At 67.6% G+C, this 57,466-nt stretch carries 52 protein-coding genes (2 of these 52 cut by a window edge); 8 read left to right on the plus strand and 44 right to left on the minus strand.

The window, feature by feature from the left end:
• From IIE29_RS00510 to IIE29_RS00525, 4 genes are all read right to left on the minus strand, one after another.
• Positions 1 to 652 carry the start of a ribonuclease J gene (locus IIE29_RS00510; protein WP_209324076.1) on the minus strand. 995 nt of this gene lie to the left of the window's left edge, so the window shows 652 of its 1,647 coding nt (coding positions 1-652); it begins with the start codon at positions 650 to 652; its stop codon lies beyond the left edge, outside the window.
• 34 nt (positions 653 to 686) lie between these two features.
• On the minus strand, positions 687 to 1,610 hold the full coding sequence (gene dapA, locus IIE29_RS00515) for a 4-hydroxy-tetrahydrodipicolinate synthase (protein WP_209323250.1): 924 nt from the start codon (positions 1,608 to 1,610) through the stop codon (positions 687 to 689).
• 158 nt (positions 1,611 to 1,768) lie between these two features.
• Positions 1,769 to 2,392 (minus strand): TetR/AcrR family transcriptional regulator, encoded by a 624-nt coding sequence (locus IIE29_RS00520; protein WP_209323251.1) that lies wholly within the window; start codon positions 2,390 to 2,392, stop codon positions 1,769 to 1,771.
• A complete protein-coding gene (locus tag IIE29_RS00525) occupies positions 2,389 to 4,395 on the minus strand; it encodes an oxidoreductase (RefSeq protein ID WP_209323252.1) in 2,007 nt (668 codons plus the stop codon). Before IIE29_RS00525 ends, IIE29_RS00520 begins: the two co-directional genes overlap by 4 nt.
• Before the next feature lie 135 nt (positions 4,396 to 4,530).
• Between IIE29_RS00525 and IIE29_RS00530 the strand changes: the two genes are divergently transcribed.
• Entirely contained in the window at positions 4,531 to 5,820 is a 1,290-nt protein-coding gene (locus tag IIE29_RS00530) for a heparan-alpha-glucosaminide N-acetyltransferase domain-containing protein (protein WP_209323253.1), read from the plus strand.
• On the opposite strand, the gene IIE29_RS00535 is transcribed toward IIE29_RS00530, so the two are convergent.
• From IIE29_RS00535 to IIE29_RS00640, 22 genes are all read right to left on the minus strand, one after another.
• Complete coding sequence (locus IIE29_RS00535) at positions 5,817 to 6,275, minus strand: tetratricopeptide repeat protein (protein WP_209323254.1); 459 nt, start codon at positions 6,273 to 6,275, stop codon at positions 5,817 to 5,819. The genes IIE29_RS00530 and IIE29_RS00535 overlap by 4 nt on opposite strands.
• Positions 6,275 to 7,021: a 4-hydroxy-tetrahydrodipicolinate reductase gene (gene dapB, locus IIE29_RS00540; RefSeq protein WP_209323255.1), complete on the minus strand. Its 747-nt coding sequence runs from the start codon at positions 7,019 to 7,021 to the stop codon at positions 6,275 to 6,277. The genes IIE29_RS00535 and dapB overlap by 1 nt, the downstream gene beginning before the upstream one ends.
• Complete coding sequence (locus IIE29_RS00545) at positions 7,018 to 7,635, minus strand: GNAT family N-acetyltransferase (protein WP_209323256.1); 618 nt, start codon at positions 7,633 to 7,635, stop codon at positions 7,018 to 7,020. The genes dapB and IIE29_RS00545 overlap by 4 nt, the downstream gene beginning before the upstream one ends.
• A gap of 100 nt (positions 7,636 to 7,735) precedes the next feature.
• Positions 7,736 to 8,362 carry a superoxide dismutase gene (locus IIE29_RS00550; RefSeq protein WP_209323257.1) on the minus strand — a complete coding sequence of 209 codons (627 nt, stop codon included), beginning with the start codon at positions 8,360 to 8,362 and terminating at the stop codon, positions 7,736 to 7,738.
• A gap of 122 nt (positions 8,363 to 8,484) precedes the next feature.
• Complete coding sequence (locus IIE29_RS00555) at positions 8,485 to 9,651, minus strand: acyl-CoA dehydrogenase family protein (protein ID WP_209323258.1); 1,167 nt, start codon at positions 9,649 to 9,651, stop codon at positions 8,485 to 8,487.
• A gap of 67 nt (positions 9,652 to 9,718) precedes the next feature.
• Positions 9,719 to 11,356 (minus strand): thiamine pyrophosphate-binding protein, encoded by a 1,638-nt coding sequence (locus IIE29_RS00560; RefSeq protein WP_209323259.1) that lies wholly within the window; start codon positions 11,354 to 11,356, stop codon positions 9,719 to 9,721.
• Between the two features lie 2 nt (positions 11,357 to 11,358).
• On the minus strand, positions 11,359 to 13,398 hold the full coding sequence (locus IIE29_RS00565; protein WP_209323260.1) for an acetate--CoA ligase family protein: 2,040 nt from the start codon (positions 13,396 to 13,398) through the stop codon (positions 11,359 to 11,361).
• Between the two features lie 4 nt (positions 13,399 to 13,402).
• Positions 13,403 to 14,593: a Glu/Leu/Phe/Val dehydrogenase dimerization domain-containing protein gene (locus tag IIE29_RS00570; RefSeq protein ID WP_246475629.1), complete on the minus strand. Its 1,191-nt coding sequence runs from the start codon at positions 14,591 to 14,593 to the stop codon at positions 13,403 to 13,405.
• Between the two features lie 278 nt (positions 14,594 to 14,871).
• Positions 14,872 to 15,486 (minus strand): TetR/AcrR family transcriptional regulator, encoded by a 615-nt coding sequence (locus IIE29_RS00575; RefSeq protein ID WP_209323262.1) that lies wholly within the window; start codon positions 15,484 to 15,486, stop codon positions 14,872 to 14,874.
• A 55-nt stretch (positions 15,487 to 15,541) separates the two neighbouring features.
• A complete protein-coding gene (locus IIE29_RS00580) occupies positions 15,542 to 16,795 on the minus strand; it encodes a M16 family metallopeptidase (RefSeq protein ID WP_246475630.1) in 1,254 nt (417 codons plus the stop codon).
• 62 nt (positions 16,796 to 16,857) lie between these two features.
• Entirely contained in the window at positions 16,858 to 19,077 is a 2,220-nt protein-coding gene (locus IIE29_RS00585) for a polyribonucleotide nucleotidyltransferase (protein WP_209323263.1), read from the minus strand.
• 402 nt (positions 19,078 to 19,479) lie between these two features.
• Positions 19,480 to 19,749: a 30S ribosomal protein S15 gene (rpsO, locus tag IIE29_RS00590; protein WP_209323264.1), complete on the minus strand. Its 270-nt coding sequence runs from the start codon at positions 19,747 to 19,749 to the stop codon at positions 19,480 to 19,482.
• 92 nt (positions 19,750 to 19,841) lie between these two features.
• The gene (locus tag IIE29_RS00595; RefSeq protein WP_209323265.1) at positions 19,842 to 20,780 is read right to left on the minus strand and encodes a bifunctional riboflavin kinase/FAD synthetase; all 939 of its coding nucleotides are present in this window, start codon (positions 20,778 to 20,780) and stop codon (positions 19,842 to 19,844) included.
• A gap of 92 nt (positions 20,781 to 20,872) precedes the next feature.
• Positions 20,873 to 21,244, minus strand: coding sequence for a hypothetical protein (locus IIE29_RS00600; RefSeq protein WP_209323266.1), 372 nt, complete (start codon positions 21,242 to 21,244; stop codon positions 20,873 to 20,875).
• Positions 21,234 to 21,848 carry a MarR family transcriptional regulator gene (locus IIE29_RS00605; protein ID WP_209323267.1) on the minus strand — a complete coding sequence of 205 codons (615 nt, stop codon included), beginning with the start codon at positions 21,846 to 21,848 and terminating at the stop codon, positions 21,234 to 21,236. The genes IIE29_RS00600 and IIE29_RS00605 overlap by 11 nt, the downstream gene beginning before the upstream one ends.
• 75 nt (positions 21,849 to 21,923) lie before the next feature.
• The gene (gene truB, locus IIE29_RS00610; protein ID WP_209323268.1) at positions 21,924 to 22,841 is read right to left on the minus strand and encodes a tRNA pseudouridine(55) synthase TruB; all 918 of its coding nucleotides are present in this window, start codon (positions 22,839 to 22,841) and stop codon (positions 21,924 to 21,926) included.
• An 11-nt stretch (positions 22,842 to 22,852) separates the two neighbouring features.
• Positions 22,853 to 23,641, minus strand: a complete 789-nt coding sequence (locus tag IIE29_RS00615) for a VldE C-terminal domain-containing protein (protein ID WP_343071746.1) — start codon at positions 23,639 to 23,641, stop codon at positions 22,853 to 22,855.
• A 215-nt stretch (positions 23,642 to 23,856) separates the two neighbouring features.
• Positions 23,857 to 24,294, minus strand: a complete 438-nt coding sequence (rbfA, locus tag IIE29_RS00620) for a 30S ribosome-binding factor RbfA (protein ID WP_209323270.1) — start codon at positions 24,292 to 24,294, stop codon at positions 23,857 to 23,859.
• Positions 24,295 to 24,479: 185 nt separating this feature from the next.
• Positions 24,480 to 27,398: a translation initiation factor IF-2 gene (infB, locus tag IIE29_RS00625; RefSeq protein ID WP_209323271.1), complete on the minus strand. Its 2,919-nt coding sequence runs from the start codon at positions 27,396 to 27,398 to the stop codon at positions 24,480 to 24,482.
• Between the two features lie 132 nt (positions 27,399 to 27,530).
• Positions 27,531 to 27,806, minus strand: coding sequence for a YlxR family protein (locus IIE29_RS00630; RefSeq protein WP_209323272.1), 276 nt, complete (start codon positions 27,804 to 27,806; stop codon positions 27,531 to 27,533).
• Positions 27,807 to 27,947: 141 nt separating this feature from the next.
• Positions 27,948 to 28,910, minus strand: a complete 963-nt coding sequence (nusA, locus tag IIE29_RS00635) for a transcription termination factor NusA (protein WP_209323273.1) — start codon at positions 28,908 to 28,910, stop codon at positions 27,948 to 27,950.
• Positions 28,911 to 29,089: 179 nt separating this feature from the next.
• Positions 29,090 to 29,554: a ribosome maturation factor RimP gene (locus IIE29_RS00640; protein ID WP_209323274.1), complete on the minus strand. Its 465-nt coding sequence runs from the start codon at positions 29,552 to 29,554 to the stop codon at positions 29,090 to 29,092.
• A 142-nt stretch (positions 29,555 to 29,696) separates the two neighbouring features.
• On the opposite strand from IIE29_RS00640, the gene IIE29_RS00645 reads away from it, so the two are divergent.
• Both IIE29_RS00645 and IIE29_RS00650 read left to right on the plus strand, forming a co-directional pair.
• Positions 29,697 to 30,695: a hypothetical protein gene (locus tag IIE29_RS00645; protein ID WP_209323275.1), complete on the plus strand. Its 999-nt coding sequence runs from the start codon at positions 29,697 to 29,699 to the stop codon at positions 30,693 to 30,695.
• The gene (locus tag IIE29_RS00650) at positions 30,692 to 31,711 is read left to right on the plus strand and encodes an aminoglycoside phosphotransferase family protein (RefSeq protein WP_209323276.1); all 1,020 of its coding nucleotides are present in this window, start codon (positions 30,692 to 30,694) and stop codon (positions 31,709 to 31,711) included. The genes IIE29_RS00645 and IIE29_RS00650 overlap by 4 nt, the downstream gene beginning before the upstream one ends.
• Before the next feature lie 42 nt (positions 31,712 to 31,753).
• On the opposite strand, the gene IIE29_RS00655 is transcribed toward IIE29_RS00650, so the two are convergent.
• Together IIE29_RS00655 and IIE29_RS00660 are read right to left on the minus strand one after the other, a co-directional pair.
• Positions 31,754 to 32,563, minus strand: coding sequence for a TSUP family transporter (locus tag IIE29_RS00655; RefSeq protein ID WP_343071747.1), 810 nt, complete (start codon positions 32,561 to 32,563; stop codon positions 31,754 to 31,756).
• 8 nt (positions 32,564 to 32,571) lie between these two features.
• The gene (locus IIE29_RS00660) at positions 32,572 to 34,428 is read right to left on the minus strand and encodes a proline--tRNA ligase (protein WP_209323277.1); all 1,857 of its coding nucleotides are present in this window, start codon (positions 34,426 to 34,428) and stop codon (positions 32,572 to 32,574) included.
• 245 nt (positions 34,429 to 34,673) lie between these two features.
• On the opposite strand from IIE29_RS00660, the gene IIE29_RS00665 reads away from it, so the two are divergent.
• Both IIE29_RS00665 and IIE29_RS00670 read left to right on the plus strand, forming a co-directional pair.
• A complete protein-coding gene (locus IIE29_RS00665; RefSeq protein WP_209323278.1) occupies positions 34,674 to 35,447 on the plus strand; it encodes an NUDIX hydrolase in 774 nt (257 codons plus the stop codon).
• Positions 35,444 to 35,863: an RNA-binding S4 domain-containing protein gene (locus IIE29_RS00670; protein ID WP_209323279.1), complete on the plus strand. Its 420-nt coding sequence runs from the start codon at positions 35,444 to 35,446 to the stop codon at positions 35,861 to 35,863. The genes IIE29_RS00665 and IIE29_RS00670 overlap by 4 nt, the downstream gene beginning before the upstream one ends.
• A 10-nt stretch (positions 35,864 to 35,873) precedes the next feature.
• Here the strand turns inward: IIE29_RS00670 and IIE29_RS00675 are convergent, their stop codons facing one another.
• The gene (locus tag IIE29_RS00675; RefSeq protein WP_209323280.1) at positions 35,874 to 36,752 is read right to left on the minus strand and encodes a GNAT family N-acetyltransferase; all 879 of its coding nucleotides are present in this window, start codon (positions 36,750 to 36,752) and stop codon (positions 35,874 to 35,876) included.
• Positions 36,753 to 36,806: 54 nt separating this feature from the next.
• A complete protein-coding gene (gene ispG, locus IIE29_RS00680) occupies positions 36,807 to 37,967 on the minus strand; it encodes a flavodoxin-dependent (E)-4-hydroxy-3-methylbut-2-enyl-diphosphate synthase (protein ID WP_209323281.1) in 1,161 nt (386 codons plus the stop codon).
• Positions 37,968 to 38,156: 189 nt separating this feature from the next.
• Here ispG and IIE29_RS00685 point away from each other — a divergent pair, with 189 nt between their 5' ends.
• Positions 38,157 to 39,566 (plus strand): serine hydrolase domain-containing protein, encoded by a 1,410-nt coding sequence (locus tag IIE29_RS00685; protein WP_209323282.1) that lies wholly within the window; start codon positions 38,157 to 38,159, stop codon positions 39,564 to 39,566.
• A 65-nt stretch (positions 39,567 to 39,631) separates the two neighbouring features.
• Here IIE29_RS00685 and IIE29_RS00690 read toward each other — a convergent pair whose 3' ends face one another.
• The gene (locus tag IIE29_RS00690) at positions 39,632 to 41,137 is read right to left on the minus strand and encodes a M50 family metallopeptidase (RefSeq protein WP_209323283.1); all 1,506 of its coding nucleotides are present in this window, start codon (positions 41,135 to 41,137) and stop codon (positions 39,632 to 39,634) included.
• Positions 41,134 to 42,405 carry a 1-deoxy-D-xylulose-5-phosphate reductoisomerase gene (dxr, locus tag IIE29_RS00695; RefSeq protein WP_209323284.1) on the minus strand — a complete coding sequence of 424 codons (1,272 nt, stop codon included), beginning with the start codon at positions 42,403 to 42,405 and terminating at the stop codon, positions 41,134 to 41,136. The genes IIE29_RS00690 and dxr overlap by 4 nt, the downstream gene beginning before the upstream one ends.
• A gap of 147 nt (positions 42,406 to 42,552) precedes the next feature.
• On the opposite strand from dxr, the gene IIE29_RS00700 reads away from it, so the two are divergent.
• Positions 42,553 to 43,752, plus strand: a complete 1,200-nt coding sequence (locus IIE29_RS00700; protein ID WP_209324079.1) for an acyl-CoA dehydrogenase family protein — start codon at positions 42,553 to 42,555, stop codon at positions 43,750 to 43,752.
• A gap of 99 nt (positions 43,753 to 43,851) precedes the next feature.
• Here the strand turns inward: IIE29_RS00700 and IIE29_RS00705 are convergent, their stop codons facing one another.
• The 9 genes from IIE29_RS00705 to rpsB form a co-directional block, all read right to left on the minus strand.
• Positions 43,852 to 44,712 (minus strand): N5-glutamine methyltransferase family protein, encoded by an 861-nt coding sequence (locus tag IIE29_RS00705; protein ID WP_343071748.1) that lies wholly within the window; start codon positions 44,710 to 44,712, stop codon positions 43,852 to 43,854.
• A gap of 133 nt (positions 44,713 to 44,845) precedes the next feature.
• Positions 44,846 to 45,514, minus strand: coding sequence for a hypothetical protein (locus IIE29_RS00710; protein ID WP_209323286.1), 669 nt, complete (start codon positions 45,512 to 45,514; stop codon positions 44,846 to 44,848).
• Complete coding sequence (locus IIE29_RS00715) at positions 45,507 to 46,067, minus strand: DivIVA domain-containing protein (protein WP_209323287.1); 561 nt, start codon at positions 46,065 to 46,067, stop codon at positions 45,507 to 45,509. Before IIE29_RS00715 ends, IIE29_RS00710 begins: the two co-directional genes overlap by 8 nt.
• A gap of 150 nt (positions 46,068 to 46,217) precedes the next feature.
• Complete coding sequence (gene rlmN, locus IIE29_RS00720) at positions 46,218 to 47,519, minus strand: 23S rRNA (adenine(2503)-C(2))-methyltransferase RlmN (protein ID WP_209323288.1); 1,302 nt, start codon at positions 47,517 to 47,519, stop codon at positions 46,218 to 46,220.
• Positions 47,520 to 47,672: 153 nt separating this feature from the next.
• Positions 47,673 to 48,695, minus strand: a complete 1,023-nt coding sequence (locus tag IIE29_RS00725) for a phosphatidate cytidylyltransferase (RefSeq protein WP_209323289.1) — start codon at positions 48,693 to 48,695, stop codon at positions 47,673 to 47,675.
• Positions 48,695 to 49,252 (minus strand): ribosome recycling factor, encoded by a 558-nt coding sequence (frr, locus tag IIE29_RS00730; RefSeq protein ID WP_209323290.1) that lies wholly within the window; start codon positions 49,250 to 49,252, stop codon positions 48,695 to 48,697. Before frr ends, IIE29_RS00725 begins: the two co-directional genes overlap by 1 nt.
• A 166-nt stretch (positions 49,253 to 49,418) precedes the next feature.
• Positions 49,419 to 50,171: a UMP kinase gene (gene pyrH / locus IIE29_RS00735; protein ID WP_209323291.1), complete on the minus strand. Its 753-nt coding sequence runs from the start codon at positions 50,169 to 50,171 to the stop codon at positions 49,419 to 49,421.
• A 183-nt stretch (positions 50,172 to 50,354) separates the two neighbouring features.
• Complete coding sequence (gene tsf / locus IIE29_RS00740; RefSeq protein ID WP_209323292.1) at positions 50,355 to 51,182, minus strand: translation elongation factor Ts; 828 nt, start codon at positions 51,180 to 51,182, stop codon at positions 50,355 to 50,357.
• 33 nt (positions 51,183 to 51,215) lie between these two features.
• Entirely contained in the window at positions 51,216 to 52,121 is a 906-nt protein-coding gene (gene rpsB, locus IIE29_RS00745; RefSeq protein ID WP_209323293.1) for a 30S ribosomal protein S2, read from the minus strand.
• Between the two features lie 591 nt (positions 52,122 to 52,712).
• On the opposite strand from rpsB, the gene IIE29_RS00750 reads away from it, so the two are divergent.
• Positions 52,713 to 53,804 (plus strand): D-alanyl-D-alanine carboxypeptidase family protein, encoded by a 1,092-nt coding sequence (locus IIE29_RS00750; protein ID WP_246475631.1) that lies wholly within the window; start codon positions 52,713 to 52,715, stop codon positions 53,802 to 53,804.
• A gap of 34 nt (positions 53,805 to 53,838) precedes the next feature.
• On the opposite strand, the gene IIE29_RS00755 is transcribed toward IIE29_RS00750, so the two are convergent.
• The 3 genes in view from IIE29_RS00755 to IIE29_RS00765 are tightly spaced (at most 32 nt apart) and all read right to left on the minus strand, a layout consistent with a single transcriptional unit that may run on beyond the window.
• On the minus strand, positions 53,839 to 54,876 hold the full coding sequence (locus tag IIE29_RS00755; protein WP_209323294.1) for a tyrosine recombinase XerC: 1,038 nt from the start codon (positions 54,874 to 54,876) through the stop codon (positions 53,839 to 53,841).
• A 32-nt stretch (positions 54,877 to 54,908) separates the two neighbouring features.
• Positions 54,909 to 56,168, minus strand: a complete 1,260-nt coding sequence (dprA, locus tag IIE29_RS00760; RefSeq protein WP_209323295.1) for a DNA-processing protein DprA — start codon at positions 56,166 to 56,168, stop codon at positions 54,909 to 54,911.
• Positions 56,165 to 57,466 carry the 3' portion of a YifB family Mg chelatase-like AAA ATPase gene (locus IIE29_RS00765; protein ID WP_209323296.1) on the minus strand. 249 nt of this gene lie beyond the right edge of the window, so the window shows 1,302 of its 1,551 coding nt (coding positions 250-1,551); the start codon falls outside the window, past its right edge; the stop codon is at positions 56,165 to 56,167. Before IIE29_RS00765 ends, dprA begins: the two co-directional genes overlap by 4 nt.

Consider the following 57,466-nt stretch of genomic DNA (forward strand, 5'->3'; position numbering starts at 1 on the left):
TGCCGAAGAGGTTCTCGAGCACGGGCCCGATGTCCTTCTCCAGGGCGGTGAAGCCGGGGACCTCGGCATTCGTCGAGTCCGTCATGAACAGGTCGACGCCCTCCTCGCCGAGGCGGGCGAAGGCGCGCAGATCGGTGATGCGGCCGTCGAGCGGCAGCTGGTCCATCTTGAAGTCGCCGGTGTGGAGGATGTTGCCGGCACCGGTGCGGATGAACACGGCCAGGGCGTCGGGGATCGAATGGTTGACGGCGACGAACTCGAGGTCGAAGGGACCGAGCTGATCGAGGTCGTCCTCGGCCACCACGCGGGTGATCGGCTTGATCCGGTGTTCCTTGAGCTTGGCCTCGATGAGCGCGATCGTCAGCTTCGAGCCGAGGATGGGGATATCACCCTTGCGGCGCAGCAGGTAGGGCACCGCACCGATGTGGTCCTCGTGGCCGTGGGTGAGCACGAGCCCGACGATGTCGTCGAGGCGGTCATCGAGGTAGGAGAAATCGGGGAGGATGAGGTCGACGCCGGGCTGGTCCTCTTCGGGGAAGAGCACGCCGCAGTCGACGATGAGGAGCTTGCCGTGGTATTCGAACACGGTCATATTGCGCCCGACCTCGCCGAGGCCGCCGAGTGCGACGATGCGGACGGCCTCGCGGTCCATCTTCGGCGGGCGGGACAGTTCTTGGGTCAATGCATTATTCACTGAGGTAACCACTCCTGGTCAATTGGGCGGTGACGAACGCCACCTGCTCCTCATCTGCTGGGAGCAGCGGCATCCGCACATCGCGGTTGTCGAGTATTCCTTGGGCCTGCAGAGCGGCCTTCGCCGAGATCACGCCCGGCATATGGTTCATGAGCGCATCCACCACGTCCGCGGTCTCGCGGCTGAGGACGCGTGCTGTGTGCAGATCGTTGTTCGCCACTGCCCGCACCATCGAGGCGAAGCGGTCCGAGCAGACGTGCCCGGCCACGGACACGAGCCCGAGGGCCCCGAGGGACAGCAGCGGCAGGTTGAGAGCGTCCTCGCCGGAGTAGTAGACCAGCGAGGAGTTGTTCATCACGAACGAGGAGGCGAAGAGGTCGCCCTTCGCATCCTTGACCGCGAGGATGTTCGGGTGGTCGGACAGCCGCAGCAGGGTGTCCGTGATGATCGGGGCGCCCGCGCGACCGGGGATGTCGTAGAGCATGACTGGCAGGTCGGTCGAGTCGGCGGCGGCACGCATATGCGCCTCGATCGCCGGCTGCGTCGGCTTCGAATAGTACGGGGTGACGATGAGGATGCCATCGGCTCCGGCCGCAGCGGAGCGGCGAGAGAGGTCGATGGTGTGGGCGGTGACGTTGTTGCCGGTGCCGGCGATGATCTTCGCCCGGCTGCCGATGACGCCGCGCACGACGTGGAGGAGTTCGATCTTCTCGTCGTCGGTCGTCGTCGGTGACTCTCCGGTGGTGCCGGAGACGACGAGCATGTCGTTGCCGAGTGCGACGAGGTGCTCGGCCACCTTCTCAACGGCCGGATAGTCGATGCTGCCGTCGGCCTTGAACGGGGTCACCATTGCAGTGCCGACGGTACCGAATGCGTCAATTGCAGCGGCCGCTGCGCTGTCACCGAGAATCGCCATGATTCAAGGATACCGCCCACGTGGTTCCACACGCGCAGAGGTCCACCCGCGTTGCGAGACCAGTTCTCCACCGCAACCCCGCCGAGGCGGCCGGCCGCATCCATCGAACGACCGAGCGCACCGCCGAGACGAGAGGCAGATCACAGACGGGCAGCCGCCTAGCCTTCGAGCAGCCTGTCTGCGGTCTCGATCAGGACTCGCGTCATCGTCTGCGGGTTCGGTCCGTGGCCGGCGACGGTGGCGAGGTCGAAACCGTCGATGACGGCGATGAACGTATCGACCGCCTCGGCGGCGGTGAGTTCGAAGAGTTCGAACTCACCCCTCTCCACCCCGTCGTCGACGATCCGCCGGAAGAGCCTGCGCCAGCCGTCGAAGACCGCATCAACGCAGTTCTGCAGACCCGCATCGGTGCGGGCGGCGGTGACGAGTTCGAGCCAGATCCGGGATCGCTGATCGTGGATGCCGACTCCGTGAACGGCGGCGAAGGCATCGTGCAGACGGTGCCGGGCCATTCGGCCGCGGCCGTCATCGCGCGGCTTCGCGATCTCCTCGATGCCCATGAGGACGGTGGCCGTATGGATCGAAAACGCCTGCGCGAGCAGTTCGTCACGCGATTCGAAGTAGTACTGCACGGTCCCGATCGACATTCCGACGGCCTTGGCCACATCCCCGAGCCGCACGCCGGCAGGACCCCGGGCGACTATGGCGTCAAGAGTGGCCTGGATGATCGCGAACTTCTTCGCCTCGGCCTGCTCGGGCGGCTGCTGCGGGCGCGGGCTCATGCCGGCACCGTCTGATCCGCACCCGCGGCCGCGAGCTCCGTGGCTGCCGTCAGTCCCTCGAATACCGCCTCTTCCACGGTCCGCGGCGCCAGCGCATCGCCGATGACCTGCACCGAGGCGGGGCCGAAGTCGAGTTCGGGCCGCACCGACTGCGGTGCCGCCGAGACGATCGCGGCGGCCACGCCCTCGACCTCGTGGACGACCTCGCACAGCGTCGACTGCAGGTAGCCGGTGTCGGCGTCCAGACCGACCGGTCGCACATCGTCCACGAAGTCGATCCGTCCGGTCCGCAGCGCCTGCGACATGAGCAGAGTGCGCGTGTACTGCTGGATCGCGGCCCCGGCGAAGTTCGCGGCCGTCGCCAGGGTCACGGGCACTCGTGCTTCGGCCAGTCGCAGGGCGATGCCCAAGCCGATCCAGTCGCCCTTCCAGTCGGTGACGAGGACGCGTCCGTCGGGCAGCACGGGCTCGGTCTCGAGGAACTCGCGGGCTCCGATCACGAGAGCATCATCGGCGATCTCGAGATGCGGCATCCGCTGCCGGGCTCCGGTGGCGACGATGACGTAGTCGGCGGCGATCTCGTCGACGAGCGCCTGCGTCACCGGCGTCGAGGTGCGCAGTTCGGCTCCGGCCCGCCGGGCCTCGGCGGACAGGTTCGTCGCCGCTCCCCCGAACTCGGATCGGTACGGCAGCTCCTGTGCCAGGAGCACGGCCCCGCCGAGGTGGGGCCTGGCCTCACAGAGGGTGACCTCCTCTCCCTGTTCGGCAGCCACGGCGGCCGCCTTGAGACCGGCCGGGCCCCCGCCGATGACGAGCACCCGACGACGGGTGCGCACCCGCGGCCGGGGCAGGAAGATGAGCTCGCGTCCGGACTCGGGGTACTGGATGCAGGAGATCGGCACCCCGAGCTGGAAGTGTCCGATACATGCCTGATTGCAGCCGATGCAGGCGCGGATCTCGTCGACGGCATCACGTTCGGCCTTGCCGGCGATGCCCGGATCGCAGATCATCGCGCGAGTCATGATCGCCATGTCCGTCCGGCCCTCGGCGATGGCGGCCTCCGCTTCGTGGGGCTGGTTGATCCGGCCGGCGACCATGACCGTCTTGTCGGTGATCTTCTTGACCTGTTCGGACAGGTTCGTCGCATAGGCGGCCTCGACCTGCATCGAGGGCACGATGTGGACGGCCCCCTGCAGGGTCGAGGAGTCGCCGGCTGTGATCGAGAAGTAGTCGAGACAGTCGACGCCGTCGCACTCCATGGCGTCGAGGGCGCCGATGAGTTCGAGGACCTCCGCGGAGACGAGTCCGTCCTCGGTCTTGTCCTCCCCGGAGATCCTGAGACCCACCACGACCTCGGGACCGACGGCCGCGCGCACGCCTTCGACCACCTCGGCGAGGAACCGACGGCGGTTCTCCGGACTCCCCCCGTATTCGTCGGTGCGGGTGTTGATGCGGGGATTGAAGAACTGGATGGGCAGGTAGCCATGGCTGGCGACGATCTCGACGCCGTCGATGCCGGAGTCGGCGATGCGCTTCGCCGCTGCCGCGTACCCGGCGATGATGTCCTTGATCGTGGCCGTGCTCAGCGCCTCGGGCACGACCTTGAATCGCTCCTGCGGCTCGTCGCTGGGGGCCACGGCCCGCGGCGCCATTCCGCGCTCGCCGTCCATGACCTCCCGGCCGGGGTGGAAGAGCTGGGCGAAGATCGTCGCGCCGTGCCGGTGGACCGCCTCGGCGACGGCGGTGTATCCGGGCACCGAGGACTCGTCGGTGGCCATGAGCACATGGTTGGTGTACCTCGCGGTCTCATGGACTCCGGAGACCTGGAGGACGATGAGTCCGCAGCCGCCCTTCGCGCGGGCCTCGTGGTAGGCGACGAGGTCATCGCCGATGCGGCCGTGGTCGTCGAGCACGGTGTCGTGGCCGGAGGAGACGATGCGGTTGCGGATCGTGACCGGGCCGAGCGTGATGGGCGCGAAGAGATGCGGGAACAGGTGAGACATGATCGTCCTTGATGCATGCGGGAATCGAGCTGACCCTGTTATTCATATCACCGTATTGTTAACTGAGGCAAGGGCGTTCGCCGGGGGCGCGCAGCGGTTCAGGTGAACGCGGTGAAGTCGTGTGAGAATCGTTCCATGAGCTCTCACCAGGCGCACGGATCCGGCTCCGCGACCACCTCGGCGACCGTTCTCGACCGACTCAGCCCCAGCGGTCGGCTCCTCGGTCTCGATGTCGCGCGCGGAGTCGCTCTGTTCGCGATGATGATCACTCACATCTTCGCCCTCTCCGACGAGGCGAGCCTTCCGACCGGGGCGGCGATCTTCGCCGGTCGCGCCTCGGCGCTGTTCGCGGTGCTGGCCGGATGCTCGCTGGTCCTGTCGACGCGGACCCGTCTGCAGACCTCGGGACGGTTGCGCGATGCCGCGCCGGGCGTGCTCATCCGGGCCGCGGCGATCGTGCTCATCGGACTGTGCCTCGGTTCGATCTCGGGACTGCTCGCGGTCATCCTCGTCAACTACGGTGTCATGTTCGCCCTCGCGCTGTTCTTCCTCCGCCTGCGGGCGAGAGCCCTGTTCGTCCTCGCCGGGGCATGGATGGTCCTCTCCCCCGTGGTATCGATGATCGTGCGTGCCGAGTTCGGCCTCGAGCCCGGGTACCTGCCGATGTCGTGGTTCGATCTCGCAACTCCGGTGTCGATGCTCACCGACCTGTTCCTCACCGGCTACTATCCGATTCTGCAGTGGCTGTCCTACATCCTGCTGGGCATAGCCGTGGCCAAGATCGACATCAGCAGGCACCTCATGGCCCTGCTGGTCTCCGGTCTCGGGCTCTTCGTCCTCGGTCGCGGTGCCTCCTGGCTTCTGCTCAATGTCGCCGGCGGATATGGCGCTCTGGTGGAGAACTCGCAGCGCCTGGGCATCGACCTCTTCGCGGCACTGTTCACGGGCAGCTACGGGGTCACCTCGGCGAGCTCCTGGTGGTGGCTCGCGATCGCCGGCCCGCATTCGGGGACGCCGTTCGATCTGCTCTCCACTGCGGGTACGGCGCTGATGACGATCGCCGTGTGTCAGGCCGCAGCGGTGCTGCTGGGCCGCCGGTCTTGGGTGCTCGGACCGCTGTCGGCGCCGGGGTCGATGCCGCTGAGCGTGTACTCGGCGCATGTGATCTTCCTCGAGATCACTCGGGCGGCGATCGTCGGGGATCCCACGGAGGGAACGGGCACCGCGGCCGAGCAGTCGACCGAGTTCGCCATCCACGCCCTGACCTTCGTGCTCATCCCGCTCCTATGGAAGCTGTTCGTCAACGTGCGCGGTCCATTCGAGGCCGGCATCGCCGCCGTCATCCGCTCGGCATCGCCGGCACCTTCGACCGCCCCGGGATCTCCCGGCTCTCCGACACCGAGGCGACCGGGAAGCGGCGTCTAAGCGCCCTGCTTCTGACCGTCGCGGTACAGGCTGATCGACTTGCGCATCGTCGCTCGGGCGCGTCTGCGATCGCCGCTGGCGTCATAGGCGCACGAGAGCCGGAACCAGGATCGCCAGTCCTCAGGGGCGGCTTCGGCTTCGGCCTGGTACTTCACGAATTCCTGATCGGCGGCCTCGCGGATGATCTTCCCGCCCGGGGTGCGCGGCAGATCGTCGACGGGCAGCCCGCCCTCGGCGCCGAGGATGCGGGCGAGCTTCTCCGTCCGCGCTCCGAAGAGAAGCTCGACGACGAGCGTCCAGGCGCCGATCAGCGGCAGGACGAACAGGGCGATGCCCATCAGGCGCGGGACGAAGTCGGGTTCCCGCACGAGGATCCACGCCCGCTGCCCCATCAGGACGAAGTAGAAGACGAGGACGACGGAGACGATGATCGCCCCGATCTTGGCCTTCGACATCAGAGGTCGAGCATGTTCTCGAGGCCGTGGATGAGCCCCGTGCAATCGGCGATCGAGCGCACTGCGGTGACGATTCCCGGCATGAACGCCGAGGTGGAGTGGGTGTCCGTGCGGATGGTCAGGGCTTCGCCGTCGGACCCGAAGTGGATCTCCTCGTGGGCATTCATCCCCTGCTGGCGGATGGCGTGGACGTGGATGCCGTCGATGACCGCTCCCCTGGCGCCGTGCGGATCGGATTCCGTGGAGTCGGGCACCGGAGGCAGGCCGGCGGAGGTGCGGGCGGCCGCGATGCGCTGGGCGGTGTGGTTCGCCGTTCCCGAGGGGGCGTCGAGTTTGCGTGTGTGATGGATCTCGACGACCTCGGCGGAGTCGAAGTAGGGGGCGGCGAGTTCGGCGAATCGCATGGCCAGCACCGCGCCGATCGAGAAGTTCGGGGCGATGAGGACCGCGGTCTTCGGGTGATCTCTGAGCTTGTCCTCGAGGCGGGCCAGCCGCTCGTTGTCCCAGCCGGTGGTGCCCACGACCGTGTCGATGCCGTGCTCGACGAGGAAGCTGACATTGTCCTCGGTCGACTTCGGGACGGTGAGTTCGACGGCGACGTCGATGTCGGCATCGAGCAGGGTCTCGAGCGGATCATTGCTGCCGAGTGTGGCGACGAGCTCGAGTCCCTCTGCCTCGTTGATCGCAGCGACGGCGTGGGATCCCATGCGGCCCTTGGCTCCGATGACGGCTGTGCGAATGCTCATGTGCTCTGACTCCTTGCTCGACGTTCTCCGCAGGACAGTCTAGCGACTGCCCACCCACCGGTTCCGGAGCGGTCGGCATTCGGCAAGCGCGGACCCGAGATGCGCGGGTCTGTGCTGAGCCGGGCGCAGACCTCGGTGTCGAAGCGGATGCCGTCGTAGAGCAGCTTCTCCCGCTCGCGGCCTTCGACGAGGAAGCCCGCGTTCTTGGCCACCTGCGCCGAGGCGAGGTTGTTCGTGCGGTAGCCCAACTCGAGCCGGTGGATGCCGAGGCCATCGTGCAGATGGTCCACGAAGCTCCGCAGGGCCGCTGATGTCAGTCCGGCGCCGCGTGCGTCGGCGACGATCCAGTAGGAGACCCACGCGCTCGAGTGCCGACGTTCGATCCCCGAGGCCATGACATTGCCGACGATGCGCCGATCAGGCTCGACGACGATGGCGAAGGTGCTTGCGGTCCCTGCCGCCTCGGCGCGGTGGATCTGCTCGATCCAGGCTCTGGCGCCGACGAGGCTGCGGTCATCGGGGATATTGCCGGTCAGGTCCACATCGGCATTCGCATAGACCTCGGCCAGGGCGTCGGTGTCCTCGGCCCGCCACGATCGCAGTAAGGCGTTCATCCTCCCACTCTACCGGCGCGCCCAGACAGAATGACGGCGCCCAGATCCCGTATGTGAGGGATCTGGGCGCCGCCAGTTTCAGTGCTGAGGGAAGGACCGATCAGCCGAGCAGGAGACCCTTGGTCTGAGCCACGGCACGGTCGAAGCGTGCGCCGGCGTCTGACCAGTTGACGATGTTCCACCAGGCCTTGACGTAGTCGGGCTTGACGTTCTGGTAGTCGAGGTAGAAGGCGTGCTCCCACATGTCGAGCTGCAGAACGGGGGTGCCGCCGAGCTGGATGTCGGACTGCTGGTCCTTGAGCTGCTCGATGAAGAGGTTTCCGCCGAGCTGATCGTAGACGAGCACGGCCCAGCCGGAGCCCTGGATCGTGGTGGCTGCGGTGGTGAAGTGCTCACGGAACTTGTCGAAGGATCCGAACTGGTCATCGATGGCTGCGGCGAGTTCGCCGACCGGCTTGTCTCCACCGTCCGGGGACATGTTGTTCCAGAAGATCGAGTGGTTGACGTGTCCGCCGAGGTTGAACGCGAGATCGCGGGTCAGCTTCGGCACATTGGCGAGGTTGCCGGACTCGCGGGCCTCTGCCAGCTGCTCAATGGCGGTGTTCGCGCCCTTGACGTAGGTGGCGTGGTGCTTGTCGTGGTGCAGCTCCATGATGCGAGCCGAGATATGCGGCTCAAGAGCGGAGTAGTCGTAGGGCAGTTCCGGAAGGGTGTACTGCTCAGCCATGAGATTCCTCCTGATCAGATTTGATGACCACCACATCGGTGGCTTCGTTTCGACCCTATCCCAGGGTCTCATCTCGGACAACACGGTTCGGTTCCCGGCTATTCCGGATAACGCAGAGTGACTCAGCCGAGGTTGCGGGAAATCAGCAGCCGCATAATGTCCGAGGTGCCCTCCTCGATCTCCTCGAGTTTGGCATCGCGCATCCACTGCTCGAGAGGATGCTCGCGCGAATAGCCCCACCCGCCCAGGGTCTGCACGCCTGCCCAGGTGCAGAACATCGCGGTCTCCGAGGCGTTCAGCTTCGCCATCGCCGCCGCCGAGGTCACCTCCTGACGGCTGACCGCCTCCCCGGCGTCGATCATCCGCGCGGCATTGAGCACCTGCAGCCAGGCGGCGTCGATGCGCGAGGACATATCGGCCAGGCGGAAGGCCACGGCCTGGTGGTCGATGATCGTCTTCCCGAACTGCGTGCGCTCCTTCGCATAGTCGCGGGCGTATTCGAAGGCCGCCCGGGCCGTGCCGAGTGCGGCGGCGCCGAGCACGACGCGGGAGATGTCGAAGGTGCGCATGAGCCCGTAGAAGCCCTGCCCCTCCTCGCCGAGGCGGTTCTGTTCGGGCACGAAGGCATCGGAGAAGAAGATCTCCCGGCAGACGATGGCACGCTGGCCCATCTTCTTCATCGGCGCCCCGAATTCCATCCCCTCGGTCTCGCGCGGCAGGAGGAAGGCCGAGACTCCGCGTGAGCGCTGCGAGGGGTCGGTCTTGGCGAACACGACGTAGTAGTCGGCCAGGCCTGCGTTCGAGATCCATGCCTTCTGCCCGTTGAGCAGGTATCCCCCGTCGACGGCCGTGGCCTTTGTGATGATCGAGGCCGAGTCGGATCCGGAGCTCGGTTCGGTCGTGGCCAGCGACGTGATCTTCGGGTCGGCGCCGGTCAGCGGCCGCAGCCAGGCCTCCTTCTGCTCGGCGGTGCCGAGTGCGAGGATCGGGTCGGCGAAGAAGCCGTTCGAGCAGACGAAGTTGCCGATGCCCGGGTCCCCGAAGCACAGCTGCTCCTGGACCAGGCATTGGGTGAACACGTCGGTGAAACCGCCTCCGCCGAACTCCTCGGGGATCATGAAGTCCGTGATGCCGACCTGGGCGGCGGCGCGGAAGATGTCGACGGGCGATTCGGTGTCGGCCTCGTCGACGCGGCGGCCGGCGGGCCGGATCGTGTCCGCGGCGAAGTTCCGGCACAGGTCGAGGATGTCGCGCTGCTCGTCGGACAGCGGCCAGGGGGTGTAGCTCATGGTGGGTGCCTTTCGATTCGAAGAGGTGCTGGTCGTCTGCGGGCACGTCCTTGCGCCCGCGTCTGGCTCAGCGACCGAGCATGTCCTCGCTTGCCCGCGAGTGCTCGGTGATGTGGATGAGGGTGGGGCCGTCGCGGCCGTCGGCCTCGTTGAGGGCGGCGAGGAGTTCGCCCGCGCCCTCGGCGTGGATGCCGTAGGCGCCCATCGCCGTCGCCAGGGCCGGAAAGTCCGGCCCGGTCAGTGCCACGCCCGAGGGTGCGTCGCCGCGGTCGGCCATCTCGTTGCGGATCTCCCCGTAGCCGCCGTTGTCGACGATGATGAGGGTCAGTTTCACTCGCGCCTGGACGGCGGCGGCGAGTTCGGCGATCGTGAACATCGAACCGCCGTCGCCTTCGACCGCGACGACTCGGGCCTCGGGTGCGGCGAGCTTGGCGCCGATGCCCGCGGGCAGGCCGTAGCCCAGTGTTCCCGCGCCTGCCGGGTAGAGGAAGCGGTCGCCGCGGCGAGCCGTCCATCCCGTCTGGACGCCGTAGTAGCAGGCCATCGTCGAGTCCGCGGCGAGGACGACCGGTCCCGCCGCCGAGGCGGTGAAGGCGTTGAGCGCGTCCGTGAGATCGGCCCACGGTGCACCGTCCTGCTCCATCGCGGAGGCGGCCGTGTCCTTCCAGCCTCGCCGCCAGTCCGCCGCCGCCGCCGTGGCCTCTGCCGAGCGCCGCCCTTCCAACGCCGCAGCCAGCTGCCCGGTCGCCGATTTCGCATCGGCGAGGATGGGGTGGGACACGGATGCGTTCGTGAGCATCTGCACCTCGTCGATGTCGATGCGCACCACGGTCTCGGGCAGCGGCAGGGGTTCGGGCCAGAAGTCGCTGGAGGCCAGTTCGGTGCCGATCGCGATGACGGCGTCGGCATCTGCGGTCAGCTCCGGCAGCAGTTCGAGGAAGCCGATGGCGCCGAGACTGTTCTCGCCGTCGTCGTCGATGACGCCCTTGGCGTTCGAGGACACGATGATGCCCGCACCCAGAGCCTGCGCCAGCGTTTCGATCTCCCGGCCCGCCCCGTGCGAACCGGCGCCGGCGATGATGAGCGGACGGCGGGCGCCGGCGAGAGCCTCGGCGGCGGTGTCGATGCGGTTTGCATCCGCGCTCGGCAGCGGTCGGGTCACGGACGGGTGCGACCGGCCAGGTCCCGTCGCCTCGATGAGGTCGAGGGGTATCTCGATCGCCGCGGGCCGGGTCCGGCCCGAGCGCATCGCCGACAGCGTCTGCCCCACTGCCAGGGAGACCTCGCCGGGGCTCGTGACCCGGTGGACCTCGGTGAGCACGGCTTCGAGTGCGCCCGCCTGGTTGCGGACCTCGTGGAGGAGGCCGTTGCCGCGGCCGGGATGGGTCAGCGGCATGCCGGGGCAGATGAGGAGCACGGGCACGGAGTCGGTGAAGGACTGGAGCAGGGCCGTCAGCGCGTTGAGGACGGCCGGTCCGGTGGTGGTGACGACGACGTTGACCTCGCCGGTCGCACGTGCGGCGCCGTCGGCCATGTATCCCGCACCCTGTTCGTGACGGGGCGAGACGATGTCGATGCCCTCGGCCGACAGCTGGGCGAAGATCTCGAGATTGTGGGTCCCGGGGATCCCGAACACCCGCGTGATGCCTTCGGCCTTCAGCGCCCGGGCCAGATGTGCACCTCCGGTGATGTCTGCCTGTTCCATGGTCACTCCTTGCTGGTTTCGGTGTCGGTGACGACGAGTGCGTCGACGGCCAGCGCGCCGGATGCGGCGACGCGGACCGGGTTGATCTCGATCTCAGCGATCTCATTGTTCGAGGCGATGAGTCGGGAGACGGCGACGATGACCTCGGCGAGCCCATCGAGGTCGGCTGCCGGCCTGCCGCGCCAGCCGGTGAGCAGGCGGTAGCAGGTCAGCCGGGAGATCATCTCGAGCGCTTCGGTATGGGAGACGGGAGCGAGTTCGAGCCACGTATCGCCGTAGAGCTCGGTCTCGGTGCCGCCGGCTCCGACCATGACGATGGGCCCGAAGTTCTCGTCCTGCCGTCCGCCGACGAGGATCTCGACGACGCCGTCGCGGGTGTCCATCTCCTCGAGAACGTACTCTCCCTCGCCGAGGCGGGCGACCATGTCCGCATGCGCGCGGGCGACGGCGCTCGTATCCTCGAGGCCCAGGACGATGCCGCCCACCTCGGTCTTGTGCGCGAGCCATCCGGCTTTGAGGGCGAACGGCGGAGTCAGCTCTGCTGCGGCGATCGCCTCGGCGAGGTCGTCACCACGACCGAGGGTCACGGCTGCGGGCACGGGCACTCCGGCTGCGGCCATGGCGTCCCGAGCGGCCGTATAGCCGGCTCCCCACGGCGTGATGGTCCCGGAGAGGTCGTGGGTCTCGGTGATGCGACCGGAGTGGGAGGCGTAGAACCCGGCCCGGGCGAGCACGCGCATCGCGGCTTCGATCGAGGCATAGGACGGGATGCCGCGTTCCCACAGACCCGCCACGGCCTGGGAATCGGCGCTCATCGAGTGGACGATGAGCGGTTTGCGGTGACCGCTGACGATGTTCCCGAGACGCTCGACCTCGGCGAGTTCGGCCTCGAGCAGCTCGGGGATGTCCTCGCCGTAGCAGCCGAAGTAGCCGCTGAGGACGACGGCGTCGATCGTCTCATCGGCCAGCAGCACGTCGACGAGGCTCGAATACACCGACAGGTCCTTCTCGCCCGCGCCGTCGAGGTCGATCGGATTGTCGATGCCTCCGGCCTCGGGCAGGTGGACAGCCGCTTTCTCAGCGGTGGCCGGGTCGAGGACCTCGACGCTGAGGCCGAAACCCTCGGCGGTGTCCGCGGCGATCGCGCCCTGGCCTCCGGAGTCGGAGATGACTGCGACCCGCCGGGCCGCAGGCAGCCAGGAGGAGGCGAAGAACCCGGCGAGTTCGACGACCTCGCCCGGCGTCGAGAGCCGGATGGCGCCGGCGGCGCGGCAGGCCGCATCGACGGTGTCGATCGCCGAAGTGAGCGAACCGGTGTGCGACTTCGCCATGCGCGCACCGGCATTCGACGAGCCGGTGGTCAGGATCATCGTCGGCTTGCCCGCCGCCCGCAGCGCCTGCATCGCCTGCACGAGTGCGCTGCCGCCGGTGAAGGATTCGAGGTAGATGACGACCTGCGCGGTGTCGGGATCATCGACGAGAGAGCGCAGGATCTCCGCGGCGCGCACATCCGACTGGCCCCCGATCGAGGCGAACCGGGAGATTCCGAGGCCGCTGCGGGCCGAGAGCGTGGCGATCTCGGTGCCGAGCTGCCCGCTCTGGGTGACTACGGCCAGTGACCCCGGGGTGAAATGGCCCCAGGCGAGCAGCAGCTCATTGGCCGAGTCGACGAGGCCCAGTGAGTTCGGTCCGATGAGGCGGGCACCGGCGGCGACGATCCTCTCCGCGAGCTCCGCGGCGTTCGGCACGCGCGCGGAGATGATGAGGAAGGCGCGCACGCCGGCGGCCAGGGCTTCGTCGACGGCTGCGGAGACCGCAGGTCCGGGGATGGAGATGACGAGCAGCTCAGGGACCTCGGGCAGCTCGGACAGGTGCGCGAAGGTCGGCTGTCCCTGGATCGAGGCGGCCCGGGAGTTGATGAGGTGGACGCTGCGCCGGTGCGCACCGGTGAGCGCGCCGGCCGAGAGCCAGAACCCCCATTTGCTGGGATCGTTCGATGCTCCGAGGACGGCGACGCTGCCGGGATCGAAGAACGCATCCATGGCGCTAGCGACCGCTCGCGGCGGGCGCGTCGACGCGAGGTGCCGCGTCGTCGGCGTGGAGGCGGGCGAGGTTCGCATCGACCGTGGCCTGTGCGGCCGCGCGCGGGCTGATCCCCTGCTCTGCGGCCGTGGCGAGGACCTCGGTGGTGAGTTCGCGCAGGGTCGTCGTCACGAGTTCGCGGCTGTCGGTCCAGCTGCCGTCGACGTCGCCGAAGGTCACCCACCACCACCAGGCGTTGGTCGCGGAGTTCGCGAGGAAGTCGGGGACGACGGTGACTCCGCGTGCACGCAGCTTCTCCTCGGCCTCGGGCAGCACGGGCATGTTCGCGGCTTCGACGATGAGTCCGGCCCGGATGCGCTCGCAGTTGTCCGCGGTGATCGCATAGCTGACGGCGGCCGGGATGAGCACCTCGGCCTCGGCGGCCAGCCAGTCGTCGCGGTCGCCGTCGTGGTCTTCGGCGCGCAGGGCCGCACGGTCGATGCCGCCGAAGGGGTCACGGGTGGCGAGCAGGGCCTCGACGTCGAGGCCCTCGGGGTTCGAGACGAACCCGTCGGCGTCGGCGATGCCGACGATCCGCACTCCCGCCTCGGCGAGGAATCGGGCGCTCGCGCCTCCCATCGATCCGAATCCCTGGATGACGGCACGGCAGGCCGCCGGATCCTGTCCTTCGGCCCGGAGCGCGGCGATCGCCGAGGCGGCCACGCCGAGTCCTCCGACGAGTTCGTCCTGGGCCACGCCGTCGACGACGGTCGCGAAAGCGGTCTTCGCCCGGACCGCCGAGGCCTCGGGGTCGGTGATGAGTTTGTCCACGGCGGCGAGGCCGGAGCCGAGTCCGCGGCGGGCGATGATCTCGTCGATGTCGCCCTGACGGACTCCGAGGTCCTCGCCGAGTGCCCAATAGGTGTGCATGATCGGAGCCATCGCAACGAGGAACCGTTCGAGGACCTCCTTGGCTCCCGGCGCGCGGGGATCGAAGTCGATGCCGCCCTTGGCACCGCCGACGGGGACGTAGTGCCGGCCCTCGCGAAGATGTATCGCCTCCTTGCGGGTCATCCCCTGAGCCAGGCCGCGCACCTCCTCGAGGGTGCAGCCCTTGCGCATGCGCAGACCGCCCGAGGCGGTTTCGCGGACGAGGGTGTCGATGACGACGAAGCCGCGGGCTCCGGTGGCAGGATCCTGCCAAGTGATGTCCATGAACATAGTGCTCCCCAAAGAATCTAACTGAATCGCCATTCAGTAACGCGTTCTCCCTCAGTCTGACGTGAAACCGCGGGCGCGTCAAGAGGGCTGTTCGGCAGGGCTCTAACACCCGGTTCGATAGGCTCTGGGCATGATGTCAGGCTTCGCCTATGCACACCCCTGGTGATGGCCCGAGCAGCAGGATGCCTGGGCACAGCAGCTGACAGAGCGTTCGGGCCCCCGAGCCGCGGGCCGCCGATCGCTGAATGATCGGTCTCTGAGCAGTGCTCGAGTCAGTCGAGCTCGCTGGTGAGGAACTCGCCGACCCAGGCGCGCAGCTTCTCCTGGGATACGGAGTCCGAGTTGAACAGCAGCTGCACGGCGAGGCCGTCCAGGTAGGCGAGGATCCGGGTGGCACAGGCCTCGGCGAATCCGTCCGCCGACTGCGCACCGGCTTCATCGCCTCGTGAGGCGACTTCCCCGGATCCGATGCCTTCGACGATGAGGTCGGCGAGGATCGTCTTCCAATCACGGTCGAGGGCCGAGAAGGTCGATTTCAGATCCTCGTCGAACAGCCCTGCGGACCAGCCGTCGATCCAGATCTTCCAGCTGCGCGTCGAGCCGGCCGGCATGTACCAGCCGATGACCTCGCTCAGCCGCTCCCGAGCGGATCCGGTTCCGGCTGCGAGGTTCCTGGCGTGGTCGAGGTCGTTGCGTCCGGCATGGTCGAAGGCCGCGGCGACGAGTGCTTCCTTCGTCGCGAAGTGATAGATGACCAGACTTGCGCTCAGCCCCAGTCGCTCGGCGACATCGGCCACACGCAGGGTCCGCAGACCCGTCGCTTCGATCTCCTCGACCGTGGCGGCGAGGATCTCCTCGCGGCGGACTTCGGCACTCTTCCTCGCCATGACTCCCCTGTCGTTGCTGTACGGCCCTTCTCGAGCGTACAGCCTCCTCACTGCCTCAGGGCAGCCGGACCTCGGCGGCAGGACCGACCATGGCCAGGGCCTTCGGCTTCTCCAGCAGCGAACCGGCCATGGCGCTGACCTCGTCAGCGGTGACCGAGCGGATGCGCTCGATGAGGTCGAGCGGCGCCTCGAGCGGCAGACCGAAGATCTCCGACCTCGCCAGACGATTCATCCGGGCCGCCGACGACTCAAGGCCGAGGACCATCGACCCGGACAGCTGGGAGACGATCTCGTCGAGTTCGAATCGGCTCGGCGCTTCCTGGGCCAGCCGGTCCCATTCGGTCAGGGCCAGGTCGATGACCGCCTGAGCGTTCTCGGCCGTGCAGCCGGCGTAGATGCCGAAGGTGCCGGTGTCCGTGAACTGGCTGGCCACACAGTTGACGGCGTAGGCGAGACCGCGTTCCTCGCGCACGCTCTGGAACAGCCGCGAGGACATTCCGCCGCCGAGCATCGTCAGCAGCACGGAGTAGACGAACCGATCGTCGTGGCCTTCTTCGAGGCCTTCGCAGCCGAGCAGGAGGCCCAGCTGTTCCGTGTCCTTGACGGTGTGGGATGTCCCCGGCCGGAAGACCGGGCGCTCACGGGTCGCACCCGCCAGGTGGGCTCCTGCCGCAACCCTGTCGGCGGACCAGGCCTCCGCTCGGGAGCCGAGCCCCGCCTCGGCGAGGGCGTCTTCGACCATCCTCAGCACCTCTTCGTGGGTGGCGCCTCCGGCGGCGGCGATGACCAGACGCGGCGGGATGTAGGTCGAGGAGTAGTGGTCGATGACCGTGTGGTGGCCGAGGGCGCGGATCTGCTCCTTCGTCGCCCCGACCGGTCGGGCCAGCGGATGATTGCCGAAGACGAGTGCGTCGAAGTCGTCGAAGAGGACATCGGTGGGGTCATCGGCCGACATCGCGAGCTCTTCGATGATGACGCCGCGCTCACGCTCGAATTCGTCGACGTCGAGCTGGGAGTTCGAGACCATGTCGAGCAGCAGGCTCGTGATGTTCGGCAGGTCGGTGACCAGGCACCGCGAGTAATAGCAGGTGAGCTCCTTTGCGGTGATCGCATTCGAATCACCGCCGGTGCGGTCGAAGGCCGCGGCGATGGACTTCGCGTCCTTCGTCTCGGTGCCCTTGAACAGCATGTGCTCGAGGAAATGCGTCGAACCGGCCGTCGTCGCGGATTCGTCCCGCGAACCCGCGGCGACCCAGATGCCGATCGTCTCCGAGGCCAGGCCCGGCATGTGCTCGGTGGTCAGTGTCAAACCACCGGGGAGGACAGACCGATCGATTCGGCTGCCCTCCCCGGTGTGCGAACTCTCGAGTATCAGTTGTCCGATCCCTCTTCGCTCTCGGCGTCCTCGTCGCCGACCGGGGCCAGCGACAGCTTGCCGCGGTCGTCGATCTTCGTGATCTCGACCTGGACCTTCTGGCCCACGCCGACGACGTCCTCGACGTCCTCGACGCGCTTGCCGTCATTGAGCTTGCGCAGCTCGGAGATGTGCAGCAGGCCGTCCTTGCCCGGGGTCAGGGAGACGAAGGCTCCGAAGCTCATCGTCTTGACCACGGTTCCGAGGTAGCGTTCGCCGACCTCGGGCACCTGCGGGTTCGCGATCGCGTTGATCATCGAACGGGCGGCCTCGGCGGCCGGTCCGTCGGTGGCGCCGATGAGGACGGTTCCGTCGTCTTCGATGCTGATCTCCGCGCCCGTGTCCTCCTGGATCTGGTTGATCATCTTGCCCTTGGGCCCGATGACCTCGCCGATCTTGTCGACGGGGATGTTCACGGAGATGATCCGCGGTGCGGTCGGGGCCATCGCGGCGGGTGCGTCGATGGCATCGGCGATGACGTCGAGGATGACCATGCGGGCCTCGCGGGCCTGCTTGAGGGCTGCGGCCAGCACCGAGGCGGGCAGACCGTCGAGCTTGGTGTCGAGCTGGATCGCGGTGACGAACTCCCGGGTGCCGGCGACCTTGAAGTCCATATCGCCGAAGGCGTCCTCGGCACCGAGGATGTCGGTCAGAGCCGCATAGGCGGTCTGCTCACCCTGGTCGGTGGAGATGACGTCGGAGACCAGGCCCATGGCGATGCCGGCGACGGGCGCGGCCAGCGGCACGCCGGCGGAGAGCATGGCCAGGGTCGAGGCGCAGACCGAACCCATCGAGGTCGAACCGTTCGAGCCGAGGGCCTCGGAGACCTCACGGATGGCGTACGGGAAGTCCTCGCGCTTGGGCAGGACGGGCACGAGGGCCCGCTCGGCCAGGGCGCCGTGGCCGATCTCGCGGCGCTTCGGGCTGCCCACACGGCCGGTCTCGCCGGTCGAGTAGGGCGGGAAGTTGTAGTGGTGGATGTAGCGCTTCGAGGTCACCGGCGACAGCGAGTCGATCTGCTGCTCGAGCTTGAGCATGTTGAGCGTCGTGATGCCCAGGATCTGCGTCTCACCGCGTTCGAACAGCGCCGAACCGTGCACGCGCGGAACGACGTTCGTCTCGGCGGTGAGCGGACGGATGTCCTTGAGCCCGCGGCCGTCGATGCGGACCTGGTCGGTGAGGATGCGCTTGCGCACGACCTGCTTGGTCAGGGCGTTGAGAGCATTCGCGATCTCCTTCTCACGGCCTTCGAAGCGCTCTCCGAGCTTGTCGAAGAGCTCGCCCAGCAGCTTCTCACCGGCGGCCTCGCGCTCCTGCTTGTCGGCGATGCGGAAGTTCTCGGTCTGCTTCTCCTCGGCCAGTTCCTTCACGGCCTCGAAGACGTCGTCCTCGTATTCGCGGAAGACGGGGAACTCGACGGTCGGCTTGGCGGCGCTGTCGGCGAGTTCGGACTGCGCGCGGCAGAGTTCGGCGATGAAGGGCTTGGCGGCGTCGATGCCCTCGGCCACGACCTCCTCGGTGGGGGCCTGGGCGCCGGTCTTGATCTTGTCGATGGCGTTGTCGGTGGCCTCGGCCTCGACCATCATGATGGCGACGTCGTCACCGACCACGCGACCGGCGACGACCATGTTGAACACGGCGTCCTCGAGCTGCGAGTGGTTCGGGAAGGCGACCCACTGGCCGTCGATGAGGGCGATGCGCACACCGCCGATGGGGCCGGAGAAGGGCAGGCCCGACAGCTGGGTCGACATCGATGCGGCGTTGATGGCCAGGGCATCGTAGAGGTGATCGGGGTTGACCGACATCACGGTGACGACGACCTGGACCTCGTTGCGCAGGCCCTTGACGAAGGACGGGCGCAGCGGACGGTCGATGAGACGGCAGGTGAGGATCGCGTCGGTCGAGGGGCGTCCCTCGCGGCGGAAGAACGAACCGGGGATGCGGCCGGCGGCGTACATCCGCTCTTCGACGTCGACGGTCAGGGGGAAGAAGTCGAAGCCCTCACGGGGGTGCTTGCCGGCCGAGGTGGCCGAGAGCAGCATGGTGTCGTCGTCGAGGTAGGCGACGGCGGATCCGGCGGCCTGCTGGGCCAGTCGTCCGGTCTCGAAGCGGATGGTGTGCGAACCGAAGCTGCCATTGTCGATGTGCGCAACGGCGGATTCAGGGTTGAGTCCCACGTAGTCTCCTAGATTGTGCCGGCACGCGGTGGCCCTCAGCGGACGAGGAGTGTCCTCGTTGCATGAGCGATCGCACCGCCTTGCGCAGTGCGAGGCCCCACGCCGAACCGGCGGGAATATTGGCTTCGGACATCCCATGGATCCAAGCCGGTCATCGATCGGGGCCCACGGAACCGGCACGCTGGGTGCGCATTCCTCCGGAGGCCACTACCGAAGACCGAAACGTCCATGGCAGGATTGTCCACCGCCAAGTCTACCGCAGAAGCACATGGTTCACCTCAGCCGAGCCGGCCGGAAGCACGAAAGCGCCCCACCCGGAGGTGGGACGCTTCCATGACTGCTGCGCGAGGCCGCGATCGGCGCCGGTCCAGGACGAACCGGCGACCGGGCGAACTCAGCGAATCAGCGGCGCAGGCCGAGGCGCTTGATGAGCGAACGGTAGCGCTCGATGTCGACCTTCTGCAGGTACTTGAGCAGGCGACGGCGCTGACCGACCAGCAGGAGCAGGCCGCGACGCGAGTGGTGGTCGTGCTTGTGATCCTTGAAGTGCTCGGTGAGGCCGGAGATCCGGCGGGTCAGCAGCGCAACCTGGACCTCGGGAGAACCGGTGTCGCCCTCGTGAGTTGCATATTCCTTGATGATCTCTTGCTTCGTGGCAGTATCGAGAGCCATGGAGTTCTCCTATCGTGTCGTTGCGCGGCGCGACGACCTGAAGTCTTCGCACTGTGGGACCGCGGCCGGTGAAAACGGCAGAGATCAGCCTATCAGGTGTGCAGGACCTCGCGCACATCGGCGATGTCCTCGTGCATCTGCGCGATGAGGTCATCCATGCCGGTGAAGGCGACCTGGCCGCGGATGCGGGAGACGAATTCGAGGGTCATCTCACGGTCGTAGACGTCGAATTCGCCGAATTCCTTATCGAGCACATAGGCCTCGACGCGACGGGTGCTGCCTTTGAACGTCGGGTTCGTGCCCACCGAGATCGCCGCCGGGTACGCCTGTCCCTCACCGGAGAACGTCGCCCATCCGGCGTAGACGCCGTCGGCGGGGACGAGCCCCTCGGGATCGTCGGAGAGGTTCGCCGTAGGGAAGCCGAGATCGCGGCCGCGGGCGTCGCCGTGGACGACTGTGCCGTGGAGGGCGTGGTACCGGCCGAGCTGATCGGCCACCTCGGCGACATCGCCGGCGGTGAGCTGTTCGCGGATGCGCGAAGAGGAGTAGCGGCCGCCGCGTCCGACCTCGTCGATCGTCTCGGTCCGGAACCCGAATCTCTCGCCGAGGCGGCGCAGCGTGTCGATGGTGCCTTCGTTGTCCTTGCCGAAGCGCACATCGTCGCCGACGACGACGATGCGGACTCGCAGGGCCTCGACGAAGCAGGTGCGGACGAACTCTTCGGCCGACTGTGCGGCGAAGTCGAGGTCGTAGGGCTGGATCAGGAGCGCGTCGATCCCGGTCTCGGCGATGAGATCGGCCCGCTGTCGTGTGCTCGTGATCATCACGGTCGGGTCGTCGGGGCGGTGGACCGTGCGCGGATGCGGGTCGAAGGTCATTGCGATCGACCGCAGGCCTTCCTGCCGGGCGAGTGCCGCGACGGTCCTGAGGACGGTCTGGTGACCGCGGTGCACACCGTCGAAGTTGCCGAGGGTGATGACGGTGCCGACATCGTCGACCTTCACTTCACCCAGTCCGTGATACAGCTCCACCAGACGTTCGCTCCTTCCGTGCACCGACTCAGATTATCGCAGAGATGATCGCGGTCCTAACCCACACCTCGCTGAGGCGGACGGGCCCGATCTCAGGTGATGACCGCCCAGCCGATGACGCCGATCAGGCAGGCGAAGGCGATCGAGACGAAGGTGCCGATGATGAACCTCTCCCCCGCCGCGGCCGAGGATTTGATCTCGGCGAAGCGGCCCAGCCCCTTGACCGCGATGACCACGGCCATGAGCTCGGGGCGCCCGAGGACGATGGCCCCGGCGATGAGTGCGCGTTCGACGATGCCGACCCACAGGCCCCCGCGCAGGACCTCGATCTCCTCGGTGCCGGTGCGCGTGGGCTTCTCGCCCGGGCCCGCATGCGTCAGACGGAGGAACAGCGGCACCAGCGGCCAGCCGATGAGCGCGGCGGCGACCGCGGCCGCGACGGCGATGAGGACCTCAGTCCACATGAGCTCCTCCTTCCGCCAGTCCGAGGTGGTGGGCGGCGAGTCCCTGGCCGCCGGCGACGATCTCTGCGGTGCCCTGTGCGAGCACCCGGGACACGGCCTGCTGGGAGACGTCGAAGTGCTCGGCGATCTCGGTCTGCGTCGCCTCGGGACGGTCGAGGCGGAAGCCGACGTAGCCGCGTGACTGGGCCCGCAGCTCTTCGAGCGCGCTGACGAGCAGCCGCAGGGCCGCCTCGGCGAAGGCGGGATGGTCCGAGCGGTCCTGCTCGATGCCGGAGCGCACGACGAGGTGGCCGGGCGCGGACTTCGCAGCCTCGACGGCCTGCCGGGCGGCGTAGACGGCCTGCCCTCTGGCTTCGACGGTCGTCTCGGGCAGCGGCCGTTCGACCTCGCCGATGCCGATGCCGATGTGCCAGCCGGAGACGACGGCAACCCGGCGCACTGCCTCGGCGACGGCCGACGGGTCCGCAAGGACGCCCTGGGCCTCGTCACCGATGGTGCGGGAGAACGGAACGAGGGTGCCGACCGGCTCGAGCGCCTGCAGCACTGCGGGCACGGCATCGGCGGCCCGACGCGATTCCCGTTGGTCGACGGTCATGACGAACATGCCCCAATTACAGCAGATCCCTCGACCATGCACAAGACATTTGATTGTAAATGCGGATTACAATGTATTTCGTTGTCAGGCGAGGTCGATGGCGAAGGCCGTGAGTGACTTGAGGCCGCCGGAGCGCACCTCGGCGACGGAGACGAGAGTCCCCTCCCAGATCACCGCCACTTCGCCGGAGGAACCGGCGATGCCGTCACCGACGGCGACGGTCTTGCCCTGCATGAGTGCCTTGGCCTGCTCGCCCCCGACTCGGACGACGGGCAGAAGGGTGCGGGCGACCTCGGCTAGAGACATGAGTTCGGGAGCCGGGACGTCGAGGTCCTCGGGCAGGGAGACGGCACGGTCGAGGTCGAATGCGCCGACTCTGGTGCGACGCAGCGCGGTGAGATGCCCGAAGACGCCGAGGTCGGCGCCGATGTCACGGGCCAGGGCGCGCACATAGGTGCCCGAGGAGCAGTCGACCTCGACATCGACGTCGATATGGCCGTCGGCGGCGGCGAACCGGATGTCGAGGACCTCGAAGGAGGAGACCTCGACCCGGCGGGCCTTGAGTTCGACCTCCTCACCGGCCCGCACCCGGGCGTAGGAGCGTCTGCCGTCGACCTTGATCGCCGATACGGCGCTGGGGACCTGGTCGATCAAGCCGCGCTGAGCGGCGACAGCGGCTTCGATGGACGCCGCGTCGACGCCGGCAAGAGCTTCAGGACGCGCGAAGCGGTCGGGCTCGGAGTCGGCGTCGTCCGTGGGCGTCGAGGACCCCAGCCGGATGGTGGCCAGGTAGGTCTTCGACTCACCGGTGATGTAGCCGAGCAGCTTGGTGCCGCGGCCGAGGCCGAGCACGAGCACTCCTGTGGCCATCGGGTCGAGGGTCCCGGCGTGGCCGACCTTCTTGGTCCCGTACCAGCGACGGATGCGTGAGACCACGCCGTGCGAGCTCAGGCCCTGCGGTTTGTCGCAGACGAGGATGCCCTGCGGGGAAGAATCGCTCACAGTCGTGGCGATCAGTTGAAGGAGGCGTGCACGTGGTCGAAGTGGTTGGCGGTCGCGCTGCCGCGATCCTCCATGCTCTTCCAGCCCTGGCCGGGCATCCAGATGCGCTGCTTCCAGATGACGTACTTGACGTTGAGGCTGCCCTGGTTCTTGATCAGGTAGTCGGCGATGCGATCGCCGGTCGAACCGGTGATCATGATGTCCACGGCCTCACCGGTGTTGTGGTCCGAACCGGTGCCCGGGCGGCGACCGCCGAAGGTCTTGACTTCAGGGAACTTCGCGCACACTGCACGGTAGCCGTTGACGGCGTTGGGCAGCAGTCCGGATTCGATCGACGAGGACACGTCGCACGGCGGCGCAGAGGTGTCGCTCGAGGTGCCTTCGCCCTCGGAGGACTTCTCGTCAGAGGAAGAAGACGAGGAGGAGGATTCCTCACTGCTCTTGCTCGACTGCGCAGACGATGAGGATTCGGCGGTCGGCTTCGGCTTCGGAGCCTTGACCTCGAGAGTGGTCTTCGACGACTTGTTCTTGTACTTCGGATCGTCCTTGACCTTCTCGAGGTACTCCTCGCCGGCTTTCTTGCGCTGCGCGTCGATCTCGTCCTGACTCACCGACGAGGGACTCGTCGACTCCTCGGGAGTCGTGCTCGCGGCCTCGGTGGTGACATTTCCGGACTCGGGCGGTCCCATGACGACGGTCGAGCCGACCACGGCGGCGGTCGCGGCGGCCGGAACGGCGATCGCAGCGACGACGGGACGCTGCTTGACGGTCGCCAGCACGGAGGTCGCCGTTGACGGCACGTTCGCTGAGTGCCGGCCTGCGGAGCGCTTGCTGGGCGTCAGATCCCGGACGAGCTGCTTCGCAAACGACGGCTTCGGTGAAGAGTGCTTACCCAATGCAGAATTCCCTTAACAGAGTCGTAATCGTTTCGTTACCGGAAAAAAGTCTACGACACCGGGGAAAGATAACAAAACTGTTACGAGAAGTTTTTTCTGCACGTGACGAAGATCAACGATCAATCCTCGTCATCGTCGTCCTCGTTCTTCTTGTACGGATCGGCTTCGCCTGCGGGTGAGGCGTTTTCGGCCAGTCCTGCCACACGCGCATCGTCGGCGGCGGCCTCGGCCAGCAGGCCGTCGAGGCGAGCGGCTGCCTCGGGGACGGCGTCGGCGATGAATTCGAGGCTCGGGGTCAGGCGGATCGTCAGCCCCTTGCCCACCTCGGAGCGGATGAAGCCCTTCGCGGATTCGAGCGCCTTGCCCGTGGAGACGAGGTCCTGACCGTCGCCGAAGACGGTGTAGAAGATCGTGGCGTGCTGCAGATCGCCGGTCACCCGCACATCGGTGACGGTGACGAAGCCGAGGCGCGGATCCTTGAGCCGACGCTCGATCGTGCTGGCGACGATGACCTTGATCTGGTCGGCGATCTTGCGGGCCCGAGTCGGGTCTGCCATGGTGTTGTCCTTTGTTTCGGGGTCGGAGCTGATCTCCGGCCACATCTTATCCGTGGTAGGGCCGCACCTCGTGATCGACGAGGCTCGACCCGAGAGTCGAAGCGGCTCCGGCCGATCCCTTCCGGGACCGACCGGAGCCGTCAGCATCGACCCGTGGTGTCAGGGTCGAGTCGCGCGAACTCGGTTCAGTCGCGCGGCTTCTCCTGCATCTCGAAGGTCTCGATGATGTCACCGACGCGCAGGTCGTTGAACTTGCCGAGGCCGATGCCGCACTCGTAGCCCTCGCGGACCTCCGTGGCATCGTCCTTGAACCGGCGCAGCGACTCGATCTGGACGTTGTCGCCGATGACGACTCCGTCGCGGGTGACCCGAGCGGTCGAGTTGCGCTTGATGAGACCGTCGCGGACGATCGAACCGGCGATGTTGCCGAACTTCGAGGACCGGAAGACCTCGCGGATCTCCGCGGTGCCCGTCTGGACCTCTTCGAACTCGGGCTTGAGCATGCCCTTGAGCGAGCTCTCGATGTCCTCGATCGCCTGGTAGATGACCGAGTAGTAGCGCACATCGACGCCTTCGCGGTCGGCCAGGTCGCGAGCCTTCGCTTCCGGACGGACGTTGAAGCCGAGGACGATCGCGTTGTCGACCGTGGCCAGGTTGATGTCGTTCTCCGTGATCGCACCGACGCCGCGGTGGATGATGCGCAGATCGACGTCGTCGCCCACATCGATCTTGAGCAGCGAATCCTCGAGTGCCTCGACGGCACCGGAGACGTCGCCCTTGAGGATGAGGTTGAGCATGTCGACCTTGCCCTCGGCCAGAGCCTTGGTGAAGTCCTCGAGGCTGATCCGCTTGCGACCGCGGGCCTGAGCGGCGTTGCGCTCGATGGCGTCGCGCTTCTCGGCGATCTGGCGCGCGGTGCGATCGTCATCGGTGGAGATGAACGAATCACCGGCACGCGGCACGGAGGACAGACCGAGCACCTGCACCGGACGGGACGGACCGGCCGCCTCGACCTGGTTGCCGTTCTCGTCGAACATCGCACGCACACGGCCATAGGCGGTGCCGCAGACGATGGCGTCGCCCTGGCGCAGGGTGCCGGACTCGACCAGCACGGTGGCCACGGCTCCGCGGCCCTTGTCGAGCTTGGCCTCGATCGCGATGCCGCGAGCGGACTTGTCGGGGTTCGCCCGCAGGTCCAGGGCGGCATCGGTCGTCAGCAGCACGGACTCGAGCAGCTGGTCGATGCCCTCGCGCTTGAGTGCGGAGATCGGCACGAACATCGTCTCGCCGCCGTACTCTTCGGCCACGAGGTTGTATTCGGTCAGCTGCTGCATGACCTTGGCGGGGTTCGCACCCTCCTTGTCGATCTTGTTGACGGCCACGACGATCGGCACATCGGCTGCCTGGGCGTGGTTGAGCGCTTCGACGGTCTGCGGCATCACACCGTCATCGGCGGCGACCACGAGGATCGCGAGGTCCGTCGACTTCGCACCGCGGGCACGCATGGCGGTGAACGCCTCGTGGCCCGGGGTGTCGAGGAAGGTGAGCTTGCGCTCCTGGCCCTCGTGGTCGACCTCGACCTGGTAGGCACCGATGTGCTGGGTGATTCCGCCGGCCTCGCGGGAGGCCACATTGGCCGAACGGATCGCATCGAGCAGCTTGGTCTTGCCGTGGTCGACGTGACCCATGACGGTGATGACCGGCGGGCGGGCGGCGAGATCCTCGTCGTCCTCCTCGGCGGCTTCGGCGTCGAGGTCGATGTCGAAGGTCTCGAGCAGCTCACGGTCCTCGTCCTCGGGCGAGACGATCTCGATCTTGTAGCCGAGCTCCTCGCCGAGGACCTCGAAGGTCGCCTCGTCGAGGGACTGCGTGATCGTCGCCATCTCACCGAGGTGGAAGAGCACGGTCACGAGGTTCGTCGGATCCGTGTTGATCTTCTCGGCGAAGTCCGCGAGCGAGGAGCCGCGACGCAGACGCAGCGGCGTATTGCCGTCTCCGCGGGGAACGGTGACGCCGCCGACCGACGGAGCCTGCATCTGCTCGAGCTCTGCGCGCTTCGCCCGCTTCGACTTCCGTCCCTTCTGACGGGGACCTCCGCCGCGACCGAATGCACCCTGGGTGCTTCCGCGACCGCGACCGGAGCCGCGTCCGCCGGGACCGCCGGGTCCACGACGCGGGCCGCCGCCCGGAGCACCGGCCGGAGCGCCGGGTCCGCCGCCGGGAGCGTTGCCGCGACCGCCGCCGCGGCCACGACCGGGAGCGGGCTTGTTCAGGGCCGAGTTCTTCAGCATCGAGGGATTGGGGCGGGGTGCGCCCGGGCGCGGTCCGGGACGGGGAGCGCTCGAGGCCTCCTCACCGGTTCCGCGCGGCTTCTGACCCGGCTTCGGCATGCCCTGTGAGGAAGCGAAGGGGTTGTTGCCGGGGCGTCCGCCCTGGCCGCCCTGACCACCGGGACGACCGCCCGGCTTGGGTCCGCGGCCACCGGGCTTCGGCATGCCCTGCGACGAGGCGAAGGGGTTGTTGCCCGGGCGCGCGGAACGGCCACCGGGTTTCGGGGCCGCGGGCTTGGCTGCGCCGCCGGGCTTGGGTGCGCCGGGCTTCGGGGCACCGGGCTTGGGAGCGCCCGGCTTCGGAGCCGCGCCACGGCTCGGCTTGGCCTCGGGTGCGGCCGTCTCTGCGGTCTCTGCCGGCTCGGCCGGTTTGGAGGCCGCGGGAGCCGCGGGCTTGGCGCCCGGCTTCGGTGCGGGCTTCGCCGCGGATTCGGTCGCCTCGGCGGGCTTGGGCTTCGCCGGACTCGACGGCTTCGCCGGGGTCGACTTGGGCGTCGACTTCGCGCCGGGCTTGGGGGCCGGCTTCGCTCCGGGTTTCGGGGCTCCGGGCTTCGCCGCCGGCTTGGCGGCGGACTTCTTCGCAGCTCCGCCGGACTTCTCACCATCGGCGGGAGCGGAATCCGCGAAGGCCTCCTTCACTCGGCGCACGACGGGCGCTTCGAGTGTCGACGAGGCCGAGCGAACGAATTCGCCCATGTCCTGGAGCTTCTCGAGGACGTTCTTACTGGTTGTGCCGAGCTCTTTCGCGAGCTCATGGACACGGGGCTTTGCCACAGTTCTCCTGTCCGGGTTCTTTCCCGGTCAGGAAAGAACCTCATCAATGAAGAGCAGTACTCATCTCACTGCTCTCTCGAATTCCGTTTGGGTGTCATCGTGCGACACTCACAACTTGTCATCCATTCTCAGCTACCCGTTCTCTTTGGGTTCGGTCTCCAGCCTCGGCAGATCCGAGGCGGTGATCTTCGTTCGAAAGGCTCGAGCGAAGGGGGCAGCGGTCCGTGCCTTGGCCAGGCACTTCTCATCGGGGTGCACCCAGGCACCACGTCCGGGCAGTGTCGCTGACACGTCGTGGACGACGGCGGGGCGCTGATCGGGGCGGAACACGAAACGTGTCAGCTCGCTCCGATCGGCCTTCTGCCTGCAGGCGATGCACGTCCTGAGGGGTCCATCGCCGGCATTCACAATGAATGATTCTACAGCACGCACGCCTCGGCTCGCGCCAAGGGGGACAGTGGTGCGGGTCACGCGACGGCGCTGCGCCCCGGGAGCGACCGCGTCCTGAGTCTCTCGACGGCCGCGTCCTGAGTCCCTCGACGGCCGGGTTCAGTCGGCTGCGACGATGTCGATCTTCCAGCCGGTGAGCTTGGCGGCCAGGCGCGCGTTCTGCCCCTCCTTGCCGATGGCCAGCGAGAGCTGATCGGTGGGCACCACGGCGCGCGACTCCTGGGCCGCCGCGTCGAGGATCTCGACCCGCTTGGCCTTGGCCGGTGAGAGCGCGTGGGCGATGAACTTCGCCGGATCGTCCGAGTAGTCGACGATGTCGATCTTCTCCTGACCGAGCTCATTCATCACCGCGCGCACCCGGGACCCGAGTTCGCCGATGCACGATCCCTTCGCATTCACGCCGGGCTTCGTGGCGCGCACGGCGAGCTTCGTGCGGTGTCCGGCCTCGCGGGCCAGGGACACGATCTCGACGGTGCCGTCGGCGATCTCCGGCGCCTCATGGGCGAAGAGCCGACGCACGAGGTTCGGGTGGGTGCGGGAGACGGTGACCGAGGTGCCCTTCGTGCCCTTGTGGACATCGGCGATGTAGACGCGCAGCCGGGTCCCGTGACCGTACTGTTCGCCGGGGACCTGTTCGTGCGGGGGCAGCACGGCCTCGACGTCGCCGAGGTCGACCTGGACCATCTGCGGGTCCCTGCCCTGCTGGATGGTGCCCGAGGCGATCTCGCCTTCCCGGCCCTTGAAGGTGCCGAGCAGGGATTCGTCCTCGACATCGCGCAGCCGCTGGTGGATGACCTGCCGGGCGGTCTGGGCGGCGATGCGGCCGAACCCGGTCGGAGTGTCGTCGAACTCACCGATCGGATTGTCGTCGTTGTCGAATTCCACGGCGAGGATGCGCACCTCACCGGAGGACTTGTCGAGTTCGGCGCGGGCGTCGGGCCAGGCGCCTTCGGTCTTCTGGTAGGCGAGGTAGAGTGCCTGTTCGATGAGTTCGATGAGGGTGTCCAGCGGAATCTCACGCTCTCGTTCGATCACGCGCAGAACATTGAGGTCGATGTCCATGTGCCAATTTCCTCTCCGGCTCATTCGAGCATTGAATTGTCTGTGTTCACTTATGCAGGCGTCACAGTCTATCCCAGTCCGCGCCTGCACCTGTCAGGGAGGGGCTGGGCCCTGTCGGTGAGGGCCGGCGGCCTGCCGACGAGTGCCTGCACCCTGTCGATGGGGACCGACGGCGCACCTCAGCGGAACTTGAGCTCGACCTGCGCCTTGCGGATATCGTCGAGCGGGACCTGCCTGGTCTCCTTCTTCTGCGGGTCCGTGCCCGTGATCGAGGACTCGCCCACCTCGGCGAGGTCGAGTTTGAACGTGTCCTTCTTCGTCGTGATCTCCAGGCGGCGCCCGATCACGCGTTTGAAGTGGCGCGGGGTCTCGAGCCTGCGCGTCGCCCCGGGACTCGTGACCTCGAGCTGATAGGGCTTGTCCCGGAAGATCTCGACCTCATCGAGGGCGTCGCCGACGATCTTCGTCGATTCGGCGATCCTGTCCATCGACATCGCCTCGGTGCTCGACTCGTCGAGGTCGACGACGACGGTGAGCGTGCGGCGGGGACCCGCGGCGACGGCCTTGACGTTCTCCAGGTGGTAACCCGCCGTCTGCAGGGGCGGGGTGAGCACGCCCTTGATCCGTTCGACGTCCTCGTCCATGTCTCCTCCTCTTCGCTGGCCCTCCCACCCGCCGAGGTGCGGCGGACGGGTTCGGCGGCCCGCTCGTCTGCCCTGCCGACCGCCTCTCCCCCACCCTAAGCGACAGCCTCGGCGAAGAGTAAGCATCCGATAGGATTGCCGTATGCGTTTTCCCGTCAGTCGCCGCGTCCTTCTGACCACCGGCGTCAGCGGCGCGAGTCTGGCCCTCCTCACGGCCTGCGGCCTGCGACTCGACGCGGACCCCGAGCTTCCCACCCTCGACTCCTCGCAGCGGCTGCGCAACCGCATCGCCCGCATCCTCGCCTCCACGACGCCCGGCTCCGGCGACCCCGACACCGCCGGTGAGAGCCTGGACGATTTCGTCACGGCCATCGGACCTGTGTGGAACCCGCCGACCGAACTCGCCACCGAACCGCCGCCGAGTGAGGACGAACGCAGCTTCCTCGACGCCGCCGAGGTGGTCTCCCGGGCCGTGTTCGACGCCGCCCCCGAGCTCGGTTCGGGTCTCATCCCTGTGCTCACCGACGTGGCCACGGGCCTGACCCTCACAGCGGGGACGAAGGAGCCCGAGCTCATCCGCACTGCCGACGAGCTCATCCGCGCCGGTCGCGAAGAGGGCTCCGACGCTGCGGGGACGGCATCCGCCGGGCACGGCTCGAGGCGGCCGAAGGCCCCGGAAGACCGGCAGTCGATGTTCAATGCGATCCTCAATCAGTCGCGGGCGGCCGCCTACGGCTATGAGCGCCTGGCCGTGAACTTCGCGAGGAAGTCCGCCGAGCGCACGGGGGCGTTGGCCCGCCTCGAGTCGCTGGGCTCGCTGTCCGGGGAGATGCTCGAACTCCTCGGCGAGGACAATGCCGATCCGAACGCCTCGGCGTGGCAGCTCGACCCCACTCCGACGGACGCCCGGACGGCGAGGGAACTGGCGCTGGGACTCGAGGACGGGCTGGCCGCAGCGCTTCTGCCCTGGCTGGAAAGCGAGACCTCGGCGATCCTGCGCCTGTGGGAATCCGCTCGCGCCCGCACCGTCTTCTCGCAGCCGCAGCCGCTTCGCTTCACCTACTCCGGCTCCGGACGAGCCGGCAGCGCGGAAGCTCGCGCCTCGGCGCCGGCCGCGACTCCTGCGGAGGTGGTCCGATGAAGGTGCCGCCGGTTCTCTACCGCTCCACCCGCGACATCATCGGCGAATACCGCACCGACGCATGGGTCGCGGCCCTGGACTATATGGCCAATGAGGTCCTCGACCGGTGGAAGCTGCGCTTCGACGAGGTGCCCGGCGCTCCCTGGGCCGGCTGCGAATCACTGGTCATCCCGGTGCTCACGCAGGAGAACTACCAGGGTGTGCTGCGTTTCGCCGCCCCCACTTCGGCGCATACGGCCGCGCATGCGCAGGCGCTGCGGGCGCTGAAGATGTGGAACGGGCACGGAGCGGTGCGGGTCATCCGCGACGACCGCAGCTTCCGCGTCACCCTGCAGGAGCGGCTGCGGACGAAGGACAATCTCTCGGTGCTGCCGCTGGCCGATGTGCCGCCGGTCTGGGGCGCCCTCCAACGGTCCCTGGAGATCCCCGCGAGTTCGGGATTCCTGCGCGTGCAGGACATCGTCGCCGGCTGGCTGTCGACCTTCGACGCCGACGCCGGACTGCTCTCGGGCTGGTCGGAGGCGGGACCGAATGACGCCCTGCTGCTGTCGTTCGCGCGCAATTGGATGCAGACCCTGGCGGCCTCCGACGAGAACTGGCTCATCCACGCCGACCTGCACTACTACAACATCCTCGCCGGCACCCCGGACACCTCGGGCATCTCGACGTGGAAGGCCATCGACCCGCAGCCGCTGGCCGGGCCGACCGCCTACACCCTGGCGCCGGTGCTGTGGAACCGGCTGGCCGAGATCCCCTCGGAGCACCCGCAGGCGCAGGCGGCGTGGCTGCGCGGCTTCGCCACCGACCTCGCCCTGTGCGCCGGCATCGAACCGCAGTACGGGATGGGCGCGACCGTGGCGAGGGAGATCACGAACATGTTCTGGTATCTGCGCGCGGCCTCCGGCGGCTCGACGGCGAGTCTGGCCGATGCGGCCCGTTCCCTGTGGGTGGCCCGCGCCCTGTCCGGCGCCGACGTCGCCGGCATCAGCGCCCACGCCCTCAAACCCATCGGCTGAGCCGAGCCGTCTCGCGGCAGAGCCGTCCTGCTCGCGAAGGGATCAGCGGATGAGCGAGGTCAGGACGTCGAAGCCGAGTTTGAGGATCATCGCCGAGACGACGATGACGAAGATGACGCGGACGAACCCCGAGCCCTTCTTCAGAGCGGTCCTGGCGCCGAAGATGCCGCCTGCGACGTTGCCGAACGCGACGACGAGTCCGAGCGCCCAGACGACCTGCCCGTCGGGGACGAAGTAGACGAGCGCCCCGAGGTTCGTCGCCCAGTTGATGACCTTCGCCGTGGCCGAGGCCTGCAGGAAGGAGAAGCCGATGACCGTCACGAACGCGATGACCAGGAACGATCCGGTGCCCGGTCCCAGCACTCCGTCGTAGATGCCGATGACGAGTCCGATCAGCCATGACAGCGTATGGTGCCGTTTCGACGACTCGCCGAACCGCAGGCTCGCATCCGCGCCGAGGCTGGGGTTGAGCAGGGTGAACAGTCCGACGCCGATGAGTGCGATGAGGATGATCGGGGTGAACAGTTCGGCCGGCACGAGGGTCGCGAGCTTCGCCCCGACCACGGCGCCCAGGAACGCGGTCGCCGCGGCCGGGATCGTCGCCGACCGGTCGGGCGTGATCTTGCGCAGATAGGTGATCGCCGAGGCGCTCGTGCCCGCGATCGACCCGATCTTGTTCGTCGCCACGGCCTGCACCGGGCTCATGCCCGGCACGAGCAGCAGTGCGGGCAGCTGGATCAGTCCGCCCCCGCCGACGACCGCATCGATCCACCCGGCCAGCGCTCCCGCGGCCAGCAGCCACAGGAGCATCGGCAGGGTGACGTCGATACCGCCGGTGAGAGCCTCGAGCACCGCGGCGATCAGCCGTTCGTCTCAGCCGCGTCGGCTGAGACGGCCGCATCGGCCGCGGCATCGGCCTGCGCATAGGCCTCACGGATCGCGGCCACGGTGGTCGGGACCACCTCGGCGAGGGGCAGGTCGGCCTTCTCCTCGCTCAGACGATTGCGCACCTCGACGACGCCGTCGGCGAGCCCGCGGCCGACGACGATGACGGTGGGGATGCCGATGAGCTCGGCATCGGCGAACTTGAAGCCGGGCGAGACCTTGTTGCGGTCGTCGAGCAGCACGCTGACGCCCTCGGACTCGAGTTCGGCGGTCATCGTCTCGGCCGCCTCGGCGATCTCAGCGCCCTTGCCGGCGACGATGATGTGGACGTCGGCCGGGGCCAGGTGCTGAGGCCAGAGCAGCCCGTCCTCGCTGTGGTACTCCTCGGCGATGCAGGCCATGACGCGGGTGACGCCGAGGCCGTAGGAGCCCATGGTCACTGTCGTGGCCTTGCCGTTCTGGTCGAGCACCTTGAGGTCGAGGGATTCGGCGTACTTGCGGCCGAGCTTGAAGATCTGGCCGATCTCCACGCCGCGGGCCAGCTCCAGCGGGCCGGAACCGTCGGGGGCGGGATCGCCGAGGACCACCTCGGCGGCCTCGATCGTGCCGTCGGCGGTGAAATCGCGGCCGGCGACGAGGTCGAAGACGTGACGGCCGGGCTCATTGGCACCGGTGATCCACCGGGTCCCGTCGGCGACGCGGGGGTCGAGGAGGTAGCGGACCTTCGAGGCCGATTCGAGGCCGAGGACCGGGTTGTCGAGGTCGTTCCCGGGCCCGATGTAGCCCTTGACGAGCTCGGGATGCGCGGCGAGGTCCGCCTCCGTCGCGGCCTCGAGGTCGACCTCGCCGGCGCCGAGCATGCCTGTGCCGGCGGCCCGGTCGAGATCCACGTCCCGGTCACCGGGCAGGCCGATGACGATGATCTCGCGGGTGCCGTCGGGATGTGTGACGGCGCAGACGACGTTCTTGAGCGTATCGGCGGCCGTCCAGGCGCGATCGGCCCGCGGATGGTTCGCGTTCGCCGCGGCCACGAGGGTCTCGATCGTCGGGGTGTCGGGGGTGTCCTCGACATGGGCGGCCGGTGAGTTCTCGTACGGGACCGCCTCGGGCACGATCGAGGTCACGGCCTCGACGTTGGCGGCGTAGCCTCCCGGGGAGCGGACGAAGGTGTCCTCGCCGACCTCGGAGGGGTAGATGAACTCCTCGGTCCCGGATCCGCCCATCGCGCCGGGGGTGGCCTTGACGGGCAGGCAGGGCAGCCCCATGCGAGCGAATGCGCGCAGGTAGGCCACGCGCATGGCCTCGTAGGAGGCGTCGAGTCCGGCATCGTCGATGTCGAAGGAGTAGGCGTCCTTCATGATGAATTCGCGGCCGCGCAGCAGTCCGGCCCGCGGGCGGGCCTCATCGCGGTACTTCGTCTGGATCTGGTAGATCGACAGCGGCAGATCCTTGTACGAGGAGTAGAGGTCCTTGACCAGGAGGGTGAAGACCTCCTCATGGGTGGGGGCGAGGATGTAGTCGTTCTCGCGCCGGTCCTTGAGGTGGAAGAGGTCGGGTCCGAAGGCCTCCCAACGCCCGGACTTCTTGTAGGGGTCGGCGGGCAGCAGGCCCGGGAAGTGGACTTCCTGGGAGCCGGCGAGCGCCATCTCCTCGCGCACGATGGCCTCGATCCTGCCGAGCACGGCCAGTCCCAGAGGCAGCCACGTGTAGATCCCCGGCGCCGACCGGCGGATGTATCCGGCGCGGTGCAGCAGTCGGTGGCTGGCCACCTCGGCGCCGACCGGATCCTCCTTCTGGGTTCGCACGAACAGGGACGACATGCGCAGGGCCATGGGTGTTTCTCCTCAACTTGTCAGGACTCAGATCGAACACTATCGCACGCGGGCGAGGCGGAGAGAATCGGAGCGGAGCGGGCCTGTCCCGAGCCGGAACCCCTACCCGGCGGCGGGCCGGATTCGTCACCAGGGACAAGAGAATTAGACTGGTGGTGCTGCGCCGAAGTCCAGCACCGGTCGGGCCCCTCTGGCCCGCAGACCGGCACCTCCCCGACACGATGAGTCCGAGCGATACGAAGAGCATGCCTGATCCGAGCCAACTCACGCAGTTCCCGCGGCCGTCGGTCGCGGTCGACACCGCGGTCCTCTGCCCCGTGCCCGGTCGCGGCCTGCATGTTCTCCTCACCCATCCCGGCGACGGGATGTGGCAGCTGCCGGGTTCGATCCTGCGCCCGCAGGAGCGTCTCGCCGAGGCGGTCGCCCGGTGCCTGCGCGAGAAGGCCCGTCTGGTCGACCGCGCCCCGGTCCAGCTGCACGTCTTCGATCAGCCCGACCGCGACGACCGCGGCTGGGTGATCTCCGTGGCCCATCTCGATGTGCTCTCCGCCGGAGACGTCGGCCTCGCCCGAACCGGAGACGACGGGGTGTCCGAGTCAGGGACGGCCGAGTCCGATGGTGAGCCCGCCGAGGCGGTCGCGACGGATTCCGATCATGCCGACGCCCCCGTCCATCGCCGGAGACTAGTGCCCGTGCACGAGGTGCACGAGCTCAGCTCCGAACATCAGGAGATCGTCCGCGTCGCCGTCCACCGTCTGCGCACCCTCCACGAGCGCACGCCCGATCCCTTCGGTCTGCTCGAGTCCGAGTTCTCCCTGCGGCAGCTGCGCGAGCTGCACGAGATCGTCGCCGGTGAGAGCCTGCAGGCCGATACGTTCCGCCGGACCATGCTGCCCCTGCTCGAACCCACCGGTCAGGCCGTCAGTCAGGGCAGGGGCCGACCCGCGCAGACATTCACCCGCCGGTCGGAACTCGCCCTGCGCGCTGATTCCCAGGCCGTCGAGGACTCACGCCGATGACCGAGATCGACCGGACCCCGACGAAGCACATGCGCATCGACGTGTGGCTGTGGGCGACGCGTATGTTCAAGACGCGCAATCTCGCCACACAGGCCTGCCGCGGCGGTCATGTGCAGGTCGACGGCCAGAGAGTCAAGGCCGCGCAGAAGGTGAGCATCGGCCAGGAGGTGCGGGTGCGCAAGGCCGGCAGCGAATTCACATGGAAGATCACCGGCTTCATCCCCACCCGCATGCAGGCCTCCGTCGCTGTCCGCTGCTATGAGGATCTCACTCCCCCGCCCGACCCGGCGCTGCGCGGATTCGTCCCGCGGCGGGACAAGGGTCTGGGACGTCCGACGAAGAAGGACCGTCGGGAGATGGAGAAGTTCCTCGGCGACATGGCCAAACCCCAGTCGCGCAACCGCCGTCGCGACTGATCGGGCCGGCTCAGTACATGACGGTGGCGAAGGTGCCGACCTGTTCGAAGCCGACGCGGGAGTACATCCGCAGCGCCGCCTCGTTGTAGTCATTGGCATACAGGCTCACCGTGGTGTGGCCCTTGTCGCGGGTGCGTTGGACGACCGCGGCCATTCCCGCGGCGCCGAGCCCCTGGTTCCTCACCTCGGGATGGACCCACACCCCCTGGACCTGGACGATGCGGCGGGCCCGGATGCCGATATCGGCTTTGAACAGCACCTGTTCGTCCTGCTCGGCGGCGGGCCACCTCGGCACCGGTCCACCCTGGGGCAGGGTATCGGAGATGCGGGCATAGCAGTTCTTTCCGCGGATGATGCCGCGCACTCGCGAGAGGTATCCTGCGGTGCCGTCCTCGACGGGCGAGAACCCGACCTCTTTCGTGAACATGTCGACGCTGGCGGGAAATACCGCACCGAGGTCATCGAGTGTCACTCGGACGACGTGTTCGTCGGGTGTCACGAGCGGATCGGAGCTGATCGCCAGCAGAGGCTGCCGCTCCCGGACTCCGCGCGGCCGTCCCCAGTTGAGTCGGCGCCACAGGTCAAGGATGACTGTCCGGTTCCCGATGAGGGAGCACGAGACACGACCGTCGGCGTTGAGCTTCTCGGCGAGCACCTGATTCGTCGCCGGCGTCGCCGCGACGGGGATGATGTTCCCGCCCACCCAGTACGCGGCCACGGGCCTGTCCCCATCGAAGACTCCGTAGAGCGTGCCGGCCGGGGACCCCAAGCGGGCCGTGCCCGTGACCTCGAGCAGGGAGATGAGGTAGACGTTCTCGCAGGGATTGCGCGCGAGCAGATCCAACAGCCACCGCGTGTGCTGATGTCCCAAGCGTGCGATCCTCAGCATGGATAACCTTCGTCCACCTTCAGCATGAATGAGTCCTGACGACGAAGCGGCAGCTCAGCCGACGACGACTTCCGGCGGGCCCGAGGGCGGAGAGGACGGGGATTCGGCCTCGTCTGCGATCCGATTGGCCTCATAGATGAGGGTCTCGACGATCTCGGCCTCGGGCACCGTCTTGATGACCTCGCCTTTGACGAAGATCTGCCCCTTGCCGTTGCCGCTGGCCACTCCGAGATCGGCATCGCGGGCCTCACCCGGGCCGTTGACCACGCAGCCCATCACGGCCACCCGCAAGGGCACCTCCATGCCCTCGAGGCCGGCGGTGACCTTGTCGGCGAGCGTGTAGACGTCGACCTGCGCCCGTCCGCAGGACGGGCAGGAGACGATCTCGAGCCGGCGCGGTCTGAGGTTGAGGGATTCGAGGATCTGGTTGCCGACCTTGACCTCCTCGGCGGGAGGAGCGGACAGGGACACGCGGATCGTGTCGCCGATGCCCTCGGCCAGCAGATGACCGAAGGCGGTGGCGGACTTGATCGTGCCCTGGAAGGCCGGCCCCGCCTCGGTGACGCCCAGATGCAGCGGCCAGTCTCCGCGTTCGGCCAGCAGCTCGTAGGCGCGGACCATGATCACGGGGTCGTGGTGTTTGACGGAGATCTTGAAGTCATAGAAGCCGTGCTCCTCGAACAGGGAGGCCTCCCACAGGGCCGACTCGACGAGCGCCTCGGGCGTGGCCTTGCCGTGCTTCTCCATCAGCCGCTTGTCCAGGGAGCCCGCGTTGACGCCGATGCGGATGGACACTCCCGCCTCGGCCGCCGCCCGCGAGATCTCCTTGACCTGGTCATCGAACTTGCGGATGTTGCCCGGGTTGACGCGCACTCCGGCGCAGCCGGCCTCGATCGCGGCGAAGACGTACTTGGGCTGGAAGTGGATGTCGGCGATGACGGGGATCTGGGACTTGCCGGCGATGATCGGCAGGGCTGCGGCGTCATCGGACGTCGGGCAGGCCACGCGGACGATATCGCAGCCGGAGGCGGTGAGTTCGGCGATCTGCTGCAGGGTCGCGTTGATGTCGGTCGTCGGCGTCGTCGTCATCGACTGCACGCTGACGGGGGAATCGGATCCGACCCCGACCTTGCCGACCCTGATCTGCCGCGTCTGCCGCCGGGGTGCGAGCACGGGCGGCGGTGGCGCGGGCATTCCGAGATTGACAGATGTCACGAAGACGATCCCTTCAGTCTGGCTGGTGACCAGCCACGATGATCGTGCCGATGCCGAGGCGGGCCCGTGTGGCGGCCGGATTGTTCGAACCACGTCCATTGTAGGACCTCCGCCTGCGTGTGAGCCGCGCGTGTCATTCATCGCGAGTACTGTGAAGGTGACCTGACATCTGCGGGAAGGAGCAGCACGTTGGAAGGCGCATTCGTCGAGCCCGATATCGAGGTGATGAGCGCGGCTCTGGACGCGGAGGCCGAAGCGCTTGCCGACAGGGGCGGGTCCCTGGCCTGGGGCATCTTTCGCCGAGGCGGTCCCGAGCGGGCCGTGAACGCCGATGTGCCGTATCGCATCGCGTCGATGACGAAGTCCTTCACCGCCGCAGCCATCGGGCTCCTCGCCGCCGAGGGCCTCGACCTCGACCGCCCCTTCGGCACGCTCCTTCCCGAGCTTGCCGGCACCGCGGTCGCCGACCGCACCTGCCGCCAGGCTCTGACCATGGGCACCGGGTTCACCAAGGACGATCCCTGGGCCGACCGGATGGAGGCGATGGCTCCGGAGGAGCTCGTCGCCTGGCTGCGCCGCGGCGCGATCGCCTGTGCACCGGCCGACACGGGCTACGAATACTCGAACTTGGGCTTCGCACTTCTGGGCATGGTCGCCGAGACGGTCACCGGCCGAGCCTTCACCGAGATCGTCTCGGCCGAGATCCTCGCGCCCCTGAGGCTGAGCCGCACCGGATTCGACCACCGTGATTTCCCCGATCTGGCTCCGGGCTTCCGCATCGACCAGGACGGCTGCCTGCACCCGGCAGAGCTCACCGAACCCGGTGTCTTCTCCCCCATCGGCGGGGTCATCTCCACGGTGCGTGACATCGGCGATTGGATGCACACGCACCTCGATGCCCTCGACCGCATCGATTCCTATGCTCCCGGGTCGTGGTCGCGGGTCCTCGCCGACAACCAGCAGGCCCATCGCTTCATCGAGGTGCAGACGAGTGAGTTCCACACCGAGTCCCTCCATTACGGCTTCGGGCTCGACCACCGCTTCGATACGCGTTTCGGGCGGGTCATCTGCCATTCGGGCGGCTACCCCGGCTACGGCTCCCACATGCGGTGGTTCCCGGAGCTCGGGCTGAGCATCGTCGTGCTCGGCAACACCACCTACTATCCGGCCCAGCGTGTCGTCGGCGATGCTCTCGACCTCGGATGGGCGGCAGCCACGGGCAGGGCGGAGACGAGACTGCACCGGGTGACCACCTCGGCGCCGGTGCCGCGCTGGCCGGCAGCAGGAGAACAGATCGACACCGTGCTGACCGCGGCGAACCTCGTCACCGACTTCGACGCGGCGATCGCCGATGAGATCTTCTCGATGAACATGGATCTCGACGAACCGCGCACCGAGCGGCGGCAGCGCTTCGCGAAGTGGGCTCGGGCGCATGGTCTGGAGGCGGGCCGAGCCTTCTCGGTCGCAGAGCTGACGATGTCCTCCCCGCTGCGCGGGACGGTGACGGTGCCAGCTGATGAGGCGCAGACGGGCCCGGCCACGATCACGGTCGGGCTCAACCACCTCGGTCAGGTGCAGGCCATCACCCTCGGCGGCTGAGACTGAGTCGGCGACTGTCGGGCCGCCGGTCACCGCGCCCGCTTCCCTGCGCGCCGGAGTTGCGTCTACCCTCCGGAGCCGAAGATCGCGTCGAGGGTGATCGGTTTGACGAGGTCGACGTAGATGAGAAGCGCGGTCATGCACAGCATCAGCCCGATGCAGACGTAGGTCAGCGGCAGCAGCTTCGCCGTGTCGAAGGGTCCGACCAGTCCGCGCCCGCGCCACCGGTTGATGCGGCGGCGAGCGCCTTCGTAGAGTCCGACGGCGATGTGCCCGCCGTCGAGCGGCAGCAGCGGAATCATGTTGAACGCGAACAGGAAGATGTTGAGCGAGCCGAGCATGCCCAGTCCCATCTGCGCCTTGTCGAGGACGTCGATGCGATCGGTGGACACGATCTCGCCGGCGATGCGGCCGACGCCGACCATGCCGACGAGTCCTTCGGCGTCGCGGTCCTTCGTCCCGAGCGCGACCTCGCCGATGTCGACGAGTTTGACCGGGAGGGTGGCGATGGCGTGGAAGACGCCTGAGACCTGGTCCCAGACGGCGCCGGGGAATTCGCCGATCGGCAGGGGGGCGCGTTCATACACTGGGCCGACGCCGAAGAAGCCCTCGGTCACCGTCTGCGGCGTCCCGTCCGGCTTCGTCAGCGGCCTGTCCGCCTCGTCGAGCTTCGGCCGTTCGGAGGCGATGATCGGCACGCTGACCGATTCGGCCTTGCCGTCGCGGATGAAGTCGACCTCGACGCGCTGACCGGCATGGTCCTTGATCACCGCCGACAGCTGGTCCCAGTCCTCCGTCTCGACGCCGGCGATCGCGGTGATCTCATCGCCGGGTTCGATGCCCGCCTCCCAGGCGGGGGTGAGCTGATCGTCGTCACGGCACGTGTTCCGATCCGCGGCGGGCCGCTGTGCGGCCTCGGAGGCGGGCACGGCGCATTCGACGACGGTCTCGACCGTGGTCGTCGGCGTCATCACACCGATGCCCAGCAACGAGATCGCCATGATGAGGATGCCGAGGACGAGGTTGACGAAGGGGCCTGAGAACATGACGACCAGTCGCTTGGGCACGCTGAGCGCATAGAACGTCCGGTGTTCCTCCCCCGGCTCGATCTCCTGATTCGAGAACTCCCTGGCATCGGCCATTGTGTTCTCGAACAGCCGCCCTTTCCGTCGCGGCCGGCGCGGCACGGCGTCCGCTTCGTCGCTCGGGGTCGGAACCTGGTGCTCCTGCGCGGCGCCCTCGTCGATGCGGCCCGGATCTCCCGGCTCGCCGCCGGCCTCCCGTGCTCCGGCGGAGACCGTCTCGCCTTCGAGACGATGCGCAGTCGCCTGTTCGGGCGGGTACATTCCGGGCATCGCGATGAAACCGCCGAGCGGGAACGCCTTCACTCCGTACTCGGTCTCGCCTCGTCGGAAGGAGAAGAGCGTCGGGCCGAATCCGACCATGTAGTGCGTGACCTTGACCCCGAAGCGTTTGGCCGGGGTGAGGTGGCCCAATTCGTGCAGGCCGATGGAGATCGAGATGCCGATGAGGAACAGGACGATCCCGACGATGTAGAGCACAGCTGTCATCCGCGGCCCCCTTTGCGCGCTCCGGCGGACTGTTTCGCCGAGGCCTTCTGCTCAGCCTCGGCCTTCTGCGCGAGGACGTCGTTCGAGGCGAATTCCCTGGCCCAGGCATCGGCGGCCAGGACCGTGTCCACGGTGTGTTCGGCGGCCGGCTCATGCGCGGCCAATGCTCGGGCCAGCCCCTTGTCGATGCCGGTGAAGGCGATGTCACCGGCGATGAAGGCGGCGACGAGGACCTCATTGGCGGCGTTGAGCACTGCCGGGCAGCTGCGACCTCGCCGTCCGGCGTCGATGGCCAGTCCGAGGGCAGGGAACGCGAGGTGGTTGACCGGTTCGAACGACCAGTGCATGGGCTGGCCCCAGTTGTGCGGCACCGCCGCCGAGGCCAACCTCGTCGTCGAACCGTCCGCCTGGGTCCCGAGCGCATAGGAGATGGGCAGACGCATGTCCGGTGGGGAGATCTGCGCGATCGTCGAGGCATCGCTGAACTCGACCATCGAATGGATGTGCGACTGCGGATGGACCACGACCTCGATGCGGTCGAAGTCGATGTCGAAGAGCAGATGGGCCTCGATGACCTCGAGGCCTTTGTTGACCAGGGTCGCCGAATTGATGGTGATCATCGACCCCATCGACCAGGTGGGATGGTTGAGCGCCTGCGCGGGAGTCACTCGGCGCAGGGCATCACGGGTCATCCCGCGGAAGGGACCGCCGGAGGCCGTGATGACGAGCTTGCTGACCTCGGCATGGGTGCCGGCGCGCAGCGCCTGGGCGATGGCCGAGTGCTCACTGTCGACGGGGATGAGGCGGGCACCGGTGGCACGGGCGGCGTCGAGGACGATGGAGCCGCCGATGATGAGGGACTCCTTGTTCGCCAGGGCCACATCGGTGCCGCGGGCCAGCGCGGCCAGCGTCGTTCCGAGGCCCGCGGCCCCGGTGATCGCGTTGACGACCATGTCCGCGTCCAGACCGGCGACCGCCTCGGCGGCGGTGTCACCGAGGTGGATGACCTCGACGGGATCGCTCACGCCTCGTTCGGCGGCGAGTCGGGCCAGGCGACGACGCACCTCGGCCTCTCCCCCGGCCGGAGGTGTGGTGAGACCGATGACGGGAACGCAGAAATCGAGAGCCTGCTCGAGAAGGAGGTCGAGTTGGGAGCCTGCCGCCAACCCGATGAGCGCGTGCTCATCACGGTGTTCGGACAGGACGTCGAGGGCCTGGGTGCCGACCGAACCGGTGGAGCCGACTACAATGATTCTACGTTCACTCACGCCAACCGATGATGCCAAAGTTCTCTGGGAAATGACTCGACATCGAAAGGGAACGATGGCCGTTCGTCGGTCGTTCGGCGGGCCGATCCCCGTCAGATGCGCCGCAAGGTCTGTGAGTGAGGACAATCAATGGCGAAAGAGATGGATATGAGCAAGACGCTGAGCCCCGACGACATCCTCGGACTGGATTCGATCTTCGAACCCGATGACCTCGAATTCGCAACGATTGTGAAGAAGTGGTTGGACGAGAACGTCCGCGAGAAGATCGGCGACTGCTTCCTCGACGCCACCATCCCCGCTCGCGAGCTGGCCGAAGGCCTCGGCGAGCTCGGCCTGCTGGGCATGCATCTCGACGGCTACGGCTGCGGCGGCTCGACCGCGACCCAGTACGGTCTGGCCTGCCGTGAACTCGAGGCCGTCGACTCCGGCCTGCGCTCGCTCGTATCGGTGCAGGGATCGCTGGCGATGTTCGCCATCCACCACTTCGGCTCGGAGGCGCAGAAGGAGGAGTGGCTGCCGAAGATGGCCGCGGGCAAGGCGATCGGCTGCTTCGGCCTGACCGAACCCGACGTCGGCTCCGATCCTTCCGGGATGAAGACGACTGCGAAGAAGGACGGCACCGACTGGATCCTCAATGGTGCGAAGATGTGGATCACGAACTCGCCGGTCTCCGACGTCATGGTCGTGTGGGCCAAGACCGAGGAGATCGACGACAAGGGCAAGTCGGTCGTGCGCGGCTTCGTCGTCCCCTCGGACACCGAGGGAGTCCAGACTCCGGAGATCCATCGGAAGATCTCGCTGCGGGCGTCGATCACCGGTGAGATCGTCCTCGACAACGTCCGCCTGCCCGAAGACGCCATGCTGCCGAAGGCCAAGGGCCTCAAGGGGCCGCTGTCGTGCCTGTCCGAGGCTCGCTACGGCATCGTCTTCGGTGTCACCGGTGCTGCCCGCGATTCGCTGCTGTCGGCCCTGGAGTACACGGGCACTCGCGTCCAGTTCGACCGTCCGCTGTCGTCGTTCCAGATCACGCAGCAGAAGCTCGCGAAGGCCTTCGGCCAGTATTCGCAGATCACGCTGCTGGCAGCGCATCTGGGCAAGCTCAAGGACTCGGAGAAGGGTGTGCGTCCCGAACAGATCAGCCTCGGGAAGATGGTCAACGTCGACACCGCGATGAACGTCTGTCGTGACCTGCGTGCGCTCTTCGGCGGTTCGGGCATCACGAGCGAGTACCCGCCGCTGCGTCATGCGGTCAACCTCGAGACCGTGCTCACCTACGAAGGCACGCACGAAGTGCACCAGCTGACGCTGGGCCGTTCGATGACCGGGATCAACGCCTTCGCCAACTGAGGCGGCAGCGCCGGCAGCGGACCGCGCCAGGTGCGGCGCTGCGGCAGCTGAGCCTCTCACCGCCCGTCGACCCTCCGGGGCTCGGCGGGCGGTTCGCATTCACATGCCCGCACCTGAGTGTGCAGACGATGCCGGCCGCAGTTCCAGCACGACGGTCTGGTCATCCTCGCCGAGGCGGCTGTCCGCACTCATCCCCCGTGCAGCGGCGGAGGCGGCCGCCGCCCGGGCCTGTTCACGACCGACTTCGATGAGCAGGGTGCCGCCGGGGCTCAGCCAGTCCGCGGATTCGTCGATGAGCCGGTGGACGAGGTCGAGGCCGTCGGCGCCGCCGAAGAGAGCGCGCCTCGGTTCGAAGCCCACGGCTTCGCGCGGCAGGAAGTCTGCGGCCGTCTGCGGCACATAGGGCGGAACGGCCGCGATGACGTCGATGCCGCGGCGCAGCTCGTCCGGAAGCCCGTGCAGGCAATCGAGTCGGTGACCGTGCGCCTTCACTCCGGATGCCGCCCAGGCATTGGCCACGGCACACTCCACGGCCTCGGCCTGCTCATCGCCCAAGTACAGGTGCGCTTCCGGCACCGAGGCGGCCACGCACGCTCCGACCGGTCCGACTCCGCAGAATGCTTCGAGGACCACCGGCGGCGGAGCCTCTGCACCGCGGCGCTGCAGCAGGACGCTGAGCGTGCGCACGGAGGCTTCAGCGAGCAGTCTCGTCCTCTGCCTGGGCACGAAGACGCCGGGGCGCACCTGGAGTCGGAGACCTGCGAAGTCGACCCAGCCGACGATCTGTTCGAGGGGTTCTCCGCTCATCCTTCGGGTCGCGAGTTCGTCCAACAGCGGATCGGCAGAAGCATCGGCGGCCTCGGACCGAAGCGCGGCTGCTTCCGGGAGTGTCGCCGCTTCCAGGAGGACGGTCGCTTCGTCTTCGGCGAAGACGCAGCCGGCGCTGCGGAGTGCTTTCACGAGTGGACGGTATCGCGAATCGTCTGCGACCACCGCGTCAGGTTCGGACTTCCGTCTGTTCGCGCGACCGGGTACACCCTCGACGTCCCGTGCAGGTTCGGACTCCCGCGCGGGCTCGGAGACCCTGTTCCCCTCAGGAGTCAGACAGAACCTCGCGCCGGAACCAGTCGAGTCCGGTCTGCGCGTCGATCGTGCCCGCGTCGGTGAGCAGCAGCTTCTGTTCCGGCGACAGCGGGACGACGGCGGCGAATTCGACACGGGAATCGCGCATCGCCTGGTCGAGGTTCGCCGTCTGCCCGTCGATGGTCACACCGACGCCTTCGAACCGGGAACGGGTGACCTTGACCGAGGCGCGTCCGGGCTCGACCGCGGCGGCCTCGATGCCGTGGAGGACGATGGTGCTGTCGGCGGTCGCGGCCTCGGTGCGCAGGTCGACCATCAGACCGATGCGCGCGGCAGCGAGCAGCCCGAGCGCCCGCGCCAGGGGTGGGACATCCTCGGCGAGGGTGAGCACGGCGCCGGACTCCGGGATGACTCCCATGGTGCGCAGCACCCCGGCGAGCTTCGCGCTGCGGTCGAGCACCTCCGCGCGGTCGAGTTCGACGGGGACCGACAGCGCCGAGACCAGGCGAGGATCGGTGACCTCGCGCCCGTCGACGAGCGGTTTCTCAGGTGCGGGCCCGACGAGGACGACATCATCGGCGCGGCCCATCGCGATCGGGAAGTCGAGCAGTTCGTAGACCGGGTTCAGCGTTCCGGGATCGGTCTCGTTCGGGGAGGAGAAGTAGTGGAACTCAGTCAACGGAGGCCATCACTTCGACGACTCGGTCGATGAAGGCGTCGACCTGATCCTCGTCGTAGGCCTTCTTGCCCTTCGCGGTCTTGAACAGCACGCGGCGGACCTGGTCGACGCTCATCGCCACACCCTGCGTGAAGTAGGAGTTGACCTTGTCGCACATGTCGTCGACCTGGTCGATGTCGTAGCCGATGACTCCCGGTGCCGGATTGTCGAAGCGCTCTCCGGACTCGCGCACGAGACGTCCCCGCAGCGATGCGGCGACACGGGTGAGCTCGGAGACCCAGGCGTCCTGACCGGACTGGGCGATGAGGCGGTCGCGTGCCTGTTTGGCGAAGGCGTCTTCGAGGCGGTCGAGGGCCGCGTCGACGACGGCCACATGGTAGCCCTTGCGGACGAGGTCGAATCCGACCGTGCGCACCGCTCGGGAGTCGAGGTCGCCCGGCTGCGGCGTCGGCCGTTCGAAGGACTCACGCGCACGCTTGAAGAAGCTGTCGACCTGCTTGGGGTCGTATCCGTTCTTCCAACCGGACATTCGAGGGAAAGTCGTGTCCGCCATGTCTCCTCCAGAAGCGAGTGGCTGTGGTGTTTCCACCATGATAGATGGACAGCGCCGAAATTGCGTGCATGCGGCTCACAGGTGACGACAGCGGCCGCTGTCGGTTGCCGGTCAGTCGGCGTGACGCCGTCCGGCGGCAGGCGGTCGGTGTCAGTCAGCGGCGGCGAGCTGACCGCAGGCGCCGTCGATATCGGACCCGCGGGTGTCCCGGATGGTGGTGGGGATGCCGTGGTCGATCAGCCTGCGGACGAATTCATCGGCGACCTCCGGTTCCGAGGCCGTCCACACCGACCCCGGGGTCGGATTGAGTGGGATCGGATTGACGTGCACCCAGCCGCGACCGCGGGCGTTGAGCTTCTTCGCCAGCAGTTCGGCTCGCCAGGCATGGTCGTTCATGTCCTTGATCAGCGCGTATTCGATGCTCACGCGGCGGCCGGTGACCTGGAAGTAATTGTATGCGGCGTCGATGGCCTCATCGGCCTTCCACCGTGTGTTGACGGGGATCATCTCGTCGCGCAGCTCGTCATCGGGAGCGTGGAGGCTGAGCGCGAACGTCACCGGGATGTCCTCGGCGGCGAGCTTGTTGATGCCCGGGACCAGCCCGACCGTCGAGATCGTGATCCGTCGCGGCGACATGCCCAATCCCTCGGGTGCGGGCCCGACGAAGCGGCGGACCGCATTCATCACTCGCTTGTAGTTGGCCAGGGGTTCGCCCATGCCCATGAAGACGATGTTCGACACCCGTTCGGGTCCGCTCGCCGAGGCGGCCGTGTCCTGCCCGTCGAATCCGGACTCACCGTCGCCAGGACCGTCGGCCTCGGCACCGAGCGCGGTCTCCCCCGCCCCGGGCATGTCCGCCGACGGCGCTTCGGCGAGCTCTCCGGCGGCAATGACCTGGTTGGCGCGGACGACCTGCTCGACGATCTCGGCAGTGGACATGTTGCGGGTCAGACCCTGCTGGCCGGTGGCGCAGAAGGGGCAGTTCATGCCGCAGCCGCACTGGCTGGATACGCACAGGGTGACGCGGTTGCGGTAGCGCATGAGGACGGATTCGACCAGGGCGCCGTCGAAGAGGCGCCAGAGGAACTTGATCGTGTCACCGTTCTCGGTGCGCAGGCGACGCACCTCGGTGAGCAGGTGGGGGAAGAAGCGCTCCTGGATCTCTTCCCGCCTGTCCTTCGGCAGGTCCGTCATCGCCTCGGTGTCGGTGACGTAGTGGCTGAAGTAGTGGGTCGAGATCTGCTTGGCGCGGAAGGCGGGCAGACCCATCTCCCTGACCGCGTCGAGGCGTTCGTCCATGCTCATATCGGCCAAGTGCTGGGGCGGCTGCTTGACCCGCGCGGATTTGAAGTTGAGAAGGGGACGGCCATCGCGTGTGGGCGTCTTCGAGGTGGTGCCGTCGGCGTGTTCGACGACGGGCCTGGTCTGCCTTCTGCCTGCTTGAGATCTCACATGCCCATTGTCTCATGGCGGGCAAGCGCCTGTCGTGTGTGCGCCGCCACGCCGGCGTGCGGCAGCCGGGCCCGGCGTACGTCGGCCGTGCCCGGTGGACGGCCGTCAGAGGCAACCGGTCAGAACCCGTCAGAGGCAACCGGTCAGAACCGGTCAGAGGTAGCCGGGCAGAACGGAGAAGAGGACGAGCGCGACGGGTGCGGTCGGCAGAATCGAATCGAGCCGGTCCATCACGCCTCCGTGCCCCGGCAGCAGAGTGCCCATGTCCTTGAGCTCGAGATCGCGCTTGATCATCGATTCGCTGAAGTCGCCGAGAGTGGCGAAGGCGGGGATCACTGCACCGAAGACCAGTCCGGTCCAGAACGGGGCGTCGATCACGGTGACGGCGAGGATCGTGGCCACGGCCGCGGCGAAGACGGTCGAGCCGAGGTAGCCCTCCCAGGATTTCTTCGGTGAGATCCGCGGGGCGATGGGGTGCCTGCCCCACAGCACGCCGAAGACGTAGCCGCCGGTGTCGGAGGCGACGACTGCGGCGAGGAACATGATGACGTAGAGGTTGCCGTCGGGCTGGGTCAGCAGGTAGACGACGAAGCAGGCCATGAGGCCGACGTAGGTGAGTGCGAAGAGGGAGAGGGAGACGTCCTTGACCGCGTTCTTGCGACGCTCGACCATCGTGAAGAGCATGACCGCGCCGGCGCTGGCCGCGAATGTCACCCACAGGGCCTCACGACCGCCGATGTAGGTCGCCACGACCATACAGGCGGCGGAGACCATGGTGGGCACGCGCGAGACCAGGGACCCGGAACGCGACAGCGCGTTCGCGAGTTCCCACATCGCCGCGACGATGCCGATGAGGATGATGAAGAGGAAGGAGATCGGCAGGAAGATCAGGGAGGAGAGCACGACGCCGCCGATGAGCAGCCCCATGCCGATGGCTGCCGGCAGATTGCGCCCGGCCCGTCCGTAGTCCTTCTCCGGCGGTTCCTCCTCGGTCTCGGCCGCCTCGGGGGTGGGGTCGAAGTCGGGGTCGTCGGGCGAGTACAGCTTGTCCGTGTTGCGCAGATCCCGACGTCGCGGGAAGGGCGTCTCGGCGTGCGCGGCATCGCGTGACGGATCCGGCTCCCCGAAGGGAGCCGGATCCGCTGCGGGGCTGTCGGACCCGGTCACGGCAATCATCAGACCTCGAGGAGCTCGGCTTCCTTCTGCGAGAGCAGCTGGTCGATGTTGTCGACCTTGCTCTTCGTCAGGTCGTCGAGCTCGGAGATGCCGCGGGTGACTTCGTCCTCACCGGCCTCACCGTCCTTCTTGATGCGTTCGAGCACATCCTTCGCATGGCGGCGGATGTTGCGGATGGAGACCTTGCCGTCCTCGGCCTTGCCCTTGACGATCTTGACGTATTCCTTGCGGCGCTCCTCGGTCAGCTCCGGCAGGACGACGCGGATGACGTTGCCGTCGTTGGCCGGGTTCGCTCCGATGTCGGAATTGCGCAGGGCGTTCTCGATATCGCTCAGCGTGCCCTTGTCGTAGGGGGTCACGAGGATCGTGCGGGCCTCGGGAGTCTGGAACGACGCCAGCTGCTGGAGCGGGGTCGGGGCACCGTAGTACTCGATCTCGATGTCGGCGAACAGTGCGGGGTTGGCGCGGCCGGTGCGGATCGAACCGAAGTCGTCCTGCGTGAATTCGACGGCTTTGTCCATCTTCTCTCTGGCCTCGGCCAGTGTCTCTTCAATCACGGTTCACTCTTTCCATCTCTGTAAGCTTTGGGTTCATTCTATGGGTCATCGCTGAAAAATGCCGCACCGAATCCACGCAGGAGTGTCCTCACCTGCGTGGATGCCGGCCGCATCGTTGAGGAATCGGGGTTCCTCGCGCCCGTGCCTGAGGCCGTCGGGCGATTCGTCAGTGGACGACGGTGCCGATCTTGTCGCCGATGATGGCCTTGCGCAGGTTGCCTTCTCCCTCCATCCCGAAGACGTGCATCGGCAGCCGGTTGTCCATGCACAGGGAGAACGCGGTGGCGTCGACGACCTTGAGGCCGCGCTGCAGCGCTTCCTGGTAGGTGATCTGGGAGAGCTTCTCGGCGTCCGGGTTGACCTTCGGATCGGCGGTGTAGACGCCGTCGACGCCGTTCTTCGCGATGAGCACCTCGTCGGCGTGGATCTCGAGGGCACGCTGGGCCGCCACGGTGTCGGTGGAGAAGTAGGGCAGGCCGGCTCCGGCGCCGAAGATGACGACGCGGTTCTTCTCCATATGGCGCATGGCGCGGCGCGGAATGTAGGTCTCGGCCACCTGCGACATCGGTATCGCGGTCTGCACCCGGGTGTCGACTCCGGTCTGTTCGAGGAAGTCCTGCAGCGCCAGGCAGTTCATCACGGTGCCGAGCATGCCCATATAGTCGGCGCGGGTGCGATCCATACCGCGCTGCGACAGTTCGGCTCCGCGGAAGAAGTTGCCGCCGCCGACGACGATGCTCACTTCGACGTCCTCGACCGTGGGCGCGACCTCGCGGGCGACCGCGGCCACGACATCGGGATCGACTCCGATCCTGCCGCCGCCGAAGACCTCACCGGAGAGCTTGAGCAGGACTCGCCTGCGGTGGGTGCGAACGGGGCGGCTGACGTGGCTGGATTCGTGAACCGGGGTGCTTGTCATTGAGTCCTTCTTCCGTGCGGGCAGGTCGATACCCGGGCAGATCGTCACTCGGGTTGGTCGTCGGAGCCAGTCTAGCGAAAAACGGGGTCGGACCCATCGGTCCGACCCCGTTGCCCGGGTGAGTTCTCACTCACCCGGGGAACCTGCGAAGCAGACGTCGGTCTGCTTCGCGGTCAGTGTGCTTCAGGCTCCGACGCGGTAGCGCAGGAAGCCGGTCGCCTTGACGCCTGCAGCCTCGAGCACCTTGCCCACGGACTGCTTGGGATCCTTGGCGAATCCCTGGTCGAGCAGGCAGTTCTCCTTGAAGAAGCCGTTGACGCGTCCTTCGATGATCTTCGGCATGGCCTGTTCGGGCTTGCCTTCGTTCTTCGCGGTGTCCTCGGCGATGCGGCGCTCGTTCTCGACGATGTCGGCCGGGACCTCATCGCGGGAGAAGTACTTCGGGCTCATGGCGGCGATGTGCACGGCGACATCGTGTGCCACGGTTTCGTCGTCGCCTTCGAAGGCCAGCAGCACACCGACCTGCGGGGGCAGGTCCTTGTTGGTGCGGTGCAGGTAGGACTCGACCTTCTGGCCCTCGATGCGACCCACGCGACGCAGGTCGACCTTCTCGCCCAGGGAAGCACCGGATTCGGTGATGAACTGCGAGACGGGCTTGCCGTCGGTCTCGGCGGCCAGCAGCGTCTCGGCCGAATCGGCCTGGTTGGCCACGGCCAGCTCGAGGACCTGGTCGGCGAGCTTGACGAAGGGCTCGGACTTCGCAACGAAGTCGGTCTCCGAGTTGAGTTCGATCATGGTGCCGACGCCGCCGTCCACCGAGGTGGCGACGAGGCCGTCGGAGGTCGAGCGACCCTCGCGCTTGGTAGCACCCTTGAGGCCCTTCACACGGAGTGCCTCCATGGCCTTGGCCTGGTCGCCGTCGGACTCGTCAAGAGCCTTCTTGACGTCCATCATTCCCGCGCCGGTCTTCTCGCGCAGTGCCTTGATGTCAGCGGCAGTGTAGTTTGCCATTCTCTCTCCTCAGGATGGTGGAGTTAAAGGAAATCAGGACTCTGTCGACTCGGTGGAGTCGGCAGCGGCTTCAGCGGCCGGAGCAGCTGCGGCGGCCTCAGCTTCAGCGGCCGGAGTGTCTTCGGCGGCCTGAGCGGCAGCTTCGGCGGGCGTCTCCTCGTCCGTCTTGCCTTCGAGCAGTTCGCGTTCCCATTCGGGCATGGGCTCGACGGCTGAGACGTTCTTCTCACCGGACTGCTCGTCCGAGGAGTGACGGGCGATGAGGCCCTCGGCCACGGCGTCGGCGACCACGCGGGTGAGCAGCGAGACCGAGCGGATGGCGTCGTCGTTGCCCGGGATCGGGTAGGTGACGTCGTCGGGATCGCAGTTGGTGTCGAGGATGCCGATGACCGGGATCCCGAGCTTCTTGGCTTCGTCGACGGCGAGGTGTTCCTTCTTGGTGTCGACGATCCAGACGGCCGACGGGGTGCGCTGCATGTCGCGGATGCCGCCGAGGGTCTTCTCGAGCTTGTCCTTCTCGCGACGCAGGATGAGCAGTTCCTTCTTGGTGTGCGAAGAACCTGCAACGTCGTCGAAGTCGATCTCTTCGAGTTCCTTGAGGCGGCGCAGACGCATCGAGATGGTCTGGAAGTTTGTGAGCATACCGCCGAGCCAACGCTGGTTGACGTAGGGCTGGCCCACGCGCTTGGCCTGTTCGGCGATGGATTCCTGGGCCTGCTTCTTGGTGCCGACGAAGAGGATCGAGCCGCCGTGGGCCACGGTCTCCTTGACGAACTCGAAGGCGTTGTCGATGTAGCCCAGCGACTTCTGCAGGTCGATGATGTAGATGCCGTTGCGCTCGGTGAAGATGAAGCGCTTCATCTTCGGGTTCCAACGACGTGTCTGGTGTCCGAAGTGAACGCCGCTGTCGAGCAGCTGGCGGATGGTGACGACGGCCATGCCGACGCCCTCCTTTCTGTGCACCCTTGAGGTGCCTTTGCGTCACGCGCGCGTCAGTCGCTGCGATCTCGGATCGAGGCGAGCGACTGAAGCGTCGATGACTGTTTTCGGTTGATGCCTGGTATCCGGTTCATCCGCCCCACAGACACACCTGGCAGTGGCCTGCACCACGGGACGGAGAAGAATTCGAATACGCGTAGTCAGAAGACACGCTTCTGCTGGGTTCAGTCTATCGCGGTCGGCCAATCCATTTCCAATCGACAGCGCCCTCGCCGAGGCGGCTCACCGGCATCCACGCCGAGGCGGCTCACCGGCACCCGCGAATGCGTCGACTTGCGCGTCAGAGCGTGTGGACAGTCGGGTCGGCCCCGGTGCAACGGGTCGCGCGCTGCGCCGATTCCGGTCGGCCGGCTCGCCGCACCCGTCCGTCTCACCTCGGCGGCTTGCGCATCGTCGCCTGCCGACTCGTGCGTCACTGTCTGCGGACAGCGGGCCGACTCGGCCGCCCCCGCCCTGTGGATCGTTCTGCCCTGTCCACAGACCGCTGCTGCGGGGATGACATCCGGACAGACGCCGACTTCCATGTCTCGTATGAACCCCTTCGCACACGACCCGCCTCCGCGCCGGCAGCGACATCGCAGGCACCGGCGAGCGGATGACGGCAACGGGCCCGGTCGGTTCCTCACCCTGGCCGTCCTGGCCTCGCTTCTCACCTCGGCGCTCATGCTGACGACCGCTCCCCCGGCCCCGGGCGCAACACCGCCAGCTGGAGAGTCGTCCCGGACATCGCAGGCCTCGATGGGTTCCGGCGCACGGAATTGGACCACTCCGATTCCGGCGATGGAGATCATCGGGGCCTTCGATCTGCCGGACGAACCGTGGCTGAAAGGCCATCGGGGAATCGATGTGCTCGCGGTCGAGAACGAACCGCTGCGGGCGCCGACGGCGGGCACCATCCGCTTCGCCGGGAGCGTCGCGGGTATGGATACGCTGAGCATCCTCACCGAGTCCGGGCATGTGCTGTCCTTCCAACCGGCTTCGACGTCGATGAGGAAGGGCGAGGCGTTCTCGGCCGGAGAGCGGATCGGCGCGGTCGGCGCCGGGGGCCACTGCGAACGTTCATGCCTGCACATCGGAGCCTGGCCGGCCGAGACCGATCAGCGCTACGTCGATCCCGCCAAGCTCTTCGGACAGGAGCAGTCCGTTCTGCTCCCGCTCTCTCGCAAACCAGCCGAGGAACCCACTGGCGGCGGCGATGCTACGACGTCGGGGGCCGGGGCCTGGGGCGGGCACAGCAACGGACGGATTCCCGCATCCGCCATGTGTGAGCTTGCCAGTGCTGCCGGTCAGATGCTGCGCTGCGACGCGCAGGCCGCGTTCGACCGGCTCTCCCGTGCTTTCGAGGCGCGGTTCGGTTCCCCGATCTCCGTCACCGATGCCTACCGTGACTATGCCACGCAGGTGATCCTCAAACGCCGCAAGGGCCGGATGGCCGCGACGCCGGGGACGTCGAACCATGGGTGGGCTCTGGCCGTCGATCTCGGCAGCGGCATCAATTCCTTCGGCAGCGCTCAGCATCGGTGGATGCGAGCCAATGCGCCGAGGTTCGGATGGATCCATCCCGGGTGGGCCCGGCAGTCGGGTTCGCTGCCCGAACCCTGGCACTGGGAGTTCCGCAAATGAGCGACGTCGCTGTCTGGCGGCGCGGGCAGCGCGTTCAGGCGCGAGGATGCGCCCGGCGGTAGGTCTCCTGCAGACGCTGCATCGAGACATGCGTGTAGATCTGGGTGCTGCTCATGGTGGAGTGGCCGAGCAGCTCCTGGATCTGACGCAGGTCGGCACCGCGGTCGAGCATATGCGTGGCCGCCGAGTGGCGCAGGCCGTGCGGGCCGATGTCGGGTGCGCTCGGATCATCGGTGCCGTACCTGTGCACGAGATCGCGCACCTGTCTGGCTCCGATGCGTCGGCCGCGGACTCCGAGGAACAGCGCCTCCCCGCTGTCGGGTCCGGCGAAGAGGTGACGGACGCTGAGCCAGGCGTCCAATGCTCGCTGGGCGGGTGCGCCGAAGGGCACGCGTCGTTCCTTGTTGCCCTTGCCGAGCACCGTGATCATCGCAGAGCGGTGGTCGACGTCGCTGCGGTCGAGGTCGGTCAGCTCGGATACGCGCACCGCAGTGGCGTAGAGCATCTCGAGGATCGCCGCGTCCCTGAGACGCTTGGCGGCGTCGAGCGGATCGTCGTCTCTCCCTCCGGACGACCGGCCCTCTGTCGCAGGGCCTCCGGCCGCGGGACCGTCCGATGGCGGAGCCTCCGCAGCGGAGATGAGTTCGGCCGCCTGATGCGGTTTCAGCACCGTGGGCAGGCGGGAGTCCTTCTTCGGCGTTCGCAGACGCGCCGCCGGATTGTTCGACAGCCCCAGTCTGTTCACACCGAAGGCGAAGAAGGATCTGACGGCTGCGATCTTGCGTGCCACCGTGGACTTCGCGGCTCCGGCATCGTCGAGAGCGATCAGCCAGGACCGCAGATCGTCGAGTTCGATCGCAGCGACATCGATGCGCGCTGTCTCCATCTGTGATGGGCGCTTCTGCTCTTCGGCGCGTTTCCCGAGCCGCACCTTCGTCGAGTGCACGGCGTGGTCGAGGAAATCGGTGACATCGGAGACGTAGGCTCTGGCGGTGTGTTCGGAGACGTCACGCGACCTCAGGTGGTCGGCATAGCCGGACACCACCTCGGCGACGGTCGTTGATGTGCTCACATGCCCAGGATACGCGGAGGGACGACCAGGATTCATACCGGTTTCCGCAGTTTCACCCACCCGTTGTCGCGTCGTGTCGCCAGACCTGCCAGGTCGAGTGCGGCCAGGGCGTTGAGCGCATCGGCAACGGTCAGTCCCGCTCGGGACGCGAGCGTTCCGACGTCGAGTGCCTTGGTCGCGGACAGCGCGTTGAGGCAGATCTTCTCCCTCTCGTCGAGCGCATCGGTCGGGTCGGGACTCGTGTGCGCCCCGCGCTGTGCCCCGTTGGGCGCGCCGCTGGGTCGTGAGCGGTCGGCCTCGGCCTCGTCGAACAGTCTCGGGGCGTCATCGTCCATGAGCGACACGACATCATCGCTGCAGGTCACGAGTTCGGCCTCGTGCTCACGCACGAGCCGGTGGGCCCCGGTCGAGGAGGCCGAATAGACGGATCCGGGGAAGGCTGCCACCTGCCGGGAGAGTTCGAGGGCGTGCCGAGCGGTGTTGAGCGCACCGCTTCTCCATCCGGCCTCGACGACGACGCTCACCTGGGCAGAGGCGGCGATGAGTCGATTGCGCAGCAGGAAACGGTGCCGCATCGGGGTCATTCCCGGAGCGGTTTCGGACACGATGGCGCCGGTGGCGAGTATCTGTTCGAAGAGTTCGGCGTTCGCGGCCGGATAGAAGCGGTCCACTCCCCCGGCCATGAAGGCGAGCGTCGGCGCCTCACGGGCGATCGCGGACCGATGTGCGGCCGCATCGATGCCGAATGCTCCGCCGGAGACGACGGTGATGCCGCGGGCCGCGAGGTCCCAGGCGAGGTCGGAGGCACACTTGGTCCCATAGCTGCTCGCGGCGCGGGCCCCGACGACGGCGACGGCCCGCCTGAGCACGGCGTCGAGGCCGACGGCTCCGCGCACCCACAGGCCCAGCGGTGCGGCCGGACCCAGGTCGTCGAGCGCGTTCGGCCATTCCTCATCGCCGGGGATGACGAGCCGTCCGCCGATCCGTGCGACGCGCTCGAGGTCACGTTCGTCGGGCTGATCGCCGGCACGCACTGCCCATCGGTCGATCGCATCGGCCAGCTGCCCGTGCCCGGCCGCCTCGGCCCCGCTCGAGGCGAGTCCGGTGACCGCCTCAACCGCGGTCACCTCGCCGTCGGCGACGGCCGTGATGACCGAGTGTGTCGCGATCGGTCCGATCTCCTCGACCATTCGTTTGAGCAGCCCGTCGCCGGGTTCGCCGACCCGCAGCAAGGCCGCGATCGCAGCGCGGACCGAATCCGTCGTCCCTGCATCGAGTGCATCCACGTTCATGACTCCTGTGTCCTCAGGGCGAGCGCCGTTCGCATCGTGTCCGGGTCGGGGCCGCTCTTTCCCGCGAGGTCGGCCAGAGTGGTCGCCACCCGCAGCACCCGGTCGTACCCGCGCATCGTGATCCGCCCCGTATCGAGGGCCCGGTCGAGGTCGGCAAGTGCTGCAGGGGTGAGGTCGAAGTGGTCACGCAGCCAGGCTCCCGGCGCCTCGGCGTTGAGACGCCACCGACAGTCGGCGAAGCGCTCGGACTGTCGGCTGCGGGCCTCGCGAACGCGGGCGGCCACGCACTCGCTGGTCTCCTGGTCGCCGCCGAGGCGGAGATCGGCCGGAGAGACGGGAAGGAGTTCGAGCTGCAGGTCGACCCGGTCGAGCAGGGGCCCGGACAGCCGGTTGCGGTAGCGCCGTTTGTCCAATGGCGTGCACCGACAGTCCGTTCCGGCTCCGGCCATTCCGACTCCGCAGGGGCACGGGTTCGCGGCCATGACGAGCTGGAACGACGCCGGCAGCACCATGGACCCCCAGGCACGGTGGATGTGGACCCGACGGGCCTCCATCGGCTGCCGCAGCGCTTCGAGCACGTCCCGGGAGAACTCGGGGGCTTCGTCCATGAACAGCACACCGCGGTGTGCCCGGCTGAGTATGCCGACGGTGCCGGGCCGTCTGCCGCCGAGCAGCGCCGAGGCCGTGCTGCGATGGTGGGGCGCTTCGAAAGGCGGACGGTGATCGAGTCCTTCGCTGCCGTCGAGTTCTCCGCGCAGGGATCGCACAGTGGCCACTTCGACGGCCTCATCGTCATTCAGCGGCGGCAGGATGCCCGGCAGACATTGGGCGAGCAGCGTCTTTCCAGCTCCCGGAGTGCCGCGCATGAGCAGGTTGTGGCCTCCCGCGGCGGCGACCTCGAGACCGAAACGGCCCTCGGCTTGGCCCTGGACCTCGGCGAGATCGTGGAGTTCCGGGGAGAGGGGAACAGGACGGTCCATGTCGAGCACGGCCGGCAGCGGCGGCACCGCCAGCGATCCGCCGTAGCTGTTGACGAGCTCGGCCAGGGAGGCCACGGCGAGGACCCTCGCACGTCCCAGCAGAGACGCCTCGGAGGCGTTGCCGACGGGGACGACGAAGCGGTCGAAGCCCGACTGCATGCCGGTGTGCAGGGCCGGCAGCACTCCGGTGACGGGCCGGATCCTGCCGTCGAGGCCGATCTCTCCGCAGTGGATGATGTCCCCGGTGTCATCGTTGTCGATCAGGCCCAGCGCCTTGAGCACGGCGACCGCGATCCCGAGGTCGAATCCGGTGCCGAT

This window comes from Brevibacterium renqingii (genome assembly GCF_017808095.1).
GTDB lineage: Bacteria > Actinomycetota > Actinomycetes > Actinomycetales > Brevibacteriaceae > Brevibacterium > Brevibacterium renqingii.

Bases quoted from the DNA above. Each gene is read 5' to 3' on its own strand.
- rpsO (WP_209323264.1), bottom strand. From the start codon at position 19,749: ATGGCTCTCGATACTGCCACGAAGCAAGAGATCATCAAGGAATATGCA.
- IIE29_RS00645 (WP_209323275.1), top strand. From the start codon at position 29,697: ATGCGTTTTCCCGTCAGTCGCCGCGTCCTTCTGACCACCGGCGTCAGC.
- IIE29_RS00715 (WP_209323287.1), bottom strand. From the start codon at position 46,067: ATGGCGGACACGACTTTCCCTCGAATGTCCGGTTGGAAGAACGGATAC.
- IIE29_RS00570 (WP_246475629.1), bottom strand. From the start codon at position 14,593: ATGGACATCACTTGGCAGGATCCTGCCACCGGAGCCCGCGGCTTCGTC.
- IIE29_RS00640 (WP_209323274.1), bottom strand. From the start codon at position 29,554: ATGGACGAGGACGTCGAACGGATCAAGGGCGTGCTCACCCCGCCCCTG.
- IIE29_RS00545 (WP_209323256.1), bottom strand. From the start codon at position 7,635: ATGAACGCCTTACTGCGATCGTGGCGGGCCGAGGACACCGACGCCCTG.
- IIE29_RS00555 (WP_209323258.1), bottom strand. From the start codon at position 9,651: ATGAGCTACACCCCCTGGCCGCTGTCCGACGAGCAGCGCGACATCCTC.
- rbfA (WP_209323270.1), bottom strand. From the start codon at position 24,294: ATGGCAGACCCGACTCGGGCCCGCAAGATCGCCGACCAGATCAAGGTC.
- IIE29_RS00560 (WP_209323259.1), bottom strand. From the start codon at position 11,356: ATGGAACAGGCAGACATCACCGGAGGTGCACATCTGGCCCGGGCGCTG.
- IIE29_RS00565 (WP_209323260.1), bottom strand. From the start codon at position 13,398: ATGGATGCGTTCTTCGATCCCGGCAGCGTCGCCGTCCTCGGAGCATCG.
- IIE29_RS00550 (WP_209323257.1), bottom strand. From the start codon at position 8,362: ATGGCTGAGCAGTACACCCTTCCGGAACTGCCCTACGACTACTCCGCT.
- IIE29_RS00600 (WP_209323266.1), bottom strand. From the start codon at position 21,244: ATGTGGACTGAGGTCCTCATCGCCGTCGCGGCCGCGGTCGCCGCCGCG.
- IIE29_RS00670 (WP_209323279.1), top strand. From the start codon at position 35,444: ATGACCGAGATCGACCGGACCCCGACGAAGCACATGCGCATCGACGTG.
- IIE29_RS00605 (WP_209323267.1), bottom strand. From the start codon at position 21,848: ATGTTCGTCATGACCGTCGACCAACGGGAATCGCGTCGGGCCGCCGAT.
- IIE29_RS00650 (WP_209323276.1), top strand. From the start codon at position 30,692: ATGAAGGTGCCGCCGGTTCTCTACCGCTCCACCCGCGACATCATCGGC.
- nusA (WP_209323273.1), bottom strand. From the start codon at position 28,910: ATGGACATCGACCTCAATGTTCTGCGCGTGATCGAACGAGAGCGTGAG.
- IIE29_RS00530 (WP_209323253.1), top strand. From the start codon at position 4,531: ATGAGCTCTCACCAGGCGCACGGATCCGGCTCCGCGACCACCTCGGCG.
- dapA (WP_209323250.1), bottom strand. From the start codon at position 1,610: ATGGCGATTCTCGGTGACAGCGCAGCGGCCGCTGCAATTGACGCATTC.
- rpsB (WP_209323293.1), bottom strand. From the start codon at position 52,121: ATGGCCGTCGTCACCATCCGCCAGCTGCTCGACAGCGGCGTTCACTTC.
- IIE29_RS00700 (WP_209324079.1), top strand. From the start codon at position 42,553: ATGAGCAAGACGCTGAGCCCCGACGACATCCTCGGACTGGATTCGATC.
- IIE29_RS00750 (WP_246475631.1), top strand. From the start codon at position 52,713: ATGAACCCCTTCGCACACGACCCGCCTCCGCGCCGGCAGCGACATCGC.
- IIE29_RS00535 (WP_209323254.1), bottom strand. From the start codon at position 6,275: ATGTCGAAGGCCAAGATCGGGGCGATCATCGTCTCCGTCGTCCTCGTC.
- IIE29_RS00675 (WP_209323280.1), bottom strand. From the start codon at position 36,752: ATGCTGAGGATCGCACGCTTGGGACATCAGCACACGCGGTGGCTGTTG.
- pyrH (WP_209323291.1), bottom strand. From the start codon at position 50,171: ATGACAAGCACCCCGGTTCACGAATCCAGCCACGTCAGCCGCCCCGTT.
- IIE29_RS00575 (WP_209323262.1), bottom strand. From the start codon at position 15,486: ATGGCGAGGAAGAGTGCCGAAGTCCGCCGCGAGGAGATCCTCGCCGCC.
- dapB (WP_209323255.1), bottom strand. From the start codon at position 7,021: ATGAGCATTCGCACAGCCGTCATCGGAGCCAAGGGCCGCATGGGATCC.
- tsf (WP_209323292.1), bottom strand. From the start codon at position 51,182: ATGGCAAACTACACTGCCGCTGACATCAAGGCACTGCGCGAGAAGACC.
- IIE29_RS00520 (WP_209323251.1), bottom strand. From the start codon at position 2,392: ATGAGCCCGCGCCCGCAGCAGCCGCCCGAGCAGGCCGAGGCGAAGAAG.
- IIE29_RS00660 (WP_209323277.1), bottom strand. From the start codon at position 34,428: ATGGCCCTGCGCATGTCGTCCCTGTTCGTGCGAACCCAGAAGGAGGAT.
- dprA (WP_209323295.1), bottom strand. From the start codon at position 56,168: ATGAACGTGGATGCACTCGATGCAGGGACGACGGATTCGGTCCGCGCT.
- IIE29_RS00725 (WP_209323289.1), bottom strand. From the start codon at position 48,695: ATGATTGCCGTGACCGGGTCCGACAGCCCCGCAGCGGATCCGGCTCCC.
- IIE29_RS00525 (WP_209323252.1), bottom strand. From the start codon at position 4,395: ATGTCTCACCTGTTCCCGCATCTCTTCGCGCCCATCACGCTCGGCCCG.
- IIE29_RS00690 (WP_209323283.1), bottom strand. From the start codon at position 41,137: ATGACAGCTGTGCTCTACATCGTCGGGATCGTCCTGTTCCTCATCGGC.
- IIE29_RS00665 (WP_209323278.1), top strand. From the start codon at position 34,674: ATGCCTGATCCGAGCCAACTCACGCAGTTCCCGCGGCCGTCGGTCGCG.